The organism is Cloacibacterium sp. (assembly GCF_047601505.1).
Classification (GTDB): domain Bacteria; phylum Bacteroidota; class Bacteroidia; order Flavobacteriales; family Weeksellaceae; genus Cloacibacterium.
The window spans coordinates 172,501-230,171 of record NZ_JASGJD010000001.1; the positions used below are offsets into that span (position 1 = coordinate 172,501).

Sequence of the window (57,671 nt, forward strand, 5' to 3'; positions counted from 1 at the left end):
ATTACAAATCCATAGCTTCGGTAATATGTTTATGCCCGATTATTATCCATGCCGGACCGCTCGACTAGTGAGCTGTTACGCACTCTTTAAATGAATGGCTGCTTCCAAGCCAACATCCTAGCTGTCAATGCAGTCCAACCGCGTTGCTTCAACTTAACATATATTTGGGGACCTTAGCTGTTGGTCTGGGTTCTTTCCCTTTCGGACATGGACCTTAGCACCCATGCCCTCACTGCTGATCAACATTTATTAGCATTCGGAGTTTGTCAGGAATTGGTAGGCGATGAAACCCCCGCATCCAATCAGTAGCTCTACCTCTAATAAACTATAAATCAACGCTGCACCTAAATGCATTTCGGAGAGTACGAGCTATCTCCCAGTTTGATTGGCCTTTCACCCCTACCCACAGGTCATCCGAAGACTTTTCAACGTCAACCGGTTCGGTCCTCCACTCTGTGTTACCAGAGCTTCAACCTGCCCATGGGTAGATCACAAGGTTTCGCGTCTAATCCTACTAACTATCCGCCCTATTCAGACTCGCTTTCGCTTCGGCTCCGGACCTGAAGTCCTTAACCTCGCTAGTAAAATTAACTCGTAGGCTCATTATGCAAAAGGCACGCCGTCACACAATTAATGTGCTCCGACCGCTTGTAGGCGTACGGTTTCAGGTTCTATTTCACCCTTCTATTCGAAGTGCTTTTCACCTTTCCTTCACAGTACTTGTTCACTATCGGTCTTTCAGGAGTATTTAGCCTTGGAGGATGGTCCCCCCATATTCAGACAGGATTTCACGTGTCCCGCCCTACTCATTTATCATCTATGTATACCTTTCGAATACCGGGCTATCACCGTCTATGGCTGTTCTTTCCAGAACATTCTTCTAAATATATAAAGACTTTTGGGCTAATCCGCTTTCGCTCGCCACTACTTACGGAATCTCTTCGATTTCTTTTCCTCAGGGTACTTAGATGTTTCAGTTCTCCTGGTTTGCTCCTCCTAAGAGGTAATACATCTTCAATGTATTGGGTTGCCCCATTCGGATATCTACGGATCAATTCGTGTGTGCCAATCCCCGTAGCTTTTCGCAGCTTACCACGTCCTTCGTCGCCTCTGAAAGCCTAGGCATCCGCCATACGCCCTTAACGATTTCTTTCCTAATTTGCCGGCACTCGAAAGTGCTCGGTTATCTCTTTGTGATGTCTTTATCGTTTATGTCAATGATCTTTATTTCTTTTTATCAGTTTAATGAACGAATATTGTTTTTGGCTCTATCCGTAACTTTTAAATTAAACCTCTAAAACGGTGGAGAATAAGGGAGTCGAACCCTTGACCTCCTGCGTGCAAGGCAGGCGCTCTAGCCAGCTGAGCTAATTCCCCTCTAGTAGTTGCTAGTTTATAGTTGTTAGTTATTGGTGTTTAGCTTTCACTATTCCCTAATACCTAAATCATATTACCTAACTCCTTAATTAGTAGTCTCGGGCAGGCTCGAACTGCCGACCTCTACATTATCAGTGTAGCGCTCTAACCAGCTGAGCTACGAGACTTTTTTAATTATCAATTAATAATTGTTAATTATCTCTATCCCTTTACTAATTTCTAGTGGGTGTTGTATTTTTTATATAAACCAGTAAAAAAACCAAAGCGAACTTAAGTAAGTTCTTGTGTACTTTCGTACTTAATTTTGTTTTACGTCTAATGACGCTCTAAAATGAGATGTTCCAGCCGCACCTTCCGGTACGGCTACCTTGTTACGACTTAGCCCTAGTTACTAGTTTTACCCTAGGCAGCTCCTTTTACGGTCACCGACTTCAGGTACCCCCAGCTTCCATGGCTTGACGGGCGGTGTGTACAAGGCCCGGGAACGTATTCACCGCGCCATGGCTGATGCGCGATTACTAGCGATTCCAGCTTCATAGAGTCGAGTTGCAGACTCCAATCCGAACTGAGACCGGCTTTCGAGATTTGCATCACATCGCTGTGTAGCTGCCCTCTGTACCGGCCATTGTATTACGTGTGTGGCCCAAGACGTAAGGGCCGTGATGATTTGACGTCATCCCCACCTTCCTCTCTACTTGCGTAGGCAGTCTCACTAGAGTCCCCAACTGAATGATGGCAACTAGTGACAGGGGTTGCGCTCGTTGCAGGACTTAACCTAACACCTCACGGCACGAGCTGACGACAACCATGCAGCACCTTGAAAATTGTCCGAAGAAAGTTCTATTTCTAAAACTGTCAATTCCCATTTAAGTCTTGGTAAGGTTCCTCGCGTATCATCGAATTAAACCACATAATCCACCGCTTGTGCGGGCCCCCGTCAATTCCTTTGAGTTTCACTCTTGCGAGCGTACTCCCCAGGTGGCTAACTTATCACTTTCGCTTGGTCTCTGATACCGAAGTACCAAAAACGAGTTAGCATCGTTTACAGCGTGGACTACCAGGGTATCTAATCCTGTTCGCTACCCACGCTTTCGTCCCTCAGCGTCAGTTATATCTTGGTAACCTGCCTTCGCAATTGGTGTTCTAAGTAATATCTATGCATTTCACCGCTACACTACTTATTCCAGCTACCTCAAATATACTCAAGACTTACAGTATCAATGGCAGTTCTATCGTTAAGCGACAGGCTTTCACCACTGACTTATAAGTCCGCCTACGGACCCTTTAAACCCAATAAATCCGGATAACGCTTGCACCCTCCGTATTACCGCGGCTGCTGGCACGGAGTTAGCCGGTGCTTATTCGTATAGTACCTTCAGCTACCCTCACGAGGGTAGGTTTATCCCTATACAAAAGAAGTTTACAATCCATAGGACCTTAATCCTTCACGCGGGATGGCTGGTTCAGGCTTGCACCCATTGACCAATATTCCTCACTGCTGCCTCCCGTAGGAGTCTGGTCCGTGTCTCAGTACCAGTGTGGGGGATCACCCTCTCAGGCCCCCTAAAGATCATTGCCTTGGTGAGCCGTTACCTCACCAACTAGCTAATCTTGCGCGTGCCCATCTCTATCCACCGGAGTTTTCAATATCAATTGATGCCAATTAATATATTATAGAGTATTAATCTTCCTTTCGAAAGGCTATCCTCTAGATAAAGGCAGGTTGCACACGTGTTCCGCACCCGTACGCCGCTCTCTCTCTCCCGAAGAAGAAATACCGCTCGGCTTGCATGTGTTAGGCCTCCCGCTAGCGTTCATCCTGAGCCAGGATCAAACTCTCCATTGTATGTTTGTCTGACTCACTCAAAGTTGACTTCGCTTTGGTTCTTATTTTTTTACTTGGTTGTATATTGTATTTCAATGATCTCTTTTCTTTCGCTTCCACTCCTTAAGCATCTGTCTAGCTTCCTAAGTTTTGCGTGTGCAAAGGTAATTATTTATTTTTACCTGACCAAATCTTTTTTGAAGAAAAATTGTTTTTATTTCCAGAACCTTCAGTCTCACTATTTCTAAATTAGATTGACTTAAATTCGTCCCGTTAATTTCTATTACTACTTCTTCTCTCCCTTTTTGTTTGGGACTGCAAAGATAGTAACTTTTTCATTTCTGCCAAATCTTTTTTTAAAAATTTTAGCTGTCTGGTCTTGGCTTGTTTTCAATGTTTCTCTGCGCTACTCTTTCGTTTTGAGTGGTGCAAAAGTAGTCCCTTTTTTTCTCTAGTTCCAAATGAAATCTAGTGTTTTTTTTCAAATTATTTAATTTCTATTCTAACTCACTGATTAAAAGCATGAAAAATTTCATAATTTTTTATTATTATTTTTACGAATCATTCAAAACAAGCACTAAAAACAAATATAAAATTATCAAATCAATAAAATCAAGTTAAAATAAAAACCAAAACCCAACAAAAAGGACAAGAAAATACGCTGATTTAAATTAAAAAAAGCTTTGTCTCTGATGTAAAATCTTCGACAAAGCTTTAAAAACTTATAATTACGTAAAATAATTGCTCAATTTTCTTTATAAATTGTTATTAAAAAGTTAGCAAATGACTTTTCGAGACCAACAATATCTCCTGTTTTAAAATTAATTCCTGGGTTTGAAGGAGAATTTGCACTGACTTTTTTTCCAAAAATCTGAAAATATTGTTCTTGTTGCCCTTCTTTACCTTGAAGTTTGATTCTTGAACCTAAAAATTTTCCTACAGAAACATCGGTAATATCATTATTTGACAAATCAATTTTTATATAAGACCTTGTTAGTAGTTTTACCTTTTTATCATTAATTCTAACATCTACGTCTTTATTAGGATTTATAAGATAAACAGTGTTTTCGTTTTTCTGTATTTTAGAAGCATCCGCATCATATATATATAATGTATAATGATTAGGATTGAACTGAGTTTTACCATCTATACTTTCTGGCAATTTGAGATAATAACAATTCGCAGAAACAGATTTTGCTTTTTTGTAAATTTCTCCAAAAACTGCTACATCATTATTAGAAAAACCTGAAACTTCAATTTTACCAAGATAATGAGCCACTGTAGAATCTGGTTCTTTTTGCAAAGCATACAAAAATTTGTCTTTGTTGTTACCAATACTTTTTGCTTCCGTTAGATAAACCGTCTGCGAAAAACAGAAACTACTATATAATAATATATATATGTATAAAAATTTTCTCATGAGATTATGTACTTCTAAGTGTTTCCACACAATTTGCCAAACTTTCTTCCCAGTCTTTAGGTTGAATATTATATATATCTTGAATTTTTTCTAAATTCAAAGTACTATTCTTTGGTCTTTTGGCAGGTGTTGGATATTGCCAAGTTTCTAGTTTATTTAATTTGATATTTGAATGAGACAATTCTTTAATCTTATTTGCAAAATCGAACCACGAAATTTTTCCATAATTAGAAAAATTAAAAATTCCGGGAGTTATTCTCTCTGAACATACAATTTTCATAATGGCTTCAGCTAAATCATTTGCATTGGTTGGTTGACCGAATTGGTCCGCAACAATTCCTAATTCTTCTTTTGTTGAAAAAAGATTCAACATTGTTTTTACAAAATTTTTGCCAAACTCCGAATAAACCCAAGATGTTCTAAGAATAACGGTGCAGGGATTTATTTCTAAAGCCAATTCTTCGCCAGATAATTTAGAAGCACCATAAACACCAATTGGATTGGTGAAATCTTCCTCAGAATAAGGCAAATTGTTTTCACCATCAAAAACATAATCTGTAGAAACATGAATAAACTGAGCGTTATATTCTTTACAAGCTTCGGCTAAATTCTCCGTACCGTCTGCATTTATCAAAAACGCCTTTTCTACTTCACTTTCAGCCAAATCTACTGCTGTATAAGCTGCAGCATTAATACAAACTGAAGGTTCATTTTGCCAAAAAAAATGAAGAACAGCTTCTTTATCTGTAATATCTAATGAATTAGAATCAGTAAAAATAAATTCAAACTGAGGAAAATCTAAAGACAATTTTTGGAGACATTGTCCTAATTGTCCGTTTCCGCCTGTTACTAATATTTTCTTAGTTTCCATTTATTATTTTATTTTGCTTTCTGAAATGAAAAACTCTATCTTTAAATTCCTTCTCTTCTACTTCAATTAAATACTTATCAAAAAATGCTTTTTCATCTGGAGGAAGAACTTCAGATTGTCTTGTTCTCATATTGAAATAAATTACCGTAATCCAAAGAACTGCATTAATGGTTTTTTCGTCTTCGCTTTTCATTAGAATTTCAACTTTAGAAACTCTATCGCTCATTTCTATTGTTTTGCTGCTAATAATTACTTTGGTATTTGCTTTTACTTCTTTAAGATAAGCAATTTCATTTTGGATAGCAATCCAAACACAACCTGTTCTTTTAAGATATTCTTCGTAAGTAAATCCATAAAACTCTTCCACGTGATCTTCTCTCGCATTGAGCATATATTCTAAATACTTTACATTATTAAGATGCCCAATTGGGTCGCAATCGCTAAATCTTATTTTTACTGTTGTAGAAACTTCTTTATTCATACGTCAAATTATAAAACTATTATTGAAAACCATTTTAATAGATTTTCTATACAAAAATAAATAAAAAAACCACCTTGTGAAAGGTGGCTTGGTATATCTTAATAAAATATTAAAGACCTAATTCTTTTTTAATCGCTGCAGTAGCATCTGGGCCTGCTTTGTAGATAAGTCCGTTAGTAGCAGAATCAAAAACAAAATCCCAACCGTTAGCTTTAGCAGCTCTAGTGATTGCATCGTTTAATCTTTTTTCGATTGGTCCGTAAGCTGCTTCAGATTTTTCGTTAAAATCTTTTTGAGCTGCTTGTGACATTGCTTGAATTTGTTGTTGAGTTTTAGTTAATTCAGCTTCTTTAGCTTCTCTTTGAGGCTGAGTCATTTTTTCAGCAGCCGTTTTATATTTTTCAACATCTGCTTGCCATACTGTTGCTAGTTTTTCAATCTCAGCTTGTTTAGCTGTAGAAAAAGCTTTTAATTGCTCTTCTGCTTTTATTTTTTCTGGCATCATGTTTAATATAGCAGAAACATCAGCAGTAGCCACTTTTTGAGCTTTTGCAACTCCGAACGACATGAACATCACTACCGCTGCAAATAAAATGCTTAATTTTTTCATCTTTCCTAAAAATTTTAATTGTTTATTATTTTACTTATTTTTTATTCTTTGTTTTACTGTCTTTGCTTTTATCCTCTTTTGAAGCGGGAGTTTTAAGCAAATAATCTAAAACTTTGTCTGTATAATCGTATCTTTTGTCTAAAAAAATTACGCTTATGTTATTACTTTTATCAAGAACTATGCCCAAAGTATTTTTCTCTACAATTGTTTTAATGGCATTAAGAATTTGGTCTTGAAAAGGTTTTGCCAAATTGGCTCTAAATTTATTAATTTCTCCTTCTCCGCTGAACTTTTCAGCAATAAACTTTTGAATATTTTTTTCTAAAGTTTTCACTTCTGTTTCTTTCTGCTTAAGTTGTTCTCCTACGAGAAGAACTTTTTCATTTTCGAAAGAAGTTTTTTTGGTGTCATATTCTGCTTGCATTTTCTGCAATTGGTCTTCCCAACCTTTAATCTGAGCATCTAATCTAGATTGCGCTTCTGTATATTGAGGCAACTTGCTTAGAATATAATTGGTATCTATTACTCCAATTTTTTGTGCATTAGAATATGAGAATGCAAATATAACAATTATAAAAGAAATTAAAACTTTAAATATTTTCATAGTTTTTCAAATTACAAAGACTGATTCATTAAGAAGTGAGTATTCCATCCTGAAGGCTCGCTACCACCAATATATTTATCAAATCCATAAGCAAAATCGAAACCGATTAATCCAAATGCTCCCATATAAACTCTAACCCCAACACCTACAGATCTTTTTAACTGAAACGGATTAAAAGATGAAAAATTGCTCCATACATTTCCTGCTTCTGCAAAAGTTAATGCGAAAATCTTAGCCGTTTGGTTCATAGAGATTGGATATCTTAATTCTGCAGTGTATCTACTGTAGATAGTACCACCACCATAAGGTGTAATATCTGTAGAAGTTCCACCTTCTGTTGAAGCATTTTCATAACCTCTAAGTGGGATAAGTTCTCTACCATCAAATCTACCTCCAAACAAACCTGTACCACCAACGTAGAATCTTTCGAAAGGTGGTGCTCCTAATTCTTTTTTATAACCTTGCAAGAATCCCATTTCAGCACTGCTTCTTAAAACTAATTTACCTAGAACTTCGCTATAAGAATCTGCTTTTAATTTAACTTTGAAATATTCCATCCACTTGTATTTCTCTTGAGCTGTCATAGAAGAGTAATCTTTTTTCTGGAATAAAGAATATGGTGGTGTAAATTTTACAGACGCTTCAACGTTAGACCCTGTAGTTGGGAAAATTGGGTCGTAACCTGCAGAATTTCTACTTAAGCCTACGTTAAAACTAAAGTTATTTACATTGCCATTATATACTGTTGTTCCTCCAAATTGGAAAGGATAATTACTGAAATTATATCTTTGATAAGCAATACCTGTATATAAAGAAAAATAGTTATCTGGCCAATTCAACAATTTATTAAGACCAAGGCTTGCCGAGAAAATATTTAATTTCTGAGATGAGCCATACATATCTGTATAATTAACCGAAGAGTGATTTAAACCAACACTTAGAGCCGTAGGTCTTGTACCAAACAACCAAGGTTCTGTAAAAGATAAGCTGTAGTTTTTGAAATACTGACCAGCTTGAGCTTGAACTGATAATGTTTGTCCATCACCTTGAGGAACTGGTTTGAAATCTTTAAGTTTCAAGAAATTTCTTAGAGAGAAATTATTGAAAGTTAAACCTAAAGTTCCAATAAAAGAGCTACCACCATAACCAGCTTGCAACTGTACTTGTGAAGAACCTTTTTCTACTAATTTCCAATGGAGATCTACCGTATTGTCTTGAGGATTAGGCACTACATCTTGACCAACTTGTTGAGGATCAAAAAACTGCATCCCCGCTAAGTCAAAATAAGTTCTTTTAATATCTAATTTAGAGAATAAATTCCCTGGTTTAGTTCTAAGAGAACGAAGAATTACGTGGTCGTGAGTTGTAGTATTACCAGACCAAGTTATTCTATTCCAAGCTGCTTTTTCTCCTTCTTTAATTCTAATTTCAATATCTATAGAATCTCCTCTCACTGCTTTTTCTACAGGAACAACATTAGAGAACAGATATCCATTATTAAGATATAAAGATTTGATATCAGAATCATCTTCTTTACCTCCATCTTCTCCAACTTTTTTGTTAAATCCTACAGCATCATAGATTTCTCCTTTTCTATAACCTAATAATTTTTGTAAAACTTCTGTTGAATAAGAGGTATTCCCAATGAAGCTAATATCTCCGATATAATATTTTTTACCTTCATTCAATTTTACATTAATATTAAAACCTTTATCGTTTCTCCAAACAGAATCAGAAAGGATTCTTGCATCTCTAAAGCCTAAAGAGTTGTAATATTTAATTAAATTCACTTTATCTTCATCATATTTTTCTCTGATGAATTTTGAAGGTTTAAAAATACCTTTAAGGCTTAAGGTTTTTTGTTTGGTATCTTTGAAACCTTTTTTCTTAAGTTTTGCATCAGAAATTTGTTCGTTTCCTTCAAATTCTATTTTAGCAATTTTAATTTTTTTGCCTTTATCTACTTGTATTGTCCAGTCGATAAGATTAGGGTCATTAGCATTCACTTTATCTTGAATGGTAATTTTAGCATCTGCAAAACCTTTTTTCTTATATTCTTCGGGTATTTTAGTACTAAGAGTAGAGATAAGATTGTTGGTGATTTTTGTACCAGGCTTTAGACTATTGTCTTTAATAAGTTTCTCGTTTTTAGACTTACCAATTCCTTTTCCTTTGAACTTAACCTCACCAAGTTCCATTAAATCTTGAAGACGGAATTTCAGCACAACATTTTGTCCATCAATGTCTTCTACATAAACTTCTACCTCAGAGAAAGAATCTGATTCCCAAAGTTTTTTGATGGCATTGCTTACTTTTTGCCCAGGAATTTCTACCATTTCTCCTTTGCTAAGACCTGTAAATCTAAGAATCTGAGCCGGACTGAATTTCTTTACTCCATCTACAACAATATCCTTCAATACGTAGCTAGATTGCGGTTGGTTTTGAGTAGTAGTTTCTGAGGTAGTGGCAACTTGTGCCGAAACACTTACAGAAGTAAAAAATATTAAAATTGGGATGAAAATATATCTCATTGGTATAATTATTCTTTCTATGATTTTTAATTAATGATTTGTTCGCTGGTTTTCCCGAACCTTCTTTCTTTATTTTGATAATTTAATATACATTGGAATAAATCTTCCTCCGAAAAATCTGGCCAATATATGTCTAAAAATTGTAATTCTGCATAAGCTATCTGCCAAAGTAAAAAATTACTAATTCTAATTTCTCCACTTGTTCTTACTAATAAATCTACTGGAGGTATATTTTTAGTATAAAGATGGCTTTCTATTACTTTTTCATCTATTGCATCTATTGTTAGATTTCCGTCTTTCACTTCTTGTGCAATATGTTTTACTGCATTTAGAATTTCTCTTTGCGATCCATAACTAAGTGCTAAAACTAAATTAGTTTTAGAATTTCCTTTTGTTACTTCTACTACATTTAGCAGTTGTTCTTTTACCAAATCAGGAAGTTTGTCTATCTCACCAATTACGTGCATTCTTATTTCTTTAGACATTAATTCATCTGATTCTTTAATTAAGCTTTCAGACAAAAGAGTCATCAAGGCACTAACTTCGTCTTCTGGTCTATTCCAATTTTCTGTAGAAAAAGTATAAAGTGTAAGATAATCTACTTCTGCTTTAGCACAGGCTGCAATAGCATTTCTAACTGCTGATATTGCATTTTTGTGACCAAAAGTTCTCTCTTCTCCTCTAGATTTAGCCCACCTTCCGTTACCATCCATAATAATGGCAATATGTTTTGGCACGTTAGCTTTATCAATTTTATCTAGTAAATTTTCCTTCATTTTTTATTTGTCTTGGCAATAACAAGCAGGTCTTCCGAAAGAATAAGAAATTCCTAAAGATATTGTATTAACCCAATCTTTAGAATTTATATTTCCCACTTCTCTTGCTTTTAGATAATCTTCAACTCTTTGGTCAGATACCGTAAGATAAGGTTCTGTCTGTAATAGAGATTTTGTACTATTGGCAGATGCTAAAATATCTCTATTGTATGTTTTTTTAACATCACTATTATCCATCTTACTATAATCTATGGCATCTGTAAAAGTTGCTCGAAACATCAATTCGCCAAAGATTGCCCAATTGTAATTAAATTTATACTTCAAACCGACACCAAAAGGAATTGCCACCGAAAATTTAGTTGCACTTTTTCCATACGTGAAATTTGTTTTGAAATCTTCTTGACCATTTTCAATTAGTGCATCAGGAACAACATCCGTTTCTGGATTTATTGCCACGCCTCCTATTCTGTAAAAATCATTAACCGCAGTAATTTGAGTATTAGAGAAGAACAATCCTGAAAGTCCTCCAAAAATATAAGGACTCAACATGCTTCTTTGCTCATCATTTACTGGCAAAAAATTGTAATCAAAAATAGCAGAAAGCTCGTAAACTGAGTTGGTACCAGAATATCCTCTATTCTGTCTGTAATATTCTTGAGCATATTTATCATTAAACTGAACATGATTATATGCAAATCTAAATCTAAGAGATTGATAAGGATTAAAATTCATCCTATACATAAGTGCAGCATAAAAGGGCAATCCATCATTAGAAATATTGTTCATATTATTTGGAAAGGGATTAAGGTACTTGGATTTCCCTATATCTCCTACCAAATTACTTGTTCCTAACTGAATACCGATTTCGTGTCTTTGAGCGAATGCAAAAAGATTACCCATCAAAATGGCAAAAAATACTATTATGTTTCTCTTCATTGTTGCTGTTTGCTAATGATAACATTTCAGCTTATTACTAATGTGCAAATATAAAACATTTTTACATTAAGACTAATCTTAATGTTTAGTTAAATATTTCTGTAAAAAGCATAAAAAATTAATAAATTACTTATAGTAAAAACCCAATTTAATTCTAATTATTGTTTGCTCTACAAAAACGCTCCTTATTTGGTAAGGAGCAGTCTTTATTATGTATTAAAAATCTTTCTTATTTTGTTCCTAATTTTTATCAAAGTTGGCTCGTTATAATTTGCATCTTCTTCGAAGTAACCATAGCCGTATCCATAACCGTATCCATAGCCATAGCCATAGCCGTATCCATAACCTTTTTGAACCGAAAAGTCATTATAAATCATTCCTATATGCTGAATTTCTTTATTCTGATACTTCTCTGTAATCATTTTAAGCATATACTTTTCGGTATATTCGTGTCTCACTACATATACGTTTGCATCTGTATATTTCATTAACTCAAAAGAATCTGCTACCAAACCAATTGGCGGAGAGTCTATAATAATAAAATCATAGATTTTTTTCAATTCTTCGATAAATTTTCTATTTCTATCACTCATTAAAAGTTCCGAAGGATTTGGCGGAATTGGTCCCGATGTAGCTACATCCAAATGCGGAATAGAGGTTTTATTAATAATATCCTCAATTTCTACTTCGCCAGTAAGATAATTAGAAATTCCGTACTTATTGTTCACTTTAAAATCACCAAAAATCTTTGGCTTTCTTAAATCCATCCCCAACAAAATTGTTTTCTTACCACTTAATCCTAAAACCGAAGCAATATTTATAGAAACATACGTTTTACCTTCGCCTCCGATAGAAGAAGTAACCAAAATTACTTTGCTTTCTCCATCTTCATTATACAAAAATCTAAGATTAGCTCTAACGCCTCTAAATGCCTCTGAAACAGAAGATTTTGGTTGTTCTAAAACGGTTAAATTATTCTCGTGATTATTTTTTCCTACGACTCCTAAAAGTGGCAATCTTGTAGCATTCACCACTTCTTTTACTACCCTAATTTTATTATCTAATAACTCTACAATCAATAAAATGATAAAAGGGAAGAGAAGAAAGCCTCCCACCAAAGCATTTCTTATGAATGAAGTATTAGGAGCAATGGGACCTTGTCCGAGATTTTTAGCTTTATCAATTACAGAAATATCAGAAACATTGGTTTTCAACCTCATCTCGGCTTCCGAAAGTTTTGTTAAAAGCAAATTATACGTAGCTTCATTAATAGTATAACCTCTTTCTGCATCTAAATATTTTTGTTGTTTGTATGGTAAAGAACCTAATTCGGATTCTAAATTAGATATTTTACCATTAATTGTACCTAACTGAACATTGTAAACATCATAATATTTTCTCAATTGTCCGAACGAAGTACTTTTAGCTTCATTTATCAATCGATTTATTTCTTGTATAGGTTCTGATTTTGGAGTATATATTTTAGAAAGTTCAGCCTTTTGCTTATAAAGAGATTTAATTTCAGAAACTGAAGCATTAAACCCTCCATCCTCTACACCTGCAGTATTAATACTGATCACATTGTCAATATTATTACTCACAGAATTACGAATTGTATTTAAAGCATTAATTTTTGTGAGAATTTCAGCTTTTTTTTCTTCTAAAGATTTCACTTCGGAAAAAGTTCCTTCCACATCTCCCTTTCCATCTAACATTCTTTCCTGCATTTTTACTGAATTCAAAGCTGCAGAGCTAGAATCTAATTTTATTTTAGCTTTTTCTAAATTTTCTTTTATAAATCCTACTGTATTTCTATCTACAATAGAATTATCAATTCTCCGTTTCTCTATTAAAGCCTTAATGCTTTCATTCAAAAAACTGACAGTATTATTTAGATTATACCCTTTTTTAGTTATAATCATAAAAGAATTAATTTCGCTATCAAAATCTACTGAAAGGCTAGAATTTATATCATTTACAGTTTGATCTATCGTACTTAAATTTACTACCACATTATCTACTTCCACCTCCCGAGGGAAAACATTCTTAACAAGTTTGAATTTCAAAAAAGGAGTATCATACCATTCATTTATAGAAATAGTTTTATTTGGAAATCTATTAATAGAAGGCGTCTTTTTATAACTCTCTGTTTTATAATCATATAATGAATTTACACCAAACCCCTCTGGCAATGTAACTTCGTATCTATCACCAGACTTCGGAATTAAAGTAATTGGAATATTTACAGACTGAAGATGGTTTTTATCTACGATAAAATAGACGGGAGAATCATTCTTGTCTAAATATGTGCTTTTTAATCTACCTTTGGTTGAATAATTAACAAACAGATCCAACTCTTGTGCAAGAAATTCATTATGAGTTCTAGACATTAACAATTTTTTCAAAAATAATCCTTCTGTGTTTCCATTTTGCCCCCAAATAAAATTGATAGATTGATTTGGAGTAAAATAACTTGCTGAATTATTAGATATACTTATCACTGTACTAGAGGCATAAACTCTTTGTGCATAGTATTTATTATAAACATAAGAGATAAAAAAACCAAAAATACCAAGCATTAAAAACCAATACCAATTCTTGAGCAATCTTCTAATAAAATGCTCAACATTAAAAAAATCAAAAGAATTATTTTTTTCTTTATCTTCCTGTTTCTCTTTTCTATTGTTTGTTTTGTCCTCTGGTATCATTTCTTAAAATCTTGAAAAAAGTAAGTAAATAGATAATGCTGTCGTTAACAAACTTACCCCTGTCGTTAAAGTTTGAATTGGTTCTTTGCCAAAGCCATAAAAACTCCTTGATCTTGTATTAAACATATAAATATCTCCATTCTGAACCCAAAAATAGGGGGAATTCAGAATATCTTCTCTAGTAAGATCTATCTGCGCTTTTTTTATACCTTCAGGAAACATTCTATAAACCACTATGTTTCTTCTATCAACATGTCGATCCAATCCTCCGCTTTCAGCAATTGCCTCCATAATGCTAAGAGTAGCTCTAGGGCTTACTTTAACAAAGTTTTTACCATCAACATCCGTAACAAAAGAATATCTAATTCCCTCTAAAAAAACTCTAGCTTCAGCCTTTTCAGGCATGAAATTTTCGTTAACTTTTTGTTGAATATCTGCAGCTATTTCAGTGGTTGTCCTACCTTCTGCTTTTACCTTTCCCATTCCTAAAATATAAACATACCCTGCTTCATCAATATTAAGTCCTGAGAAATAAAAACTTCCCCCACCATCAGCAGATACCCCTTGCTGTGCATTAAGACTAGAATAAAACTGTGCTGCATCTCCTTTTGGTGTTGTAATAATATTAAGTTTCAACATATCGTTTTTTGTTATACGATACTTCGGTATATTCTCATAAGAAACCAAACCTTCTGAATTAAGCTGTAAATTTTCGTTAGGCTGTAGATACCTCACGTCTTTTGTGGTGATGCAAGACGTTAATAAAACTAATAAAGGAATTAAAAACAGTAGTTTTTGTTTTTTCATTGATTTTCTATATTTAACAAAGTTAACATTTAATTTCTTATTTTGAATTTAGAGTAAATATTGGGCAAATATGCTCCTAAAAAACCTAAAGACAAGATTATTACCAAAAGTAAATTCACATCAATATGTCTTAAAAAATAAGCAACAGCTACAATAAATAAATAATAAAATATAATATAAAAAGTTGCTCTTTTATGCGAAAGACCAAGTTTTAGTAATTTATGATGAATGTGATTTTTATCCGCATCAAAAGGAGATCGTTTCTCTGCTAAACGAATAATAATAACATTAAGCGTATCTATTATAGGCAAAATTAGAATCGCAACTGCTATTACTGGTGCTGAATTCAAATGATAATAAACAACTCCTGGGCCTCTTTTTGCAATAAAAATATCTATAAAACAGATTGCCGTAAAGGTGAGTAAAAACCCTAAAAGCATAGAACCTGTATCTCCCATAAAAATCTTTTTGGTTCGCTCAGACAAATTATAATACAAGAAACCTAAAACGGCTCCAATAATTGAAGTAGATAATATCACTAAAGGATAATTATATTCTCCCAATCTGTAATAACTTATCCCAAAAAATGCAAAACAAATGATACCGTAAGTTCCAGCAAGTCCATCAATTCCATCAATAAGATTAAAAGCATTTACCAAAATAATAAATGTAATGATACTGAATATTACACTCAGAAAATAATTAAGTTCATAAACGCCAAAAACGCCAAACAAATTTCTAATTCTAACATCAGAACCAATTACCAACATCGCCGTAACAATAAGTTGAGCAAGTAGTTTTTTATAAGCTCTCATCACCACAATATCGTCCATTACTCCTACATAAAGTAAAATAACTAACGACGCAAACAAAAATTTATATAAATCAAATAATTGATAAGCGTATATTGATATGCAAACCGCTATGGCAAAAAACATTGCAACTCCGCCCAGATTAGGAATTTTTCTTTCATGAGAGCTTCTTTGTCCTGGTTCGTCCATTAAATTTTTTCTTCGAGAAATTTTAATAATCGTTGGTATGGTATAATATACAATAAGGTAAGAAGAAAGCAGCGAAAAAACTACTTTCAAATAGAAAATAGGAAAATTAAACTCTTGTAATAAAAGGTCTATCTTATCCATACACTTTTAATTTAGCCAAAGATGATTTCTATATTTACTTGTGGTGAAATTACCAGCTTTACCATTATTGCTAGAAAAATTAAAATACATTAAAAACAAATACACCATAAAAGTAGTGTGTAAGACTCTTTGAACCCTTGTCTTAGCCGCATAAACAATACTTGGAACCACAAAAACGCTCATGAAAAACATATAAGCTCCTGGCAATCTAATTGCAAATATTCTATTCCCTCGAAAAATATAAAATAAAAACAAGCCAAAAACCGCCAGATTCCTCATATATTCATAATATTCTACTTCTCTGCAACCATCTTCATCAAATTTATACAAAATATAAATAAAAAATATTTTTATAATATCTGCCAACCCAAAAGCCACAGACTGACCAAACTGGCTGTCATTAACATATCCAGAAAAACCATCAGAAACATCTTGCGAACCAACTGTATCTATCAAACTTCCAAATATTCTATAAACTTCAAAAGGCGAAAGCAAAATTGCAATCACAATTACTGCTATAATCCGAGCCTTATTCATCGGTATTTTTACAACCCAATAAGCTGGCAAAAAAGCAACTGCCGTTTTATGAAAACCTAATGCAATATACATCATCAGTAGAAACATTGGCAGATTTCTAGCTTTAATATATCGGTAAGAAAAAACACAAATTGCAACTCCCATTCCCTGCCTTATCTGCCCAGAATCTTCAAAAAAATACAAAGGCATAAAATACATAAAAGCCCCTAAAACAGGATAAGCTAAATTTTGATAAATAGTGGTAAATTTCAATGAAATTGACATCAAAACCATTACAAAAGTCACCATATAAAAAGGAGAGCCAAGGTCAAATAGAATTTTATTGAGAAATACATAAATCCACTCTATTTGTTCTGATGTTGGTATAAAAAGTGCTTTATCTAAAACATCATTATATGTAGTATAAAGAGAAAAACCAGAATATAAATTTCTATAAATAGGATAATCTGCTCCTACAAAATATCTAAAACCAGAAAAAATAATCATTAAAACGCCTGCAATAATCAAGAAAAACGGTGTCTTTTTCTTCAGAACATAAAGTTCTAAATAGCTAGAAACCGCCATAAATACAAATAAAAATGTAAATACAGGATGTAGAAATACCATTCGTGTTGTTATAATAATTTCCTTATCAATCTAGTTTGTCCAAAGAAACAAAGTAGGTAATAAATTTTTTTTCTCAAGGGCAAAGATAATAGATAATTCTTACCAAACCGCTTATAACTAAGGATTTCTGCCTTAGAAATATTTCTTTGCATCGAAAAATGATTAAACTCTGAGTTCATTTTATTAAAAAACTCCTCATTTTTAACATACGCCAAGTACGCCAAAAACGTATAAACTCCTTCCAAAATCTGAAAACCTTTCAATTCTTTTTTGCAACTAGAATAAATAGATTTTTCAAACGCTTTTTCTACATTTTCTACCGCTCTAAGTATATCCAAACCACGCTCTGTATGAGACTTTGAGATAGAATTACTCCTCTCCAAATAATGATAATGATAAACATTTGTCTTTGCCAAAGTTTTACACCTCAACAATAATTGTGGTATCAATTCTATATCTTCGAAATGCATTCCTTTTTGGAATCTTTTTCCTTCAAAAAGTTCTTTATTGAAAATTTTATTACACGCAAAATAAGAAATATCCGAAAACACAGAAAAATGCTTTTCTAACTCAATTTTCTCTGGCAAATTCGGGATTTGAGTTAATTTTTGAGTTATATTTCCATTTTCATCCACTTTTTGAAGATTACAAATTACCAACTCAGCTTGATTTTTAATCGCTAAATCATACATTTCTTCCATCATCTTTTCCGAAACATAATCATCAGAATCTACAAAAGCGAAAAATTCTCCGTTTGCTCTATCAATTCCGAAATTTCTGGCATCGCTCAAACCTCCATTTTCTTTAATAAAAGCTTTTATTTTTTCTGGAAATTTATTTTGAAAAACATCAATTATTTTTTGAGAGTCGTCTGTACTTCCGTCATTAATTACTAAAATTTCAATTTCCTGCAACGTCTGATTCACCAGAGAATTTAGACATTTCTCTAGATAGTTTTCTACGTTATAAACCGGAACAATTACAGATATTTTCATTGATTTTTTTTTGTAAATTTGTTGAATTGCTAAATCGTTAAATCGCGAAATGATTAAAAAATTACAGTTTCACGATTTCACAACTTAACGATTTTACAGTTTTACGATTTCACAATTTCACACCCTCAAAAGCCTCTCACTCAACGTACCATTCTTCGCCAAATCATATTCATATTGCGAACAAGGCACACATTTTTGGATATTTTCATCATTGCCAAAATACCACAATCCTGTAAAAGTGTCTCTTTTAAAAGCAAACTCTCTATCATCTACCAAAACCCAAAAAGTATCGTATTTTCTATCTTTCGGATGCGTTTTCTGTATATCAATTCCCTCTAACAAATACCAGAGCATTTGAGCCAACAATTGATGATTCAGAATGTTTTCTGCATCTGCATTAAAGTTGAAAATTCCCGCCATTTTAAGATTTTCTCCTAAACCAATCTCTTTCATCACGGCACAAATTTCTCTTCTATTCAAACCATTAATTTGAGGATTTACCGAAAATGGTTCGGCAAAACTTTCTATTGCATCACAATTAAGCGTTACCAAATCTGCTCTACGGAAAAATGGTTCAATTCTATCGGTATTTCCCATCATTTCTGCCAATCTCACTACATCAAACTCCACGCTTTTCATTAGTTTTACGGCGTCTATTTCGTTCAAATGTTTCTGATATCCGAGATGATGATAATCTTTCAAACTCAATAATTTAGAATTGAAAATTTTCTGCAAAAAGTTTTGTTCTGAAATTTCGTCGCCCTCGTTAGAAAGGTCAATTTTATTATTGATTTGCGTGTATCTTATATTTTTTTGATGAAAATTAAGCGCATGAATCATCGCTATCGACAAATCATTTCCGCCACCTACAACAATAGGAACCGTATTTTTGTACAAACACGCCGAAAGAATTTCTTGTAAAATATAATGCGTATCTTCTAATGTTTTGCCAGAAATAACATCTCCCAAATCACAAATAGGAATTTCAAAATCAAATTTTGAAAGTTTGTAAAATTCTTCCCTTACAATATCGTAATTTTTGGCAATTGCATCTCCTTTTCCGCCTCTATAATCACTACAAAATATCAATAAAATACCATTTTCTGGAATTTCATTGGTTATAACACTTCCCAACTGCCAAGGTTGAGTTTCTATTTTTTTTGGTGAGATGATGATGTCTTCTATGTTCATTTTTTGAGTCTCGAAGTATAATTTTTGAGTTATGAGATTGTTTTTTCCTTTCCCACAAACTTACAAAATAACTTTTGGCTAAAGAGAATGTTTCTTAAAAAAGTCTCAGAGCGACGAACTTTTGGCAGAAAACCCAATTAAAAACAAAACGAAGTCGCGGAGCGACGACCTAAAAACCTTGTTGCTTTTTTGATTACCTTATTATATTCTACCAATTGAAAATCTCAGAGCGATTTTTCAATAAAAAAAGCGGACTAAAGTCCGCTCCCATTGATATTATATTCTTTTAAAATCATTGCGTGAAACCATTGCAACATTGCTTGAAAAATTTATTTCTTCTTCGCTGCTGGTTTCTTTGCCGCAGGTTTTTTCTTTTCTGCAAAAGCCGTTTTATCTTGTGCAATAATCCATTTTTTTACTTCATCTAAAGAAATTTCCTTTAATTCCTCAGCTTCAAATTTGCTTCCATCATCTTTTTTCGGAATTTTCAACATTGCTTTTCCAAATTTAATAAATGGTCCCCATCTTCCGTTTTCAATAGAAATTTTTTCTTTTTCCCATTGCTGAATATAACGATTGGCTTCTTTTTCTAATTTTGCAGAAATAAGTTCTTCAATATCTCCTTGAGAAAGATTATCAAAATCATATTTTTTCGGAACGTTTACATACAAATCTTTGTATTTTACAAATGGTCCAAATCTACCTTTTCCTTTGGTTACAGGTTCGCCTTTGTAAGTTGCAACTGGCGCATCAGCTTCAATTTTATCTTTAATAAATTGCTCTGCAACTTCTTGCGTTACCGAAAAAGGGTCTGTTCCTCTGCCAATAGAAATAAATGTTTCTCCCCACTTTACATAAGGCCCAAATCTTCCTACACCTACAGAAACTGGTTTTCCGTCAAATTCTTGTAAATCAAAAGGAATTTTAAACAAATCCGTTGCTTCTTCTAGCGTAATGGTGTTGATATTTTGAGTTGGAAGTAGCGAAGCATAAGTTGGTTTCTCTTCATCGTCATTTTCCCCAATTTGTATCATTGCACCATATCTTCCGATTTTGGCATAAATATTTTTACCAGTTTTTGTGTCAACGCCTAATAATCTTTCGCCGGTTGCTCTGTCTGCGTGTTCTTCTACATCTGTAATTCTTGGATGGAATTTAGAATAAAAATCCGTCATCATTCCTTTCCATTCTTGAGCTCCGTGAGCAATTTCGTCAAATCCTTCTTCTACTCTTGCCGTAAACCCGTAATCTAAAATTTCTTTAAAATTACTGGTTAAGAAATCATTTACCACTTCGCCAATATCTGTTGGAACGAATTTATTTTTATCTCCGCCAAATTTTTCGGTTAGAACTTCTTTTTTAACACCAGATTTCCCTAGAGAAAGTTTTACAATTTCTCTTTCCTGAGGAATAATTTCTCTTTTATCAACATATTCTCTATTCTGAATCGTCTGAATAGTTGGCGCATACGTAGAAGGACGTCCAATTCCTAATTCTTCTAACTTTCTTACCAAAGCTGCTTCGGTGTATCTTGCTGCTGGTTTTGTAAATTTTTCGGTAGCTGTAATTTTTTTATAACTTAAAACTTCGCCTACATTTACTTTTGGTAATAGTTTTTCGTTGTTTTCTTCATCATCTTCATCCGTTTTAGAAATTCCATATACTTTTAAGAATCCATCAAAAACAATTACTTCTCCCTGAGCTTCAAAATGACTTGGCAAAGCTGAATTTCCGATTTCAATAACCGTTTTTTCTATTTTGGCATTCGCCATTTGAGATGCTAAAGTTCTTTTGTAGATTAACTGATAGAGTTTATTCAACTGTACATCGCCAATTGCTTTTACCGAAAAATCTGTAGGACGAATGGCTTCGTGAGCCTCTTGTGCAGATGCAGATTTGGTGGTGTAATTTCTTGGAGAAGAATATTCTGCCCCAAATTCTTTTTCGATGAAATCTTTTGAAGAATTAATAGCTTCTTGAGACAAATTAACAGAATCTGTTCTCATATAGGTAATGTAACCTTCTTCGTAAAGACGCTGAGCAATTCTCATGGTAGAAGTTACATTATAACCTAATCTGTTAGACGCTTCTTGCTGAAGTGTAGAAGTAGTGAAAGGTGCAGATGCAGAGCGAGTTCCTGGTTTTTTTTCTACATTCAAAACTTTGAATTCTACATTTTGAGATTTCTCCAAAAATGCTTCTGCTTCTTTTTCTTCGTTAAAATCTTTTTTGAGTTTTGCTGCAATTTCTTGCTTTTCGGAATTTAAAAAACTTGCTTCTACTTTATATGATGAACTCGGTTTAAAATTTCTAATTTCCTGTTCTCTTTCTACCACCAATCTCACTGCAACAGATTGAACTCTACCCGCCGAAAGTCCTGTTTTTACTTTTTTCCAAAGAACTGGTGACATTTCGAAACCTACAATTCTATCCAAAACTCTTCTTGCCTGTTGTGCATTTACAAGATTTTGGTCTATTTTTCTAGGATTTTCAATCGCTTTTAGAATTGCATTTTTGGTAATTTCGTGAAAAACAATACGTTTTGTGTGATCTTCTTTTAGTTTTAATTCTTGAGCCAAATGCCAAGCAATAGCTTCTCCTTCTCGGTCTTCATCAGATGCCAACCAAACTGTATCTGCCTTTTTTACAGCGGCTTTCAATTCGGTTACCAATTTCTTTTTATCCGCAGAAACTTCGTAATCTGGAGTAAAGTTGGTAAGATCTATCCCCATTCCTTTTTTCGGTAAATCTCTGATGTGACCAAAGCTAGATTTTACCTCAAAATCATTTCCTAAATACTTCTGAATAGTCTTCGCTTTTGCTGGTGACTCTACGATTACTAAATTTTTCGACATACACAAAATTTTTGCAAAAGTAGAAACTTTTTTTTAAACGAGATTTTTTAATATTATTTTTCCTTGTTTTATGACATATTTTACCTAATTTTTCGGATATATTCATTTTATCTATCACAACAAAAAATATATTTTTTCATCAAAAATTTGGAAAACCAATAAACTTGATATAGTTTTGCCAAAGATTTATGACAACAAACGAAATCATATCAAACTATTCTTATAGCAACATTATAACAATGATGTGCTGTTGTTCTACTATTATGCAAAATAAGAGGGCAATAAATTGCGTCATTATGTTTGATTAAGTAGAAATTCTATTTACAATATATATTAATGAGCCCTCAGTTTTCTGGGGGCTTTTTTTGTTCAAAAAAATTAAACTTTAAAATATGAAAAGAAAACAACAATTGTTAGGATTATTGGTAATTACAGGATTAGGAATTCCTACATTATCAAATGCACAAAAGAAAGATTCTGTGCAAGAAAAAAACATCGAAGAGACAGTTTTACTAGGTTCTAGAGGTGGCGCAAGGTCAAAAACGGACAGTCCCGTTCCTGTAGATGTATTCAACTTAAAGAAAGAAAGCATCATACTTCCTCAATCAAATATTAATCAAATTCTTAATATAATTGCACCGTCTTTTACTTCTACAGTGCAAACAGCAGCAGATGGAACAGACCATTTAGACCCCGCTCAATTAAGAGGTCTTGGACCAGACCAAGTTTTGGTTTTAGTAAACGGAAAAAGAAGACACACTTCTGCTCTAATTAATGTAAACGGAACGCCAGGAAGAGGAACTGTAGGAACAGACCTTAATGCTATCCCGTCTTTTGCTATAGACAGGTTAGAAGTTTTGAGAGACGGAGCTTCTGCACAATATGGTTCTGATGCAATAGCTGGAGTTATAAATTTAGGATTAAAAAGAGACACAGGAAAACTTAGCGGACAGTTTACTTACGGAGGAAATCTTACTCCAACAGCTAATGACCATACTGGAAATTTTGACGGACAAAACATTCAGGTAGATTTAAATTACGGAAATAAAATTGGCAAAAAAGGAGGCTTCTACAACATTACTTGGTCTTCTCAGTTTAGAGACGCTACTTCTAGAGCGGGAACAGAAAACGGAAATCTATTTAATGCTTACAATGCTATTGAACAACGTGCCTTAGAAAATGGAGTAAATCTTTCATCTCTTTTCAGCAATATTAATAACACGCCAAATTCTCAGCAGATTATTGACTATATCCATCAATATGCACAAAATGTAAATTATTTTTCTAGTGCTTACCAAAGTCAAATTCAGAATGCAAACACAATTTCGGCACTTCAAGGAATACTAACTACAAATTTCACAGACCAAGAACTAGCGTACAGAGGTCTTACTAGAAAAGATTTCAACATGCAAATTGGTCAATCTAAACTAAACAACCATCAGCTTTTTGCAAACATTGAAGTTCCTGTTAGCGACCATTGGAAAGTTTATACTTTTGGAGGATATAGCTACAGAAACGGGGTTTCGGGAGGTTTTTACAGAAGACCAAACCAATCTAGAACATTCACAGGATTGTATCCAAATGGTTACCTTCCTCAAATTGGAACTCAAATTCAAGACATTTCTTTTTCTACAGGAATTAAAGGCGATTGGAAAGGTTGGAATATCGACTTGAGCAACACTTTCGGACAAAACTCTTTCGATTACACCATCAAAAACACAGGAAACACTTCTCTTAGATTTGCTTCTCCTAACGAATTTGACGCTGGAGGTTTAAGATTTACTCAAAACACCATCAATTTAGATTTCAATAAAGATTACGACATTCTTTCTGGATTAAATATTGCATTTGGAGGAGAACACAGATACGAAAATTTCAAAATTTCTGCAGGAGAAGAAGCTTCATATACTGCTTATGACATTTTCGGAAATCCACAAACAGCTACTACAGCAGCTAACCAAAAACCTACAGACTTTTTTGGAAACACACTTCCTGGAGGCTCACAAGTTTTCGGAGGTTTCAGACCAGACAATGCCGTAAGCAAAAACAGACAATCTGTAGCTGGATATGTAGATTTTGCGCTTAATATTACAGATTGGTTCTTGGCAGATGCAGCAGCTCGTTATGAAAATTATTCAGATTTTGGTTCTACATTCAATTATAAATTAGCCTCAAGAATTAAAGTTGCAGACAATTTCAATTTGAGATTTGCTGGCTCTACAGGTTTCAGAGCGCCTTCTATTCATCAAATTTATTATAATGTAACTTCTACTTTATTCACCAGCGGACAACTTTTGGAAGTAGGAACATTCAGCAACGATTCAAAAATTGCAAATCTTCTTGGCATCCCAAAACTTAAACAAGAAACTTCAAAATCAGCAAGTGTAGGTTTTACTTATAAAATTCCTTCGGCAAACCTTACCATTACAGCAGATGGTTATTTCACTAGAATTGATGACAGAATTCTTTTAACTGGACAATTTTCAAGAGCTGCTGTTTCTGCCGTTGCACAAGCTGCTTACGATGAAGCTCAGGTAAATGCAACTCAATTTTTTGTAAATGCAATTGATACAGAAACCAAAGGTTTAGACTTTGTAATTACTCAAAACAGTAGAATTTCTAATGTGAAAATTGATAACAATTTTGCGATAAACCTCAACAAAACTAAAAAAGTTGGAGCAACGCACACTTCTGGCTTATTACAATCTCCAGATTTAGAAAAAGTATATTTCGCCGAAAACGTTAGAGTTTATTTAGAAGAAGCAACACCAAGAGTGAAAGCTACATTATCTCACAATATCTCTTGGAAAGACTTTTCTTTCTACCTAAGAAATACTTATTACGGAAAAGTAACATCTCCAGATTTAATAGACGTAAACGGTGACGGAACAATTGGCGCACAAGAACATCAATCTATTGCCGATAAAGTAATTACAGACGTTTCTGCAGCTTATCAATTTACAAAAAATGTAGGTTTATCTCTTGGCGTAAACAATGTTTTCGACATTTATCCAACCAAAAACCTTACCGCTTCTACCAATAACGACCAGTTTATCTACTCTCGTTCCACTTCACAATTTGGACTAAACGGAAGATACGTTTTTGCAAGAATTAATTTTAATTTCTAATAATTTTTATACCAATAAACCGGCAGTAGCACAAATTTTACTGTCGGTTTATAAAAAAATAAAACAAATTTATGCCTACAGAAAATAAAATAAGATTAACCGCCTTTTTGGTTTTTATTCTTACCATCATTTATATCAAAACCAATTTCATTTTCATTCCTTTTTTCTTACTTATAGATTTTGCAATAAGAGGATTTGGATTTGGAAAATGGAGCATTTTAGGATTAATTGCCGAAAAATTAGTAAGCATTCTTAAATTAGAACAAAAACCAATCTATTTCCCACCGAAACAATTTGCCGCACAAGTAGGTTTTATATTTTCGCTATTGCTTTTAGTTTTCAATATTGTAGAAATTAACAGCATTATTATTAGCATTATTTTACTAATCTGCGCAGGTTTGGAAGCATTTGCAAACTTTTGTGTTGGTTGTTATGTTTATAATTTTTACTATCAAATTAAAAACAGACCATAACGGTTTTATTAACAATTAATCAATTTATGATAAGTTCAAATGATTTAAATTTGTAGAGAAAAAAAATGTCTTGAAAAATTTTATCCAAAACTCCATTCAAAGTCAGAAAGTATTCTACCGATATTTTCGCAGGAAAGGTTTTAGAAGATTTTTCAAAGAAAATATTCTGGAAAGTGACGGAAGCAATAAAACCAAAGCGCTTTCCATTTCTCTAGGAATTTTCATTGGTTTGTCTCCATTTTGGGGATTCCACACTGTTTTAGCGATTTCTTTAGCGGCTATTTTTAAGCTCAACAAATTTTTATCATTCATTTTTTCCCAAATCAGCGTTGCGCCTTTGGCTCCTTTCATTATAGGAATTTCAATGTTTTTGGGTTCTTTTTTCGTTTCCGGAAATAGTAATTTTTCGCAGCAAGAATTTAATTTTGAGATGATAAAAAACAATTTATTTCAATACATTATTGGAAGTTTTGTCTTGGCAAGCTCACTTTCGGCAATCGTTGGTTTTGCTTTTTATTTCTTGATGGAATTTTTCAATAAAGAAAAGTAAATTCAACACAAAACTTAACTCTCTTAAAACCAATAATTTTAAACAAAACTTAACAAAAAATTCACGAAAATTCATTATATTCGCAGACTTAATTTTTAATAGTAGAAACCGAGATATAATGAAGAAGTTCAATGAATACAAACAGCTTAACTTAAATGCTGTTGCAGACAACATTTCTGAATTTTGGAAAACCAACGAAACTTTCAAAAAATCCGTGGAAACGCGCCAAGGAAAACCTGAGTATGTTTTTTACGAAGGACCACCTTCTGCTAACGGAATGCCGGGCATTCACCACGTGATGGCGAGAGCTTTGAAAGATATTTTCTGTAGATTCCAAACTCAAAACGGAAAACAAGTTTTCCGTAAAGCAGGTTGGGACACGCATGGTTTGCCTGTGGAATTGGGTGTAGAAAAAGAACTCGGAATTACAAAAGAAGACATTGGTAAAAAAATTACCGTTGAAGAATACAACCAAGCTTGTAGAAATGCTGTAATGCGTTATACAGACGTTTGGAACGACCTTACCGAAAAAATTGGTTATTGGGTAGATTTGGATAATCCTTACATTACCTACGAACCAAAATATATGGAAACCGTTTGGTGGCTTTTAAAACAATTATACACCAAAGATTTACTGTACAAAGGTTACACCATTCAGCCATATTCTCCTAAAGCAGGAACCGGACTTTCTTCTCACGAACTGAACCAACCAGGAACTTACAGAGATGTTTCTGACACCACTGTTGTTGCTCAATTTAAAGTTAAAAAATTCTCAGAAAATCTAGGATCTCAAATCTCGGCTCTTGGTTCTGAATTTCATATTTTGGCTTGGACCACCACACCTTGGACTTTGCCTTCTAACACCGCACTTGCCGTAGGTAGAGACATAGAATATCTTTTGGTAAAAACGTTCAATCAATATACTTTTGAACCAATTAATATTATTTTGGCTCGTCCGTTATTGACAAAACAATTCGGGAAAAAATTTGTAGAAGGAACTGATGAAGATTTTGCAAATTACACTTCTGAAAGCAAAACCATCCCTTACCAAGTTTTAGCAGAATTTACTGGCGAAGATTTAGCAGGAACTACTTACGAACAATTAATTCCTTGGTTTTTGCCTGCGGAAAACGCCGAAAAAGCGTTCCGTGTAATCATCGGAGATTTTGTAACCACAGAAGACGGAACTGGCATTGTACACATTGCGCCAACTTTCGGGGCAGATGATAACAGAGTCGCTCAGGAAAACGGAATTCCACCAATGTTAGTAAAAGATGAGAATGACAATCTCGTTCCTTTGGTAGATTTACAAGGAAAATTTTTAAAAGGCGAAAACGTTCCTGAACTTTTCAGTGGAAAATACATTAAAAACGAATATTACGACGATGGCACTGCTCCCGAAAAATCTTGGGATGTAGAATTGGCTATTTTACTAAAAATAGAAAACAAAGCCTTCAAAGTAGAAAAATATGTTCACAGCTATCCACATTGTTGGAGAACAGACAAACCAGTATTGTATTATCCTTTGGATTCTTGGTTCGTGAAAATGACTTCCGTAAGAAATCGTTTGGTAGAATTGAACAAAGAAATCAACTGGAAACCGAAATCTACAGGCGAAGGAAGATTTGCCAATTGGTTAGAAAATGTAAACGATTGGAATCTTTCTCGTTCCAGATATTGGGGAATTCCGTTGCCAATTTGGAGAACCGAAGACTTGAAAGAGCAAAAAGTAATGGGTTCTGTAGAAGAATTAATGATTGAAATTCAAAAATCTATAGAAGCTGGTTTTATGACAGAAAATCCTTTCAAAGATTTTGAAATTGGTAATATGTCTGCTGAAAACTATGCAAAAATAGATTTACACAAAAATATTGTTGACGCCATCACTTTGGTTTCAGAAACTAGAAAACCAATGAAACGTGAATCTGATTTGATAGACGTTTGGTTCGATTCTGGCTCTATGCCTTATGCACAACTGCATTATCCTTTCGAAAACAAAGAAATGATAGACAGTGGAAAAGCGTTTCCTGCAGATTTCATTGCAGAAGGAGTTGACCAAACTAGAGGTTGGTTCTACACACTTCACGCAATTGGGACAACAGTTTTTGATTCTATCGCTTATAAAAATGTAATGAGCAATGGTTTGGTTCTCGATAAAAACGGACAAAAAATGTCTAAACGTCTCGGAAATGCAATAGACCCTTTTGAAACTTTGAAAAAATATGGTCCCGATGCAACTCGTTGGTACATGATTTCGAACGCAAATCCTTGGGAAAATTTAAAATTCGACCTAGAAGGAATAGATGAAGTTCGTAGAAAATTCTTCGGAACATTGTACAACACATATTCTTTCTTCAGTTTGTACGCAAATCTTGACGGATTTAATTATTCTGAAAAAGAAGTTGAAAATAGACCAGAAATAGACCGTTGGATTTTATCTGAGTTGAATCTTTTGGTAAAAGACGTTACCGAATTTTACGAAGATTACGAACCTACAAAAGTAGCGAGAGCCATCAATACTTTTGTGAATGATAATTTAAGTAATTGGTATGTAAGATTGTGCAGAAGACGTTTCTGGAAAGGAGATTACAGCGAAGACAAAATCTCTGCTTACCAAACTTTATACACTTGTTTGGAAACCGTGGCGAAAATTTCCGCTCCAATAGCTCCGTTCTTTATGGATCAATTGTATCAAGATTTGAACGCAGTTACCGGAAAAGAAACCTCAACTTCTGTTCACTTAACAGATTTCCCTAAAGTGAACGAATCTTTAATAGACCAAAATCTGGTAGAAAAAACACATTTGGCGCAAACCATCACATCTATGGTTTTCTCTTTGAGAAAGAAAGAAAACGTGAAAGTTCGTCAGCCACTTCAAAAAGTGATGATTCCTGTTTTGGATAAGAAAACCGAAGAGCAAATTTTGGCAGTTTCAGAACTCATCAAACAAGAAGTAAATGTAAAAGAATTGCAATTAATTAATGCTGAAGAAGCTTCTCACTTAATTGTAAAACAAATAAAACCTAATTTTAAAGCACTAGGCCCGAAATTAGGAAAAGACATGAAAACTGTTGCCGGAGAAATTCAAAATTTTAACGGAGAACAGATTTCAACATTAGAAAAAGAAGGAAAAATTGAAGTTTCTGGCTACGAAATTACTTCAGATGATGTAGAAATCTTCACCAAAGACATCCCAGGATGGACAGTTGCCAGCGAAGGAAAAACCACGGTGGCATTAGATTTGACTATAACTGATGAGCTGAAATCCGAAGGAATTGCGAGAGAATTCATCAATAGAGTTCAGAATTTAAGAAAAGACAAAGATTTTGATTTAACAAACAGAATTTCAATAACTTTAGAAGAAAACAATCCTTACAGACAAGAACTTACTAACAATGAAGCATATATTTGTACAGAAGTATTGTCAGATAAAATAGAATTTGTAAATTCACTTCCAATTTCGGAAGAAATCGAAATAGATGAAGTGAAATTTAAAGTAAACGTAACCAAAATTTGAGAATTTGAAAAAGAATTAATTTAAAAAAATCTCTAAAATTTTAAATTAACGCAGATAGCATAATTGGTTTCAAATTTTCAAATTATTAAATTTTCAAATTGAATTATGGCAGACGAAAGAGTAAGATACAGTGATGCGGAATTACAAGAGTTTAAGGCATTAATACAAGCTAAAATAGAAAAAGCTGAAAAAGACTTAACAATGATTAACGAGAGTTTTATCAATAACCAAAATAATGGAACTGATGATACTTCTCCTACTTTTAAAGCTTTTGAAGAAGGTGCAGAAACTCTAAGCAAAGAACAAAATGCTATCTTGGCAGGAAGACAAGAAAAATTTATAAGAGACCTGAAACATGCATTAATGAGAATTGAAAACAAAACTTATGGCATATGCAGAGTAACTGGTAAATTAATTCCTAAAGAAAGATTAATGGCAGTACCGCATGCTACACTAAGCATAGAAGCGAAAAATATGCAGAGATAATTTTATCTTTTTATAAAAAAATTAAGGTTTATATGGTGTTAAAAATTCACTTTATAAACCTTTTATTTATATTTTTGCAACGCATTATGACTACCATCATTATTTGGATAATTATTATTGGAGTGATTCTATTTCTGTTTAGAAATACAATCAAAGAAAAGTTTTTTACGGATAAAACTAAAAATTACACCATTGATGACAAATACAATGCAGCAAAACGAGAAAGGGAAAAAGAAATAGACCATCTTCTAAGCAAAATGGGCAAAAACGGAATCCAAGATTTAAGCGAAAAAGACCGCAAAAGATTAGACGAACTTTCTCAGAAATAATTAATTTAAAATTTTTGTTTTGAAAAAAATAGCCTTCATTACTTTTTTAGTTTTATTGATAGACCAAGCTTCTAAAATTTACGTGAAAACTCATTTTAGCATTAACGAAAGCATTAATGTTTTCGGTTTGGATTGGTGGAAAATCACCTTTGTAGAAAACCCCGGAATGGCATACGGAATTCAGTTTGGCGGACTTCTAGGCAAATATTTGCTAGTTGTCTTAAGAGTTTTCTTAATTGGCGGAATGATATTCCTCTTCAAAAAATGGCTAAAAGAAGGAGCTTCTAATTTTCTTATTATCCCAATGTCCATCATTTTTGCAGGTGCAATAGGAAATTTAATAGACGGAATGTTCTACGGAATGATTTTCGATAGTGGTTCTTTTTACGACCCAACTTATAACACATGGATTGGTTACAGTGGCGTTTCAAATCTTGTACCTTTTGGACAAGGATACTCACATTTCATGAAAGGTTGCGTGGTAGATATGTTCCATTTTCCAATGTTTTCTTTTGATTTATTCGGAAGACATTTTGAGTTTTTTAGTTATATTTTTAATGTAGCAGACGCTGCAATTACCATTGGAGCAATCTTTATTCTACTATTCAGAAAAAAAGCATTTCCAAACGGTTTGGAGATTTAGCTTTTCATCATATCCGCTAAAAACTAACAACCAACTAATGAAACTTTTCAAAAAAATAATACTTTACAGTCTAATTTTCTTCGGAATATCAGTCCTTTTTATATTATGGACAAATTATAAAATAGAGTCGGATACAAAAAAATTTGTAACTTCTGATTTAGAAAAATTACCTAACGAAAAAGTAGGTTTGCTACTTGGAACCAGCAAACTTTTAAGCAACGGAAAAGAAAACGCCTATTTTCTCTATAGAATTGATGCTACTGAAAAGCTTTATAAAACTGGGAAAATAAGAAACGTCCTCATCAGTGGAGATAATTCTAAAAAAAACTACAACGAGCCGGGAGACATGATGAATGAACTCATCAAAAGAGGAATTCCCAAAGAAAAAATTTATCTAGATTTTGCAGGATTTAGAACTTTAGATTCTGTAGTAAGAGCTAAAAAAATTTTCGGACAAAATTCATTCATCATTATTTCGCAGAAATTTCACAACGAAAGAGCCGTTTTTTTGGCGCAACATTACGGAATAAAAGCTTACGGTTTCAATGCAAAAGATGTCAATAAATATTTTGGTTTTAAAACTAAAGTAAGAGAATATTTTGCGAGAGCAAAAGTTTTTGTAGATTTTCTTTTGGGAGTAGAACCGAAATTTGGAGGTGAGAAAGTGGAGGTTAAATGATAGAAAAATATTATTACAAGAATCAATTGTATATCATTGCTTTAATTATTATTGGAGTAATATTTTCCTTTTATTTCTACTTTCATCACAAAAACATTGAGCAAAATAATAATTTTACCACCACCACTATTTTAGATGTTAATTATGGTGGATTTAAAAGAAATTCTACAATCAAAGTTAACATAAATGATAAAGATTATTATGTTGAAATAGGAGACTGTAAATCAAAGAAAACATTTGACAAAGTAGATATTTTATACGATGAAACTTTTGATAAATATTTTGTTTCTGGACGATCAAAAAAAAATATTAAACAAGTGAAATTTTTATCAATTTTTCTTATTATATATCTTATCCCTTGGAAAAGAATTTTTCAAAACATAAAATTAAAAAAACAATAAACTTCAAGAAATTTCTTGAAGTTTTTTCTTTTCCGTATTTTTGCTAAACTTTACAATTAATTATCAATCATCATTTATCAATTATAAAAAGATGTCAAGAATCCTCACCGGAATACAAGCCACCGGAACGCCACATTTAGGAAATCTATTGGGAGCTATTATCCCAGCAATAGAATTGTCTAAAAAATCTGAAAACGAATCGTTTTTGTTTATCGCAAATATGCACTCTCTTACGCAAATTAAAAATGCAGAAGAACTAAAACAAAACACCTACGAAATTGCTGCAGCTTGGCTCGCTTGTGGATTAGACACCGAAAAAACTTTTTTCTATAGACAAAGCGATATCCCAGAAGTTTGCGAACTTTCTTGGTACTTATCTTGCTTTTTTCCTTTCACTAGATTACAATTGGCGCATTCTTTTAAAGATAAAGCAGATAGATTAGAAGACGTGAATGCAGGTCTTTTTATGTATCCTATTTTAATGGCTGCAGATATTTTGTTGTACGATGCAGAAATAGTTCCTGTTGGGAAAGACCAATTGCAACATCTAGAAATTTCGAGAGACGTTGGCGCTAGATTTAATAATCAAATGGGAGAAGTTTTTGTACTTCCTCAGGCAGAATTGCAAAAAGACACCAAATATGTTCCCGGAACTGATGGCAATAAAATGTCTAAATCTAGAGGAAATATCATCAATATTTTCCTTCCAGAGAAGCAACTCAAAAAACAAATAATGTCTATTGAGACCGATTCTACACCTTTGGAAGAACCAAAAAATCCAGATACTTGCAAAGTTTTTGCAATTTATTCTCTCTTAGCAAACGAAACTCAAATTTCTGAAATGCGAACTAAATATTTAGGTGGAAATTATGGTTACGGACATGCTAAAACAGAGTTATTGAATTTAATTCTTGAAAATTTTAAAACAGAAAGAGAAAAATTCAATTATTATTTGAATAATCTGGACGAATTAGACGCAAAATTAAAAGATGGCGCAGAAAAAACTAGAAAAATAGCCTCTGCAACCTTAAAAAGAGTGAGAGAAAGTTTAGGAATGTAGAATATTTGCCCCAAATACACGAATTTTTCATTTAAAGCCATTCGTGTATTTGTGTTTTTTTTGTTATAAATAATTTCTAATTTCTTCTAATTTCTGAACGGTAATTAAACCTTCTTCTGTTTTATTTTCTGAAAGTGCATCAAAGAAAATAACATCCATTCCGAAATTTTGTGCTCCTTTTACATCTGCAATCCAATCATCACCTATAAGAATAGATTCAGATTTTTCTGCATTTGCTTTCTGCAAAGAATATTCAAAAATAATAGGATTTGGTTTTCTTACATTCACATCATCTGCACTGGTTACTGTTTTCATATATCTTCTAATCCCAGAACCATCAATTTTACGATGAGTTACTTCGTGGAACCCATTTGAAATAATATGCAACTGATAGCCTTTAGATTCTAAATATTCTAGCAACTCTAAGCTTCCATCTACCAATTCGTTATAAGCAATAATTTCGTCTAGAAATTGATTTTCAAAAATTTGAGCCAGTTCAAAATTATCCAAAGAAAAATGTAAAAAAGTATCGTGAAAACGATGCGCTCTAAGATAATCTTTATCTATTTCTCCATCTCTAATCAAATCCCAAAGATGTTCATTTATTTCTTCATATTTAACATGAAAATCATCAAAAGTAAAATGATATTTTTCTTGAATTTGATATTTCTTAAAAAGTTGTTCTAATGTAATTTTTGCATTTTTACGGTGATCCCAAAGTGTATTATCTAGGTCAAAAAAAATGTGCCTTATGTTTTTCATAGGGCACAAATGTAAGTAAAATAAATTTTTAATTTAATTTTTAGAAACTAAGTATTTCTTATTGTTTGCGTTTATTACCGCAACAGACTTTGAAAAATTCAAAAGAAAATCAATAGTAGATTTTTTTGGTGTCAAAATCGGAACTTTAAAAGTGTAATTTTTTTTCATAGGCAATAATTGGCTGTTTAAAAAATAAACGAAATAGTACTGCCTTTTATTGTATTACCTAGTTAAAATTATCTGATTGTCTTCCATGATTTTTCTCATATTAATTAACGCATAACGCACTCTTCCTAAAGTTGTATTGATGCTGGTATTGGTTTGTTCTGCAATTTCTTTGAAACTTAACCCATCAAAAAACCTCAATTTAATTACCTCTTGTTGATTTTCTGGCAAATAAATCATCATATTCATTAAGTCTTCATAAATTTGTTTGGTAACCAATCTGTCTTCAATATTTTCTTCGGTTTCTCTTAGCAAATCGAAGATAGAAAATTCTTCATTCTCGTAAGTTGTTTCAGAAATTTTCACATACTTATTCTTGAGCCTAAAATGGTCAATGATAAGGTTATGAGCAATTCTTTTAGCCCAAAGTATAAATTTACCATCATCACTATATCTTCCTTCTTTTAAGGAAACTATAATTTTCATAAAAGTATCTTGAAAAAGGTCGTTTGCAAGCTCTTCATCCATTATTTTATAAAAAATGAATGAATATAGGTCTTTTTGATTTCGCCTAATTAACTCAGAAAGTGCGCTTTCGTCACCTTTTTGGTATTGGGCAATGAGTAAACTATCAGTAAGTGTTTTCATATCTTTACTTCATGTTAAAAGAGAATCCTCGCTATGTAAACAAGTTTCTCTAGGTTTTAGAGTTTATTAAATGAAGTAAAGTTGCTTTATAGGCTATTGTTTAGTATAATTCACAAAATTATAAAAATTTTTAACTTATAAAAGATTTATTACAAAAAATTCACATTTAGGATAAAAAATAAATCTTAATTATTCTAAAACCACTAACGGAATATTAACAGTAAAATTAAAGTTGAAACCCTTCAACTCTTTTTCATTGATAAATTGATTACCATAATTGAAAGCGTAGCCTCCCGTTACATCTACAATCCCAAAAAGAGAAAATCCCGCTTTTGGAGCAAAAAATTTAGTAGTAGTTTCAGCACCGACTAAAAAATAGTAAGAATGCTGAATATCTGCACCTTTCTCGAAGTTTAACAACACATCTGCTTGTATTTTGGGCAATGCAGCAAATTTACCATTTACCGAACCTAACAAAGCAGAACCAGAAATTCTGTACAAAGCATCATCATTTTTCAAGAAAATAAATCTTGCTCCTAATTCTCCAAAACTTTGATTTTGATATTCATAACCTGCAAAAACCGTAGGATGTACAGTGTTTTGTGCTTTATAGAAGTTTGAAAATAATAAGATTGAAAAAATAAAAATATATTTTTTGAAGTTCATTTTGCTATTTTTTTGTAAAAATAAAAAAACCGCTCCATAAGAACGGTTTCTATGTATAAAATTTATCAATTATTACAATCCGAATGCTTTTTTCACATCTTCTACACGGTCTAATTTTTCCCAAGTGAAGAATTCTAAATCTTTAACAGTAAGTTCGTTAGATTTACCAGCATTAAAAGTTTTATCCGCCACATAGTAATCTCTTCCCATGTGTCCATAAGCTGCAGTTTCTTGATAAATAGGATTTCTTAATTTAAGATTTTGCTCTATTGCATAAGGTCTCAAATCGAATAATTCGGTTACTTTTTTAGCAATTTCCCCGTCATTTAAACCTACTTTAGAAGTTCCATGTGTGCTGATAAATAAACCACAAGGTTCTGCAACACCAATTGCATAAGAAACTTGTACCAAAACCTCATCTGCAACACCTGCTGCTACTAGGTTTTTTGCGATATGTCTTGTAGCATAAGCTGCACTTCTATCTACTTTTGAAGGATCTTTTCCAGAGAAAGCACCTCCACCGTGAGCTCCTTTTCCGCCGTAAGTATCTACAATAATTTTTCTACCTGTAAGACCTGTGTCGCCGTGCGGACCACCAATTACAAATTTACCTGTTGGATTAATGTGATATTTTATTTGGTCGTTAAACAAAGCTTGAATTTCTGGTTTTTGTTTTGCAACCACTCTAGGAATTAAAATTTCTATAATATCTTTTCTGATTTTTGCTAACATTTCTTCATCTGCAGCAAAATCGTCATGCTGAGTAGAAACTACAATAGCATCTATTCTTTGTGGCTTGTGGTCGTCAGAATATTCAATAGTTACTTGAGATTTCGCATCTGGACGAAGGTAAGTAATCTCTGTACCTTCTCTTCTAATTGCAGAAAGTTCTCTAAGAATTGAATGCGCTAAATCTAAAGCAAGAGGCATATAGTTTTCGGTTTCGTTGGTTGCATAACCGAACATCATCCCTTGATCTCCTGCTCCTTGAGCATTTGCTTTTTCTTCGAAAGATTCGCCAGCTTTTCTATCAACTCCTTGGTTAATATCTGAAGATTGCTCGTGAATTGCAGAAATTACGCCACAAGAATCTCCATTAAACATATATTCTCCTTTGGTATAACCAATACCATTAATTACCTCTCTAGCAATACTTTGTACATCAAGATAAGCTTCTGATTTTACTTCACCAGCTAATACTACCTGACCTGTAGTTACCAAAGTTTCGCATGCCACCTTCGAGGTTTTATCATAAGCTAAAAAATTATCGATAAGTGCATCAGAAATTTGATCTGCTACTTTGTCTGGATGTCCTTCTGAAACGGATTCAGATGTGAATAAATAAGGCATATTCTTCTTTTTTTCTAAATGTTAATGTATATAATTCAGAAAAAAAACAAGGAGGGAAAACCTACAAGAACTAAAAAGAAATTATCTGTTTTAGCATTTTTTATTGAGGTTGCAATCAGTCCAAATTTTTCCTCTGAAATTTGAGCAACAAAATTACAGAGTATTTTTCTAATTTCAAAATAGTTATGAAAAAAGCTCTGCAAAATTTACAGAGCTTCTATTTTATTGTGGACTGATATTTACAAAATCTTCAGGATGAGTGGTATAATTTAATTTAGGACTCAAAGAATCTTTAATTGACGCCACCAACTCGTCTAAAATTTTTTGCTTATACGTTGGTTTATAGTAAATTAAACTAATTTCTCTACTAGGGAAAGGTCTTTTAAAATGATGAATTTTGTCTTTCTGTCCTTCCGAAAGTTGAGAAACAGCCAATTCTGGCAAAATAGTTAGTCCACCAATCTTATCAACCATGTGTACCAAAGTATTGATGTTAGATGCCATAAAATCTAGATTTTTTGGTTTTAGAGAATTCTCTCTAAGATGGCAAATATTTTCGAACTGAGTTCTAAGGCAGTTACCTTCTTCTAAAAGCCAAACTTTATTTACATCTATATCACTTGGCATTATAAATTGGTCTCCTTTTTCGTTGGCAATTTTATCAGCAGAATAAACCATCAATTCTTCATTGAAAAGAAAATCTGCAAAAAATTCCTCAGCATCAGTATAAGGTGTAGCGATAATACCTGCATCTAGTTCGCCAGATTTAAGACCTTTTATAATGTTTTCGGTAGTCATTTCTTTTACATTAAGTTCTATCTTAGGATTACCAGATAAAAAATCAAAAATCTCAGTAGGAAGAATAAAACTAGAAACAGTAGGGATAATTCCTAAGTTTATTTTCCCTGCCAAAACATTATTCAAAATGCTTGCTTTATTTTTGAGTTCCATTACAGAATCTACAACTACCTTTGCTTGTTCTATAATTTGCGCACCAATATCGGTAGTTCTGATAGGATGAGTGGTTCTGTCGAAAATTTTAACCTCCATCTCATCTTCAAACTTCTGTATCATAGCGCTTAGCGTGGGCTGGGTAATAAAACACGCCTGTGCAGCTTTACCAAAATGTTTGTATTTATCTACCGCTATTAGATATTCTAACTGTTGAATATTCATATATATATTTATAATTTCTATTACAAATATAGAGAAGAAGAACGAATTAAACTAATTTTGATAACGATAATTATTTCGAGATTATTTACAAAAAAAATAATTGATTTTATTCATAGATATTTTTTTGAATTTTGAGAAAATCAATTTAAATTTATCCTTTCAAATTACAAACAATTTCATTGATATGAGCAAAAAACTCACTAACTCATCAGGAATACCATATTTTGAGCATCAGGATTCTCAAACTGTGGGAGCAAGAGGTCCTGTTTTATTGCAAGATTTTATTCTACAAGAAAATTTGGCTCATTTTGTAAGAGAAAGAATTCCGGAAAGAGTGGTTCACGCAAAAGGTTCTGGAGCTTATGGTAAATTTACAGTTACTCACGATATTTCAGAATATACAAGAGCTAAATTATTCTCTAAAGTTGGCAATTCTTGCAAAATGTTTGCGAGATTTTCTACTGTTGGCGGAGAAAAAGGAAGCGCAGACACTGCAAGAGATCCAAGAGGTTTCGCCTTGAAGTTTTACACAGAAGATGGCAATTGGGATTTGGTAGGAAACAATACACCTGTATTTTTTATAAAGGATGCTAAAAAATTCCCAGATTTTATTCATACTCAAAAAAGACATCCAAAAACCAATCTGAAATCTCACACCATGATGTGGGATTTTTGGAGCCTCAATCCAGAATCTCTTCATCAGGTTTTAATTTTGATGAGCGACAGAGGTACACCTTACGGATACAGGCACATGCACGGTTTTGGCTCTCATACTTTTTCGATGATTAATGCTAAAAACGAAAGAATTTGGGTAAAATTTCATTTCAAAACAAAACAAGGAATCAAAAATTTTACAGATACTGAAGCTACAAAAATCTCTGGCGAAAACCCAGATTTTGCTCAAGAAGACCTTTGCACTGCAATAGAAAATGGAGATTTCCCAAAATGGACCATGTACATACAAGTAATGACGGAAGAGCAAGCAAGAGAATTCAAATGGAATCCTTTTGATGTGACTAAAGTTTGGTTTCAAAGCGAATTTCCTTTAATTGAAGTTGGCGAAATGGAACTGAATGAAGTTCCTAGAAATTATTTTGCTCATGTAGAACAATCCACTTTTTCTCCGAGTAATTTAATTGATGGAATTAGTTTTTCTCCTGACAAGATGCTTCAGGGCAGATTATTTTCTTATCCAGATGCTCACAGATACAGAGTTGGCATTAATGCTCATCAATTAGAAGTAAACAGATGTCCTTTCGAAGTAAATAACTACCAAAGAGATGGCTACATGGCAGATTCTAAAAATTATGAAGACAAACCTAATTATTTCCCTAATAGTTTCGACGAAATCAGACCAGATTCAGCTTATAAAAAATTAGAAGAAGATTTAGACAGTAATGTAGTAGCTCATTTTGATAGAAATGAAGACGATAACGACCACTACACACAACCCGGATTATTGTACAGCAAAGCAATGACAGCTGAAGACAGAACTAATCTGGTGAATAACATTATTGGGCACATGAGAAAAATAGATGGTCCGCAAAAAGATTTAATCATCAACAGACAACTTTGTCACTTTTTTAGAGCAAATGTAGAAATGGGAATGAGAATAGCCTCTGGATTAAGCGTTAAAATTGACGACAATGTAATGCAACACATAAAATAATTTTTAAAAATAAAACATTTTAACACCAAAACCAAGCAATTAATTGCTTGGTTTCGTGTTTTCTTAGTATAAATTTCGTTATTTTGCACTAGCAATTATGTTAAATTAATACTATGAATTTTCAAAATATTCTTATTGAGAAGCAAGGTAAAGTATCCATCATTACCATTAATAGAACCGAAAGCCTAAACGCTCTTAACGGAAGTACTATTAAAGAGCTTGGTTCTGCCTTAGATTTACTAGAAAATGATTCTGATTGTAGAGTTATCATCATCACCGGAAGCGGACAGAAATCATTTGTTGCAGGAGCAGATATTAAAGAATTTTCAGATTTTGGTCAACATGAAGCAGAAGAATTAGCAAGAAACGGTCAAAATATACTTTTCGATAAAATAGAAAATTTGAAAAAACCTGTAATTGCTGCTGTAAATGGTTTTGCACTTGGTGGAGGTTTAGAATTGGCGATGGCATGTCACATTAGATATGCTTCAGAAAATGCAAAACTAGGTTTGCCCGAAGTTACATTAGGTTTAATCCCAGGATACGGAGGCACACAACGCTTACCAAAATTAGTAGGAAAAGGATTGGCCAACGAGATAATTTTTTCCGCAAAAATGATTAGTGCAGAAAGAGCTAAAGAAATAAGATTAGTAAACGAAGTATTCTCAATTGAAGAATTATTGCCAAAAACAATAGAATTAGCAACCATCATTTCAAGAAATTCTCCGCAAGGAATTACAAAAGCTATAGCAGCCGTTAACGCATCAGATAACAATGGCTTCGAATTAGAAATAAAATCTTTTGGTGAATTGTTTGACATGAATGATAAAAAAGAAGGCGTAAGTGCTTTTTTAGAAAAAAGAAAACCAAATTTTTAGCACACTTTTTGTAATTATATCCAATTATGCATAATAAATTCGATATCGCATATCTTAGAATGGCGAAAGAATGGGCAAAACTATCTTACTGTCAGAGAAAACAAGTAGGCGCTCTAATTGTAAAAGACAGAATGATAATTTCTGACGGATACAACGGTACACCTTCTGGCGCAGAAAATTGCTGCGAAGATGAAGACGGAAAAACACATTGGTATGTTTTGCACGCAGAAGCAAACGCTATTTTAAAATTAGCAGCCAGCACACAGTCTGCAAAAGGAGCTACATTATATCTTACGTTGTCTCCTTGTAAAGAATGCAGCAAATTAATTTTGCAAGCAGGCATCAAAAGATTGGTTTTTATTGATAAATATTCTGACGAAGAAGGTTTACAATTCTTACAAAACGCCGATGTAGAGCTTCTACAAATAGAAAATAGTTTTTTATAGAAAAAGAAAGAATTTAATAAAAAGTACAAACAACATTAAAAATTTGAAACACAAAACAGAAAAAGAATAAAAAACACAACTCAAAACAAACACAAATGGAATGGAATGAAACGCTTGAGAATTTCTCGAACTACCTTAAGTTCGAAAGAAATTTCTCAGATAATACTCTTGATGCTTACATCAGAGATATTACAAAATTTAAAAATTATGCCGAGGATAATCTAGACAATTCGAAACCTATAGATATTACCTACGAAAATCTTCAAGAATATCTTTTGTTACTTTCAAAACAAAAAATAAGCGAAAGAACGCAATCTCGATGGATTTCTTCAATTAAATCTTATTTCAAATATCTTTTAGAAGAAGAAATTAGAGAAGATAATCCTGCAACGCTTTTAGAAGGCCCAAAATTAGGACTTTACTTACCAGACACTCTTAGCTTTGAAGATGTAGAAAGAATTACAAAAAATATAGACCTTAGCTCAGACTTAGGCATTAGAAATCAATGTATAATTGAAGTTTTATACGGATGTGGATTAAGAGTTTCTGAACTAATAGAGCTTAAAATTTCGGATATCAATTTCAAAGAAAGTTTTCTAAAAGTTGAAGGAAAAGGAAGCAAAGTAAGATATGTTCCGCTAGCGAAATACACTTCTAAATTAATTAAAAACTACATTGAAAAAGTAAGAATTAACGGTAAAATAAACAAAAAACACGAAGACGTTTTATTTTTAAACAGCAGAGGAGCTGCAATGTCTCGCGTAATTGTATTTATCATCATTAAAGAATTGGCAGAAAAAGCCGGAATAAGAAAAAATATTTCTCCGCACACTTTCCGTCATTCTTTTGCAACACATTTGCTTCAAAACGGTGCAGATTTACGTTTTATACAAGAAATGCTTGGGCATTCTAGCATTACAACTACAGAAATTTACACTCATTTGAACACCGAAGAGTTGCACGATGTTATTTTAAAATATCATCCTAGAAATATATGAATCATTTAAAATTTTGTCCAAAATGTGGCGAGAAAACGCTCATTTTTGATGGAGAAAAAAAATTCAGTTGTAGCAATTGCGATTTTGTAATGTATCAAAATTGCGCTGCTGCTGTAGCGGTAGTTATAAAATGTGGCGACGAAATTTTCCTTACCAAAAGAAACCAAAATCCAAAATTAGGAAAACTAGATTTGGCTGGCGGTTTTACAGACCCAAAAGAAAGTGCCGAAGAAACTTGTTACAGAGAAATTTGGGAAGAATTAGGAATAGAAATCGATATTAAAAATTTGAAATTTCTAAAAAGCTTTCCTAATGTATATCATTATAAAGAAATAGATTACAACACGCTGGATTTATTTTTTGAATATGAAGTAGAAGAAAAAATTGAAGTAAAAAAATTAGAACTCCACGAAATCTCAGAAACCATTTGGATTAAAAAATCTGAAATTAATTTAGAAGACATTGCTTTTGATTCTCAGAAAAAATTTTTCGAAACTTATTTATAAAAAACAAAAGCTCCAAAATTTGGAGCTTTTTACTTTATTTAGAAATTGCCAGATATTTGCAAATTCTTAAAATAATCATTAAATATTTTTCTTTGTGCCTCAGTAAGATTGGCTTCGGGATGCATTGGCAAATAACCCTTCAAAGGCATTTCTTTGCTTTCTACGGTTTCCAAAATATCATCAATAATATGATTTTTCTGGTCATTGTTATACGTACTCCAAACCGAGAAATTCACTCTTTCTCTTCCTTCGTTTACATGATGTTTTATAGACCACGAAATAGGTGCTATATAAGCATATTTAGGATATTTTACCTCGTTTGAATGACAATCGTAACAAGCATTTATCAAAATTTGAGATACTTCTTTCGGTGGTTTTGCAATATCTACAAAATTCTGGTTTCTATCAACTGGTTTATTGGTTCTATCAATAGGAATGAGTTGAATTAAAATAAAAATTCCAACTATCCAAAGTAATATTTTTTTCATCACTAAATTATTTGAGTTCCCAATCTTCTTCTATCGTCCAAAGTGGTCTTACGTCTATCTGTTTATCAAAAATATAAACAGGCTCGGCAACTACATTATTGGCAAAATCAGATTCGTCCCAAACACCATTTTCGTTTTCATCCACTTTTATTCGGGCAATATAAGTTCCTGGTTTTAAATTGGTAAACGAAATACTTTCGCCGTTGGTATATTTAGAATAAATAACATCGTATTTGTCATTCAATAATTCTATCCAGAATTTAGATTTCGGTTTATTAATTAATTTTTTAATCACAAAACTTCCATAATTTTCTGGTTTATCAGCCTCAAATTCAAATTTATAAGATTTTGCAAGTCCTTCAAAATAAGAATTAACAGTTCCTTTTAAGACAGTGAATGAATATTTTTTGCTTGGTTTAAAATCTGCCGAAACTAAAATTTCATAAGGATTTTTCTCTGAAATTTTCGCCGTGAAATTAACGGCAACGCTATCAGACTCTAATTTCCAATCTTTGGTATTGATAGAACTTAGTGGAAGATTTGCTGTAATTTTAAAATCCTGAGAAGGCACCAATAAGTTTCCTCCTTTGTTTTCTACTTTAAATTCGTCTTTTACTGATTTGTAATAAACTCTTACGGTATCTTTTTTCTGAGGCGTGTCAAAACTAAAATCTAATTGTGTACTGGCTTTTTCATCAAATTTATTTTGAGCAGCATTAAACCAAATATTTACGGTATCCGATTTAGATTTATGTTCAATTTTATAATCTGTTAACTGAGGAGAAATAGATTTTATTTCTAAATTTTCTGGTTTGCCTTCAAAAGCTAAGATTGCACCACCAAAAACAGGCTTAGATTCTACAAACTTAAATGATTTTTTAGAAGGATAAAGTTTCAACTTAACACCTTTCACATTGTCTGCAACTGTAATTTTTTCTTTCAAAAAACCTACTTTTTCTTTTCCTGCATCATACACCGAATTTTGATTCTCGTCTTCGAAAGCAATGATGATATAATCTCCTTTTTGAAGATAATTGAGTTCGAAATAATTTTCTTCATCTACTTTCGACATGTAACCAGGCTTTTGCTTAAAATCTGTTTTCCCATCAATTACAGGATACAAACCTACTACATACTTATTGTCTTTTGCTGTTTCATTTTTCTTTTTTAAAACCATAGCATCATCTACAGTTCCGCTAATGAAGGTATCATCAATTTTATCTCCTGTAGAAAAAGCAAAATTAAAATATGGCAGAGCATTTCCTTCGTTATTATCTACAATAGAATTTCCAAAATTGAAATTATACGTAGTATTCGCTTTTAGAGAATCTGCCCATTGTATCAAAACATATTTATTGGCAAGATTAGAAGGGATAATTTTTTTGTACTTAATATCTGGCGAAATAATAAGATTTTTGCTTACATCCTTCAGCTTTACATATTCGTCAAAATATAATCTAAGCTCTTTAATATCTCTGGGAACATTAATTCTTGTAGAATCAATATTAGAAAATAAAAATTTAGGCGCCAAAGAATCTTTTTTACCACCATCTGGTGAGCCCATTCTGGCACAAGAAACAAGACCTAAACTAATAATGAGAAGAAAAATTATTTTTTTCATTAATGAAATTTGAGCAAAATTAAGAATACCTTTTCTATTAATAAAATAAGTTATGAAAGTTTATGATTTTTTAAGTTCAAAACCCTTCTGTTCTGGTCTCGAAATCATATTCTCTGGTTCTGAACTCATATTTTGAGGTCTTTTACTCATCTCGTGAGGTGCTTTAAACAAAAATATACGTTCCTTAACTCATAATTTTGGGTCTTAGACTGTAATTTTGGGGTTCCGAACCTCAAATTATCGGTTGTATAACCCCAACGAAATACTTCGAGACCTATCCAGCGTATTTCTTAACCTATCCAGAATAGTAATTTGAAGGTTGAGATAAGTTAAATAGATATCCAGAGGAGTAAAAAACATATTAGAAGGATTAAAAAAATATCCTGCAAGGGTTATTGCAGGATATTTTTATGTTTTTCTCTATTCTGTAGGTGGCGTTTCTGTGGTTTTAGAGGTTTTACTAAAGAATTGTTTGGTTTCATTCATTTTGGTTTCAAAACCTGGTGAGGCTGTACCTGCCTTGTAATTGGTATAAGCATAGTCTGTAAGAGCAGCTTGGTAATTGTCATAATCGTGAAGCGTTTTTGCGTTTTTAAGCTTGGTAGATAAGCTGTCTAGTCTTGTAATTAATGCTTCCAAATTTTTTCTGCTGTTGAAGTCATTTTCAAATTCGTCCCAATCTATATCAGATGATGACAAGGAAGGCTGACTTTTGTGAAAATCATAGATTTTGTTTACAAAAAGTTTGTTTTGCTCATTAATGCTCCCGTACTTTTGGCGGTCTTCCGCGCTTAGGTTTACGTTAATAATTTGTAAAGCAGTTTCTAATTCAGTAAGTGCATTTTGCGCATCTGTTACCTGTGCAGCAGTAAGATGCGTGTTGTTTAGATTTGTAATAGACATAATATGTTTAATTTAAGGTTTGTCATGGTTAAATAGTCTTCTGATGAAATTAAAATTACAATAAAATACACTTATAAAAGCTAAAATTTTATCATCTAAAATCACTCTCTCAAAAATAATAAAAAAGTTGTAATGACCAATAAAAAATTCTTAAACCATGAAAAAAGCCTTAAAATCTCAATTATATACCTTAAAAAAATTATAAAATAAGACTTTTTCATAAATTACCCATTGCAATTTATAAAACAACGGTTGAAAAATTATAGTATTTATTGGTTTTAGAGTATTTTTGAAATATGAAAATCATACAGAGGATTTTTCACAAATTAAAAATTATTAACCTAAAAAAAATTAATGCCCATGAAAAAAAGTGTATTTTATTTACTCCTATTATTGAATGTCTTTATATTATCTTGTAGGTCTGAGGAATCCGTTCCAGAAAAGACAGAATTTGTGGCTCCCATTACTGCGTTCAAAAATTTTGATGAAAAAATTGCTTCCGATCTTAGTTACAAAGCAAGACATCTTCAAAATATTGAATCAGCGAAAAAAAACACTAAAACCAATTATAGTAAAGCCACACAATCTACTTCTACAACAATCGATATTCCTATTTCTGATGTGAGCTATAAAACTCCTTTCAGACAAACGATAGAAAATTATTTTGCTAATCATCCAGATTATGCTCAGAGTTTTTATAATGAATTTGGACAGCCTTTCTTTGCAGTTTCTACCTACACCTACGGATATAGTGGTAATGCCCTTAAAGCCATTGCATTTCCTATTATGAAGGGAGATCTGGTAACAGGTATCATTCATGGAGTAGTTTCTGCAAATCGTGATTATGTATTTTTTAGGGTGGTACAAAACAATGACAATGCTACACAGAAAGTAATAGCAGATCTTCAGTACGAAATAGACAATCTCTACCCTAAAAATCCTGAAATAATGTCCCGAATCATTAGAGAACGGGAAGCCAGACAAAGAGAGATAGAAGAAGTTACATTATATTATCTATACGACAGGAGTGGCGGAGGAAGCTGGAATATTTCTCTGCCCAACTATTATTGGTATAGAGATGCTAATATTACATTTGAAGGAAACGGAGGAACTGGCGCAGGAGGAAAAATGTCTGGAGGTGCAAGTAAGCACAATAATAAATTCCCAGATTATATGGATCCTAATGACGACCCTTGTGAGAAAATAAAAACAAATCTTTCAGATGCAAAATTTTCAGAAAAAACTTCTTCTTTAAATAATTCTACAACTCTTAATTACGATCATGAAATGGGATTTGCTTCGTCCTATGCACCTGCAGGAACTAATTTAGGAACACAGTACCAGCCAATGGATAATAGAATAGGAACACATTCTGTAACGTTACCAGATGGAAATAGGTTTTTTGGGTTTATACATACGCACAACAATCAAGACGGAGTTATTAAAATATTTTCTCCTGCAGATATAATGACTTTTTTAACGAGCTGTGTAGGAAATGCAAGTACAAATGGAAATATTGGAGATGCCTATGCAATGGTAATAACATCAGAAGGGAGCTATATGCTACAATATACAGGAGCTACTGCTAATTTTGCAAATCTTGCTAGTTCTTTAAGTAATTGGAATGTAAAGTATAGAGAAATGTTTCAAGATTATGTTGACAACGACAATCTAACTCAATCAATTGTCGAAAATGAATTTTTAAAATTCTTAAAAAATACTGTAAATATTAACGGATTAGAATTATACAAAGTTGATAGCACTACATCAAAAAAACTATCTTTGAATACAAATAACACAACAAACGCAACACAATGTCCATAAATTTAAAAATTATGAAAAATATATTTTATTTATTACTAATGCTTGTCAGTTCTATCTTTTGTAAAGCACAAACGTATCCATTAAGAACCTATACACAATTACCAACTGGTGCTTATTTAAAAGACACAAACAATGAGCTACCTTCTTATGAAGGAACTTGGAAAGGGACTTGGGATGGAAAGATTATATATTTATCTTTCAAAAAAATAGTAAATTATTATAAAAGTACATATGGCTACTATGCGGATATACTTATTGCAAAATTTAAAGTCACTGATTTGAATGGAAATGTTCTTTTTAATAATACTAGCCTAACAGATCAGAATGCAAAAATTATTGGTGGAAAGTTCAAAAAACTAAATCAAAAATATTCTTTAGGCTATGTAGATAATGATATTTGTGGATTAAATGGTTTTATAGAAATTAATTTTACTGATAGTACTAAAACCAAACTAGCTTGGAAGTTTAATGAAGGAAGTAATCTGATTACAAAAGATTGTCCTTACTATAATTCTGCTGTTTTTCCACAACCATTGCCTGTAAATATAATTTTAACCAAACAATAATGAAATTCATATTTTTATCCGTAGTACTTTTATTTAGTATAAATTTTTGTTTTTGTCAAACAAAATATGATAGCATAGAGTTTGAACACGGTAATTCAATAATTATTGGTAGTTATGTTAAAATAAAATTACAACCAATAAAAAAGAATAAAAAGGAAAAAACAAGGGTCACTTTTGAAAGTAAGGATAATTTTTATACAAAAAAAATTTCAAAAGAGAAATATCAAGAAATTTGTAATTCTTTATCAAAAATAAAATATGATACAATTGTAAAAACTAATTGTATTGATGGATCAAGTACTTTTATTAAAACTTATAAAGGGAATTTTAAAAAAGTTTATTATATAGATTGTATTTCTTCAAAAGACCAATTTGATGAAAAAAGAAAAGATTTTTGGTATGTAACAAAATTAATTGTTGAAATAGCAGGAATAAGAATTAATAATCTTACTGATTATAATTAATAAATCGATAAAAGTATTATAAAACAATTTTTATCCTCATCAAGAAAGAATATAAAATTGCATTAATACTAAAAATTGTCTTTATTATAATTCTGCTGTTTTCCCACAACCATTGCCTGTAAATATAATTTTAACCAAACAATAATAACCAAAAACTAAAAAGGCTGCCTCAAAATTGAGACAGCCTAATAAAATCGTTTGCCTTTGCAAGATGTTTTTCTCTTAAAGAAAAAAAACAAGGTAAATGGACCAAAGAAGCAAATGATTATTTTAAAGATATGGAGGTAGATAGTGTAAAAGCAAACTAAAACATCCAAAAGAAGCCAACTTTTCGGGGTTGGCTTTTTACTCTTTACAAGATTACACAGCAATGGCATACATTATGGATAAATATGGGAATTTCATTAAGCAAAAGCAATGGCACCAAATTAGAAGCTGTAAATGCACAGCAAAACCAAGACGGAACTTATTCTACCTCAACCTGTAACTAAATTATAAAATTATGAAAACAAAAATATTTTTATTAAGCATATTACTATTTGTATTTTCTTGCAAATCTCAAATTAATACCTATAGCGAAGAAACCTTAAAAAAACAAAGCGAGAAAATAACCAATTTTCAGCAGCAAAGAAGAACAGCTAAAATATCAAAAATAACCATAGGAGATGTCATAAGCAAATTAGAGGTACCCATTATTTCTTTTAGTTTTGATAATGAATCTTGGGAAAGTGACAAGGCGAATTTAATAATGTTAAACTTTTATACACAAAGAGAGTTTGTTTATAAAATGGACAATAAAATTAATTTACATAAGATATATATATATATATATATAAAATCCAGTAAAAAGTGATGTGGTATTGCAATTAATTAGAAGAAACCAAGGTAAATGGACCAAAGAAGTAAATGATTATTTTAAAGATATGGAGGTAGATAGTGTAAAAGCAAACTAAAACATCCAAAAGAAGCCAACTTTTCGAGGTTGGCTTTTTACTCTTTACAAGATTACACAGCAATGGCATACATTATGGATAAATATGGAATGGGAATTTCATTAAGCAAAAGCAATGGTACCAAATTAGAATCTGTAAATGCGAAGCAAAACCCAGATGGAACTTATTCTACACAAACTTGTAATTAAAATTTTAAAATTATGAAAACAAAGATATTATTATTAAGCTTATTATTGCTTGTAATTTCATGTAAATCACAAACCACCTATAGTGAAGAAACCTTAAAAAAGCAAAGCGAAAAAATAACCAATTTTCAGCAGCAAAAAAGAATGGCTAAAACTTCTACAATTACCATTGAAGATATAATTAATAAATTAGATGTGCCTATTATTTCTTTTGGTTTTGAAACTGAAACTTGGGAAAGCACTAATGTTAATGTTATTCAATTATATTTTTATACTTCTAAAGAATTTAAATATAAAATGGATAATAAAATTAAATTTCATGATATATATATATATAAAATCCTTTGCCTTTGCAAGATGTCTTTCTTTTGAAGAAAAGAAGCCAAGGTAAATGGACAAAAGAAGTAAATGATTATTTTAAAGATATGGAAGTAGAAAGCGTAAAAGCAAACTAAAAACATCCAAAAGAAGCCAACTTTTCGAGGTTGGCTTTTTACTCTTTACAAGATTACACAGCGATGGCGCGAACATCTTGCTCGTGTCCACAATAATAAAATAGTAGAAAGCTATGAGCAGAAAATATAAATTCCACAAAAAGAAGAAGCTTATTTTAATAGATAGTGTGGACGCGAACAAGATGCTCGCACCAGCGTGGGGTAGAAGAAGTTACATTATATTATCTATACGACAGGAGTGGCGGAGGAAGCTGGAATATTTCTCTGCCCAACTATTATTGGTATAGAGATGCTAATATTACATTTGAAGGAAACGGAGGAACTGGCGCAGGTGGAACAATGTCTGGTGGTGCAAGTAAGCACAATAATAAATTCCCAGATTATATGGATCCTAATGACCCATGTGCAAAAGCGAAAACCGCTTCTGCTACAGCTACCACCAACTCAAGAAACACTACATTTACCAATGCTAAAACTTCTATTTCTGGTATGAATAATAACAAAGAAAACGGAGTGGTCTTTGGGAATGTTAATGGAGCTACACAATCTACTGGATTGCAAACAGGAGGGGAACATAGTATAACTTTGACCCACTCTTTTTCTAATCCCACAGGAGATTTGCATAACCATACAGATAACACACCTCCTTCTCCCGGGGATGTTTACTCCTTAATAAATGCGAGAAACAGTTTTACTAATTATAACACAAGATATGTTACCACACCAGATGGCACTCTTTATGCTTTGGTGGTTACAGATACCGATGCTATGAATAATTTTTTACAAAATTATCCGCCTTCTATAACTCCAAATCCTAGTGGTGGAAATTATGTGAATTTCCCAACAGATATAAACAATGAGTACAACGATATTTATACTTTTTACAATGGAACAAGAGAAATGGCTCTTGCTTTTACTTTAGATAAATATAATTCAGGAATTGTACTAACTAAAATGAATTCAAATGGAGATTTGAAAAAAATAGGTACTACAGAAACTATAAACTCTAACGGAGAAAAAACATACTTAAATAATAATTGTCAATAAAATGAAAAATTTAATAATTACAATATTTCTATTTCTTTCAGCATTAATTAATAATCTAATTGCACAAGAAGTAATAACGTCTAAACATAATTTAGATAAAATATCAAACAAACAGGATAGTTTTTATAATAAACCATTGAAGTATTTTTTGAATAACTTAAAAATTGATATAAGTTCTTTAAGTTATCAAAAAGAATGCGAATCGAACCCTAATCAAATCATCTTAAGATTTGACGAACGTTTAGAATATAATAAAATGAGAAGTAATAAAATTATTCCAGCAAGAATTATAATACAATTTGTACCAGATAAAGACACTCAAAATATTTTTAAACATTTGAATAATTTAGGAATTGTAGAAGATAGAGACGATATAAAAGATTTCATTAAAAAAATAGAAAATATAAAAATATTTATGATTTATGGTTACAATGAACACCAAATTGACAAGTAATACTACATTTTTATAAGTAATCTAATGCCCAATCTAATTAAAACATTAACAATAATATCTTTTCTTATTTTTAATATTTCTTGTGCACAAACGATTATGAGAAAAGTTGCAGATGCTAGAAAAATAGAACTTAATAAAAAAGAATTTATTGGCAAGCCATTGAGCTACCTACTATCCAAAATGGATGTGGAAGTAAAATCTGTGCTCCCTGTACCTAACAAAAATAAGAACGAAATAAATCGATTATGCCTAAGATATGTAGATGATAATATTTATAATATAACAAACAGTAAAGAAATGAAGGATAGACCTACTCAAATTTGTATAACTTTTAATCAAAATTGGGACTTGGCTGGACATACATGTAAAAATACTGAATTGAATTGTAATAATTGGACAAAAGAAGACGAAAAAAATCTGGGAGATTTAATAGTGTATGATATATATGTAATAGGTAAAGATTAGATTAAACTTTGCTAATTATATAATTATGTTTTAATGGTCACCTTGCCCTTAAAAAATAATATTATGAAAAGAAATAAGCGTTTTTTAATAGTTGTTTTACTATTAATTTTTATTAGAATAAATTCACAAGTGAAAATAGAATCTACAGATAATCTGAAATGTAGAATAGAAAATAGTGGACAAAGTTATGTAGGTAAAACATTACAATCATTCTTAACTAATATTGGAATGGATATAAAAATGGTTACTTACGAAAGAATAAATGAAGGAAAAGATTATGACATTACATTGCTTTTTATCACAAAAAAAGAATATAATAAATTAAGGAGCCAAAAAATATTACCAGCTAGAGTTGTCATATATTTTGAAGATAATCAACAAACAAGAAGAGCTTACGATTCATTAGAGCAGTATGGTTATGTTGAAAATGAGAAGATTCCTTATTTTTTAGACCAACTAAAAAATCTTTTGATAAAAGACATAAGAGGCTCAGAAGATGCTATAATGAAATAAGTATTTGAAAAGAATTATCTCTATATTTTATAATTTAAATTATTGATTTTTAATGTTTTGTAATTATTGCTTATTATGAGAAATCTAATTAAAACATTAACAATAATATCTTTTCTTATTTTTAATATTTCTTGTGCACAAACGATTATGAGAAAAGTTGCAGATGCTAAAAAATTAGAAATCAATAAAAAAGAATTTATTGGTAAACCACTAAGTTATTTATTGAAAACGATTAATCCAAGAATAGTATCAGTAATACCTACTCCAAATAAAAATTTTGCACAAATTAATACTATAAGCTTCTTATTTGTCAGTTTTAATGATTATAGGAGAAACTTTAATAATAATAACCAAAATACAAAAATTACGATTAGGTTTAATCAGAATTGGGATTTAATTGGAGAAAAATGTAAATCCGATATTTTAAAATGTACAGAGTGGACAAAAGAAGACGAAAAAAATCTGGGAGATTTAGTTGTTTATGATATATATGTAACAGGAAAAGATTAGATTAAACTTTGCTAAATATATAATTATATTTTAATGATCACCTTGCCCTTAAAAAATAATATTATGAAAAATACTATTAAAATACTATTAATTGGAGTATCATTAATTGCAAACTTGTCTTGTGCTCAGACGATAATGATGAAAACAACTTCTGATGCTAGAAAAATGGAACTTAACAAAAAAGAATTTATTGGTAAACCTTTGAGTTATTTTTTTAAACATATCAATGTAGAAATTAAATCAATAAAACCAGCACCAAATAAGAATTTAAAAGAAGTTAATAGAATTGATTTTTTGTTTGTACCATATATACAATATAGAAATGACAATAGAGATATTACAGAAAAACCTACTCGAATTACCGTTATCTTTAATCAAAATTGGGATTTAATAGGAGAAAGATGTACATATAAAAAAATAGGTTGTACAGAATGGACAAAAGAAGATGAAAAAAATCTGGGAGATTTGATTGTTTATGATATTGAAGTAATAGGTAAAGACTAGATTAACTTTGCTAATTTTGTTTTAATGGTCACCTGCTGGCGCGAGCATCTTGCTCGTGTCTGCAATAATAAAATAAAATAGTAGAAAGCTATGAGCAGAAAATATAAATTCCACGAAAAAGAAGGAGCTTATTTTAATAGATAGTGTGGACACGAGCAAGATGCTCGCGCCAGCGTGGGGGCACTACAAGTTTATAAAGTCACAAATGATTCTTCTAAAAAATTAGAGTATGATGGAAAAAATAACCCTGTTAAAAAAACTGATTGCCCTCAATAATTTTAAATTATGATATTATGAAAAATATATTTTATATAATGATTGTTCTCTTTGCTGTTTCTTGCAAGGCTCAAACTTATCCATTAAGAACATATACAGAAATCCCTGAAAATGCATATTTAAAGGATACAAATAATGAATTGCAAACATATGAAGGAACTTGGAAAGGAACTTGGAATAACAAGACTATTTACATAACACTGAAAAAAATAACTAATAAATATGATAATGTATTTAAATATTACAGAGATTATTTAATAGCAAAATTTAAAGTAATTGATAATAGTGGAAATATTTTATTTGACAACAATAATCTTGCTGATGATAAAGCAAAAATTAATGGTGGTAAATTTAGAAAGATAGATAATAAGTATAGTTTAAATTATATTGACCCTGATTTATGCTTTAAAAGTGGTTTCATTACAATACAATTTATAGATTCTAATAAAACCAAATTAGAATGGAACTTTATGGAAAGTAGTAATCTAATTGAACCTGATTGTTTTTATCATAGTTTTTCTGCAAGCCAAAGACCTGAACCATTGCCTGTAAATATAATTTTAACCAAACAATAATAACCAAAAACTAAAAAGGCTGCCTCAAAATTGAGACAGCCTAATAAAATCCTTTGCCTTTGCAAGATGTTTTTCTCTTAAAGAAAAAAACAAGGTAAATGGACCAAAGAAGCAAATGATTATTTTAAAGATATGAAGGTAGATAGTGTAAAAGCAACCTAAAAACAAAAGCTCTGCAAAATTTTGCAGAGCTTTTATATATTACTCCGTTACGTCTCCCGAAACTTCTTTTGGTTCGGAAATTTCTTTTGGTTTATCTCTTTCGTTGCTTAAAACCTTTGCCAATTTCTCCTTTTCGGCAGGCAAATCTTCAAAAAGTCCTGAAAGTGCCAACGCAGAATACACTCTGCCCGAAAATCTATTTCCTATAGCAATAATGGTAACTTTAGATTTTAATAAATGTGAAAACGAAGAATTGCTGCCGTGCCACCAACCGTTATGATAAACCAACTTTTCGCCATTATCAAAATTTTTCATTCGGAAGCCCATTCCGTAATTGTTTACACCGGCTCGTTCATTACTATAAGGTTGAAAAATAGAATCTTTAAGACTTTTTCTTAAAAATTTCTCAGAAAACATTGCTTTAGAAAAATTGTACAAATCTCTCGGCGTAGTGTAGCAATTTTTATCTCCATAAATCCAATCGAGCTTATCATTTGGGAAAACCTTATTGCCTCTGTTGTAAAAAGATTGTGCTGCTTTTAGAGAATCTTTTGGTTGAAAGATATAACTATGCTCCATTTTCAAAGGTTGAAAAATCATTTTTCTCATTGCCTCCGGAAACTTATTGTTTGTTACTTTTTCTACAATTAAAGCCAAAAGTGCAAAATTGGTATTGCAATACATAAAACCAGTATTGGTATTTCTCGCCAAATCTGGTTTGTTTTTTATCAATAAATCTAAAACATCTTGATTGGTAAAATATCTTCCACGAGATGGTTTCAACTTCATTTCATCAATTACATATTCGTATTTTGGGAGACCACTTCTGTGCGTAATCAAATGGTAAACTTCTACTTCAGGATAAGGAAATTTTGGAAAAAAATCGGTGACTTTTTGGTGTAATTTTAATTTGCCTACTTCTACCAATTTCAGAATTGCCATTGCTGTTAAAGTCTTGCTAACAGACGCCACGTGCAAAGGTGTATTTTTATCAATAGAAACTTGTTCGTTTTCTTTTGCGAAGCCTCTGTATTTTTCAAAAAGAATTTTATCTCCTTTTGCCACCAAAAAACCTCCACTCAAATCTCCTTGTTCCCAAACTTTGTCATAATACAAATGAAGCGTATTTTCTATTGCAGAATAATTATTAAGTTGCGAATCCTCTTTACTAAAAACTTCGTCTAAATCTACATTCCCGTAATTAGGCAAATCATTTTTAACGGTTTCTATTCCGTCTTTTTTACAAGAAACTAAGGACAATAAAAGGATGGTAAACGCTACGAATTTCTGCTTCATTTTTAGTATTAGATTAAGTGCGGCAATTTAATACTTTTTAAAGCAAACCTAAGTGAGAAGCTTAAATATTAAGATTTTTTTAACAAAAATAAATGAATCTCATTTTGAAATTCTAATGAAACTTCGCCACAATTTTATCTACAATAAATTGCGCCAATTTTTCTTTACTTTGATGAGTCCATCCTGCAATATGAGGCGTCACAATCGCTTTTTCTGACTTTAACAAGAAATCTAAATCTTCATTAGAAGCATCTAAATTCTCGAAAGAAGATTTTTCGTATTCTAAAACATCTAAAGCAGCACCTAAAACTTTGCCATTTTTAATGGCATCTACAAGAGCAGACGTTTTGAGGTTTTTACCTCTTGCTGTATTTACAAAATAGAAATTTTTCTCCATTTTAGAAATAAAATTTTCATCTACCAAATAATGAGTGCTTTCGTCTAAAGGAATATGCAAACTTAGAATATCTGCATTTTTTTGCAATTCTTCTAAAGAAACCTGAGTTGCAAATTCGTCTTCTAAACCCAGCAAAACATCATGAAAAATCACTTTTACGCCAAAGCCAGAAAGTCTTTTGGCAGTAGCTTTCCCCATGTTACCATAACCAATAATTCCGAAAGTTTTCCCAAGAAGTTCGTCGCCTCTATTATCTTCTCTTTTCCAAATTCCGTTTTTCACTTCGTTTGAGGCAATAAAAAGTCGGTTCATCAAAATAAGAAGCATCGCAACCACGTGTTCTGCTACAGAATCTCTGTTTCCTTCTGGCGAATTAATAAGTTCAATTCCTAAATTTTTTGCAACTTCTTTATCAATATTTTCCATGCCAGCGCCTACTCTGGCAATAAATTTCAAGTTTTTAGCATTTTCTAGGAAATTTTTATCTAAAGGAATTCTACTTCTAATGATAATTCCATCATAACGATTAATTTTCTTCAGAACCTCATCATAAGAAGACGTAAAATCTTCTTCCAAAATAAATCCTTTTTCTAAAAGTTGTTCTGTAATTAATGGATGATTGTGGTCTAAAAGTAAAATTTTCATTTTCCTGAAATTTAGGGTGAATAAAGTTGCAAAATCGTAAAATATGACATTGTTTATTTGTTAAATTTCACGATTTCACATATTAAATAAATAGTTTTTTCAATTCTACAGAGTCTGCAGGTTTCATTCTTCCAGATAAGATTAAAGAAAGTTCTTTTCTTCTTAAAGCAGCTTCGTAGCGAGATTTTTCTTCTTCAGTTTCTGGTATTGCTTCTGGCACAGCAACTGGTTTATTATTCTTATCTACTGCTACCATCGTATAAATTCCTTCGTTGGTATGAATTTTTTCTTTGGTGATAGGATTATCCAACCAAACGTCGCAATAAATTTCCATAGAAGTAGAAAAAGCTCTAGAAATCTGTGCTTCTACCACTACTACTCCACCACCAGGAATTGGATGTTTAAAAGAAACATGGTTAACAGAAGCCGTAACCACAGCATGTTCGCTGTGTCTGGAAGCCGCAATAGCAGCTGCTCTGTCCATTCTTGCCAGAAGTTCGCCACCAAACATATTATTGAGAGAATTTGTTTCGTTTGGGAGCACAATATTAGTCATCACGGTATGT

The 57,671-nt window shown here is 32.0% G+C and carries 54 protein-coding genes, 2 tRNA genes and 2 rRNA genes (2 of these 58 only partly in view); 28 read left to right on the top strand and 30 right to left on the bottom strand.

What is annotated here, in order from left to right; all coding sequences use genetic code 11:
* From QM746_RS00735 to topA, 19 genes are all read right to left on the bottom strand, one after another.
* Nucleotides 1–1,153 (bottom strand): 23S ribosomal RNA (locus QM746_RS00735) (it extends 1,628 nt beyond the left edge of the window).
* A 150-nt stretch (nt 1,154–1,303) separates the two neighbouring features.
* Nucleotides 1,304–1,377 (bottom strand) — tRNA-Ala (locus tag QM746_RS00740).
* 93 nt (nt 1,378–1,470) lie between these two features.
* Nucleotides 1,471–1,544, bottom strand: a tRNA-Ile gene (locus QM746_RS00745).
* 162 nt (nt 1,545–1,706) lie between these two features.
* Nucleotides 1,707–3,223: ribosomal RNA gene (locus QM746_RS00750) — 16S ribosomal RNA — on the bottom strand.
* Together the 16S and 23S rRNA genes with 2 tRNA genes alongside form the textbook arrangement of a ribosomal RNA operon.
* Before the next feature lie 724 nt (nt 3,224–3,947).
* Nucleotides 3,948–4,622, bottom strand: coding sequence for a hypothetical protein (locus QM746_RS00755; RefSeq protein ID WP_414982461.1), 675 nt, complete (start codon nt 4,620–4,622; stop codon nt 3,948–3,950).
* 4 nt (nt 4,623–4,626) lie between these two features.
* The gene (gene rfbD / locus QM746_RS00760) at nt 4,627–5,493 is read right to left on the bottom strand and encodes a dTDP-4-dehydrorhamnose reductase (RefSeq protein WP_414982462.1); all 867 of its coding nucleotides are present in this window, start codon (nt 5,491–5,493) and stop codon (nt 4,627–4,629) included.
* Nucleotides 5,483–5,974: an acyl-CoA thioesterase gene (locus QM746_RS00765; protein WP_414982463.1), complete on the bottom strand. Its 492-nt coding sequence runs from the start codon at nt 5,972–5,974 to the stop codon at nt 5,483–5,485. Before QM746_RS00765 ends, rfbD begins: the two co-directional genes overlap by 11 nt.
* Nucleotides 5,975–6,083: 109 nt before the next feature.
* On the bottom strand, nt 6,084–6,584 hold the full coding sequence (locus QM746_RS00770) for an OmpH family outer membrane protein (protein WP_414982464.1): 501 nt from the start codon (nt 6,582–6,584) through the stop codon (nt 6,084–6,086).
* Nucleotides 6,585–6,618: 34 nt separating this feature from the next.
* Nucleotides 6,619–7,188 (bottom strand): OmpH family outer membrane protein, encoded by a 570-nt coding sequence (locus QM746_RS00775; RefSeq protein ID WP_414982465.1) that lies wholly within the window; start codon nt 7,186–7,188, stop codon nt 6,619–6,621.
* A gap of 11 nt (nt 7,189–7,199) precedes the next feature.
* Nucleotides 7,200–9,719, bottom strand: coding sequence for an outer membrane protein assembly factor BamA (bamA, locus tag QM746_RS00780; protein WP_414982466.1), 2,520 nt, complete (start codon nt 9,717–9,719; stop codon nt 7,200–7,202).
* A gap of 26 nt (nt 9,720–9,745) precedes the next feature.
* A complete protein-coding gene (locus QM746_RS00785; protein ID WP_414982467.1) occupies nt 9,746–10,495 on the bottom strand; it encodes an isoprenyl transferase in 750 nt (249 codons plus the stop codon).
* 3 nt (nt 10,496–10,498) lie between these two features.
* The gene (locus QM746_RS00790; protein ID WP_414982468.1) at nt 10,499–11,431 is read right to left on the bottom strand and encodes a DUF6089 family protein; all 933 of its coding nucleotides are present in this window, start codon (nt 11,429–11,431) and stop codon (nt 10,499–10,501) included.
* Between the two features lie 209 nt (nt 11,432–11,640).
* Nucleotides 11,641–14,139, bottom strand: coding sequence for a polysaccharide biosynthesis tyrosine autokinase (locus tag QM746_RS00795; protein ID WP_414982469.1), 2,499 nt, complete (start codon nt 14,137–14,139; stop codon nt 11,641–11,643).
* A gap of 3 nt (nt 14,140–14,142) precedes the next feature.
* Nucleotides 14,143–14,946 carry a polysaccharide biosynthesis/export family protein gene (locus QM746_RS00800; RefSeq protein ID WP_414982470.1) on the bottom strand — a complete coding sequence of 268 codons (804 nt, stop codon included), beginning with the start codon at nt 14,944–14,946 and terminating at the stop codon, nt 14,143–14,145.
* A gap of 29 nt (nt 14,947–14,975) precedes the next feature.
* The gene (locus QM746_RS00805) at nt 14,976–16,088 is read right to left on the bottom strand and encodes a glycosyltransferase family 4 protein (protein ID WP_414982471.1); all 1,113 of its coding nucleotides are present in this window, start codon (nt 16,086–16,088) and stop codon (nt 14,976–14,978) included.
* 6 nt (nt 16,089–16,094) lie between these two features.
* Nucleotides 16,095–17,231, bottom strand: coding sequence for an EpsG family protein (locus tag QM746_RS00810; RefSeq protein ID WP_414982472.1), 1,137 nt, complete (start codon nt 17,229–17,231; stop codon nt 16,095–16,097).
* 8 nt (nt 17,232–17,239) lie between these two features.
* Nucleotides 17,240–18,226, bottom strand: coding sequence for a glycosyltransferase family 2 protein (locus tag QM746_RS00815; protein WP_414982473.1), 987 nt, complete (start codon nt 18,224–18,226; stop codon nt 17,240–17,242).
* Between the two features lie 117 nt (nt 18,227–18,343).
* Nucleotides 18,344–19,417 (bottom strand): formimidoylglutamase, encoded by a 1,074-nt coding sequence (locus tag QM746_RS00820; RefSeq protein WP_414982474.1) that lies wholly within the window; start codon nt 19,415–19,417, stop codon nt 18,344–18,346.
* Nucleotides 19,418–19,746: 329 nt separating this feature from the next.
* Nucleotides 19,747–22,272, bottom strand: coding sequence for a type I DNA topoisomerase (gene topA, locus QM746_RS00825; RefSeq protein ID WP_414982475.1), 2,526 nt, complete (start codon nt 22,270–22,272; stop codon nt 19,747–19,749).
* A 392-nt stretch (nt 22,273–22,664) separates the two neighbouring features.
* Here topA and QM746_RS00830 point away from each other — a divergent pair, with 392 nt between their 5' ends.
* The 10 genes from QM746_RS00830 to trpS all read left to right on the top strand — a co-directional run bounded on the left by QM746_RS00830 (nt 22,665) and on the right by trpS (nt 33,538).
* Nucleotides 22,665–25,400, top strand: coding sequence for a TonB-dependent receptor plug domain-containing protein (locus tag QM746_RS00830; RefSeq protein WP_414982476.1), 2,736 nt, complete (start codon nt 22,665–22,667; stop codon nt 25,398–25,400).
* Between the two features lie 71 nt (nt 25,401–25,471).
* Complete coding sequence (locus QM746_RS00835; RefSeq protein ID WP_414982477.1) at nt 25,472–25,873, top strand: DUF4395 domain-containing protein; 402 nt, start codon at nt 25,472–25,474, stop codon at nt 25,871–25,873.
* Between the two features lie 70 nt (nt 25,874–25,943).
* Entirely contained in the window at nt 25,944–26,423 is a 480-nt protein-coding gene (locus tag QM746_RS00840; protein WP_414982478.1) for a DUF2062 domain-containing protein, read from the top strand.
* Between the two features lie 118 nt (nt 26,424–26,541).
* On the top strand, nt 26,542–29,940 hold the full coding sequence (gene ileS, locus QM746_RS00845) for an isoleucine--tRNA ligase (RefSeq protein WP_414982479.1): 3,399 nt from the start codon (nt 26,542–26,544) through the stop codon (nt 29,938–29,940).
* 105 nt (nt 29,941–30,045) lie between these two features.
* Nucleotides 30,046–30,426, top strand: coding sequence for a TraR/DksA family transcriptional regulator (locus QM746_RS00850; protein WP_414982480.1), 381 nt, complete (start codon nt 30,046–30,048; stop codon nt 30,424–30,426).
* 86 nt (nt 30,427–30,512) lie between these two features.
* Entirely contained in the window at nt 30,513–30,755 is a 243-nt protein-coding gene (locus QM746_RS00855) for a DUF6576 domain-containing protein (protein WP_414982481.1), read from the top strand.
* A gap of 19 nt (nt 30,756–30,774) precedes the next feature.
* Nucleotides 30,775–31,398 (top strand): lipoprotein signal peptidase, encoded by a 624-nt coding sequence (locus QM746_RS00860; protein WP_414982482.1) that lies wholly within the window; start codon nt 30,775–30,777, stop codon nt 31,396–31,398.
* Between the two features lie 37 nt (nt 31,399–31,435).
* Nucleotides 31,436–32,077 (top strand): SanA/YdcF family protein, encoded by a 642-nt coding sequence (locus tag QM746_RS00865; RefSeq protein ID WP_414982483.1) that lies wholly within the window; start codon nt 31,436–31,438, stop codon nt 32,075–32,077.
* Entirely contained in the window at nt 32,074–32,478 is a 405-nt protein-coding gene (locus QM746_RS00870; protein WP_414982484.1) for a hypothetical protein, read from the top strand. Before QM746_RS00865 ends, QM746_RS00870 begins: the two co-directional genes overlap by 4 nt.
* A 91-nt stretch (nt 32,479–32,569) precedes the next feature.
* On the top strand, nt 32,570–33,538 hold the full coding sequence (gene trpS, locus QM746_RS00875; protein ID WP_414982485.1) for a tryptophan--tRNA ligase: 969 nt from the start codon (nt 32,570–32,572) through the stop codon (nt 33,536–33,538).
* Between the two features lie 63 nt (nt 33,539–33,601).
* Here the strand turns inward: trpS and QM746_RS00880 are convergent, their stop codons facing one another.
* The 5 genes from QM746_RS00880 to QM746_RS00900 all read right to left on the bottom strand — a co-directional run bounded on the left by QM746_RS00880 (nt 33,602) and on the right by QM746_RS00900 (nt 38,305).
* On the bottom strand, nt 33,602–34,300 hold the full coding sequence (locus QM746_RS00880) for a YjjG family noncanonical pyrimidine nucleotidase (protein WP_414982486.1): 699 nt from the start codon (nt 34,298–34,300) through the stop codon (nt 33,602–33,604).
* Nucleotides 34,301–34,522: 222 nt separating this feature from the next.
* Entirely contained in the window at nt 34,523–35,113 is a 591-nt protein-coding gene (locus tag QM746_RS00885) for an RNA polymerase sigma factor (protein ID WP_414982487.1), read from the bottom strand.
* A 189-nt stretch (nt 35,114–35,302) separates the two neighbouring features.
* The gene (locus QM746_RS00890; RefSeq protein WP_414982488.1) at nt 35,303–35,779 is read right to left on the bottom strand and encodes a hypothetical protein; all 477 of its coding nucleotides are present in this window, start codon (nt 35,777–35,779) and stop codon (nt 35,303–35,305) included.
* 72 nt (nt 35,780–35,851) lie between these two features.
* Complete coding sequence (gene metK / locus QM746_RS00895) at nt 35,852–37,129, bottom strand: methionine adenosyltransferase (RefSeq protein ID WP_374363177.1); 1,278 nt, start codon at nt 37,127–37,129, stop codon at nt 35,852–35,854.
* Nucleotides 37,130–37,351: 222 nt separating this feature from the next.
* Nucleotides 37,352–38,305 (bottom strand): LysR substrate-binding domain-containing protein, encoded by a 954-nt coding sequence (locus tag QM746_RS00900; RefSeq protein ID WP_414982489.1) that lies wholly within the window; start codon nt 38,303–38,305, stop codon nt 37,352–37,354.
* A 184-nt stretch (nt 38,306–38,489) separates the two neighbouring features.
* Here QM746_RS00900 and QM746_RS00905 point away from each other — a divergent pair, with 184 nt between their 5' ends.
* The 5 genes from QM746_RS00905 to QM746_RS00925 all read left to right on the top strand — a co-directional run bounded on the left by QM746_RS00905 (nt 38,490) and on the right by QM746_RS00925 (nt 42,802).
* Complete coding sequence (locus QM746_RS00905) at nt 38,490–39,974, top strand: catalase (RefSeq protein WP_414982490.1); 1,485 nt, start codon at nt 38,490–38,492, stop codon at nt 39,972–39,974.
* Nucleotides 39,975–40,087: 113 nt separating this feature from the next.
* A complete protein-coding gene (locus QM746_RS00910) occupies nt 40,088–40,852 on the top strand; it encodes an enoyl-CoA hydratase/isomerase family protein (protein WP_414982491.1) in 765 nt (254 codons plus the stop codon).
* A gap of 26 nt (nt 40,853–40,878) precedes the next feature.
* Complete coding sequence (locus tag QM746_RS00915; protein WP_374362506.1) at nt 40,879–41,298, top strand: deoxycytidylate deaminase; 420 nt, start codon at nt 40,879–40,881, stop codon at nt 41,296–41,298.
* A gap of 95 nt (nt 41,299–41,393) precedes the next feature.
* Nucleotides 41,394–42,296 (top strand): site-specific tyrosine recombinase XerD, encoded by a 903-nt coding sequence (xerD, locus tag QM746_RS00920; protein WP_374362508.1) that lies wholly within the window; start codon nt 41,394–41,396, stop codon nt 42,294–42,296.
* Nucleotides 42,293–42,802, top strand: coding sequence for an NUDIX hydrolase (locus tag QM746_RS00925; protein ID WP_414982492.1), 510 nt, complete (start codon nt 42,293–42,295; stop codon nt 42,800–42,802). The genes xerD and QM746_RS00925 overlap by 4 nt, the downstream gene beginning before the upstream one ends.
* Nucleotides 42,803–42,840: 38 nt before the next feature.
* On the opposite strand, the gene QM746_RS00930 is transcribed toward QM746_RS00925, so the two are convergent.
* From QM746_RS00930 to QM746_RS00940, 3 genes are all read right to left on the bottom strand, one after another.
* Nucleotides 42,841–43,290: a heme-binding domain-containing protein gene (locus QM746_RS00930; protein WP_414982493.1), complete on the bottom strand. Its 450-nt coding sequence runs from the start codon at nt 43,288–43,290 to the stop codon at nt 42,841–42,843.
* A gap of 7 nt (nt 43,291–43,297) precedes the next feature.
* Nucleotides 43,298–44,911, bottom strand: coding sequence for an Ig-like domain-containing protein (locus tag QM746_RS00935; RefSeq protein ID WP_414982494.1), 1,614 nt, complete (start codon nt 44,909–44,911; stop codon nt 43,298–43,300).
* Nucleotides 44,912–45,331: 420 nt separating this feature from the next.
* On the bottom strand, nt 45,332–45,814 hold the full coding sequence (locus QM746_RS00940) for a hypothetical protein (protein WP_414982495.1): 483 nt from the start codon (nt 45,812–45,814) through the stop codon (nt 45,332–45,334).
* Nucleotides 45,815–46,174: 360 nt separating this feature from the next.
* Here QM746_RS00940 and QM746_RS00945 point away from each other — a divergent pair, with 360 nt between their 5' ends.
* From QM746_RS00945 to QM746_RS01005, 13 genes are all read left to right on the top strand, one after another.
* Entirely contained in the window at nt 46,175–47,638 is a 1,464-nt protein-coding gene (locus QM746_RS00945; RefSeq protein WP_414982496.1) for a hypothetical protein, read from the top strand.
* An 11-nt stretch (nt 47,639–47,649) separates the two neighbouring features.
* Nucleotides 47,650–48,204 (top strand): DUF6705 family protein, encoded by a 555-nt coding sequence (locus QM746_RS00950; RefSeq protein WP_414982497.1) that lies wholly within the window; start codon nt 47,650–47,652, stop codon nt 48,202–48,204.
* A complete protein-coding gene (locus QM746_RS00955; protein ID WP_414982498.1) occupies nt 48,204–48,668 on the top strand; it encodes a hypothetical protein in 465 nt (154 codons plus the stop codon). The genes QM746_RS00950 and QM746_RS00955 overlap by 1 nt, the downstream gene beginning before the upstream one ends.
* A gap of 502 nt (nt 48,669–49,170) precedes the next feature.
* A complete protein-coding gene (locus tag QM746_RS00960; protein WP_414982499.1) occupies nt 49,171–49,521 on the top strand; it encodes a hypothetical protein in 351 nt (116 codons plus the stop codon).
* Between the two features lie 162 nt (nt 49,522–49,683).
* On the top strand, nt 49,684–49,809 hold the full coding sequence (locus QM746_RS00965) for a hypothetical protein (RefSeq protein ID WP_414982500.1): 126 nt from the start codon (nt 49,684–49,686) through the stop codon (nt 49,807–49,809).
* Nucleotides 49,810–49,821: 12 nt separating this feature from the next.
* A complete protein-coding gene (locus tag QM746_RS00970; RefSeq protein WP_414982501.1) occupies nt 49,822–50,178 on the top strand; it encodes a hypothetical protein in 357 nt (118 codons plus the stop codon).
* 248 nt (nt 50,179–50,426) lie between these two features.
* Entirely contained in the window at nt 50,427–51,308 is an 882-nt protein-coding gene (locus QM746_RS00975) for a hypothetical protein (RefSeq protein ID WP_414982502.1), read from the top strand.
* Between the two features lies 1 nt (nt 51,309).
* A complete protein-coding gene (locus tag QM746_RS00980) occupies nt 51,310–51,762 on the top strand; it encodes a hypothetical protein (protein WP_414982503.1) in 453 nt (150 codons plus the stop codon).
* 24 nt (nt 51,763–51,786) lie between these two features.
* Nucleotides 51,787–52,227 carry a hypothetical protein gene (locus QM746_RS00985; RefSeq protein WP_414982504.1) on the top strand — a complete coding sequence of 147 codons (441 nt, stop codon included), beginning with the start codon at nt 51,787–51,789 and terminating at the stop codon, nt 52,225–52,227.
* Nucleotides 52,228–52,290: 63 nt separating this feature from the next.
* The gene (locus QM746_RS00990) at nt 52,291–52,740 is read left to right on the top strand and encodes a hypothetical protein (protein ID WP_414982505.1); all 450 of its coding nucleotides are present in this window, start codon (nt 52,291–52,293) and stop codon (nt 52,738–52,740) included.
* A 75-nt stretch (nt 52,741–52,815) separates the two neighbouring features.
* Nucleotides 52,816–53,250: a hypothetical protein gene (locus QM746_RS00995; protein ID WP_414982506.1), complete on the top strand. Its 435-nt coding sequence runs from the start codon at nt 52,816–52,818 to the stop codon at nt 53,248–53,250.
* Nucleotides 53,251–53,313: 63 nt separating this feature from the next.
* Nucleotides 53,314–53,754 (top strand): hypothetical protein, encoded by a 441-nt coding sequence (locus QM746_RS01000; protein ID WP_414982507.1) that lies wholly within the window; start codon nt 53,314–53,316, stop codon nt 53,752–53,754.
* Between the two features lie 293 nt (nt 53,755–54,047).
* Nucleotides 54,048–54,605, top strand: a complete 558-nt coding sequence (locus tag QM746_RS01005) for a DUF6705 family protein (RefSeq protein WP_414982508.1) — start codon at nt 54,048–54,050, stop codon at nt 54,603–54,605.
* 201 nt (nt 54,606–54,806) lie between these two features.
* Here the strand turns inward: QM746_RS01005 and QM746_RS01010 are convergent, their stop codons facing one another.
* The 3 genes from QM746_RS01010 to QM746_RS01020 form a co-directional block, all read right to left on the bottom strand.
* Nucleotides 54,807–56,063: a serine hydrolase domain-containing protein gene (locus QM746_RS01010; RefSeq protein WP_414982509.1), complete on the bottom strand. Its 1,257-nt coding sequence runs from the start codon at nt 56,061–56,063 to the stop codon at nt 54,807–54,809.
* A 112-nt stretch (nt 56,064–56,175) separates the two neighbouring features.
* On the bottom strand, nt 56,176–57,105 hold the full coding sequence (locus QM746_RS01015; RefSeq protein ID WP_414982510.1) for a 2-hydroxyacid dehydrogenase: 930 nt from the start codon (nt 57,103–57,105) through the stop codon (nt 56,176–56,178).
* 82 nt (nt 57,106–57,187) lie between these two features.
* Nucleotides 57,188–57,671, bottom strand: the 3' portion of a protein-coding gene (locus QM746_RS01020; RefSeq protein WP_414982511.1) for an acyl-CoA thioesterase. It continues 29 nt past the right edge of the window; 484 of the gene's 513 nt are visible here — the last part of the coding sequence; its start codon lies off the right edge, out of view — the gene reads right to left on this strand; it ends in the stop codon at nt 57,188–57,190.

Excerpts from the sequence above, each read along its gene's own strand:
- metK (WP_374363177.1), bottom strand. The coding sequence starts at position 37,129 with ATGCCTTATTTATTCACATCTGAATCCGTTTCAGAAGGACATCCAGAC.
- QM746_RS00815 (WP_414982473.1), bottom strand. The coding sequence starts at position 18,226 with ATGAAAATATCTGTAATTGTTCCGGTTTATAACGTAGAAAACTATCTA.
- QM746_RS00810 (WP_414982472.1), bottom strand. The coding sequence starts at position 17,231 with ATGGTATTTCTACATCCTGTATTTACATTTTTATTTGTATTTATGGCG.
- QM746_RS00795 (WP_414982469.1), bottom strand. The coding sequence starts at position 14,139 with ATGATACCAGAGGACAAAACAAACAATAGAAAAGAGAAACAGGAAGAT.
- QM746_RS00915 (WP_374362506.1), top strand. The coding sequence starts at position 40,879 with ATGCATAATAAATTCGATATCGCATATCTTAGAATGGCGAAAGAATGG.
- QM746_RS00925 (WP_414982492.1), top strand. The coding sequence starts at position 42,293 with ATGAATCATTTAAAATTTTGTCCAAAATGTGGCGAGAAAACGCTCATT.
- QM746_RS00805 (WP_414982471.1), bottom strand. The coding sequence starts at position 16,088 with ATGGATAAGATAGACCTTTTATTACAAGAGTTTAATTTTCCTATTTTC.
- QM746_RS00995 (WP_414982506.1), top strand. The coding sequence starts at position 52,816 with ATGAGAAATCTAATTAAAACATTAACAATAATATCTTTTCTTATTTTT.
- ileS (WP_414982479.1), top strand. The coding sequence starts at position 26,542 with ATGAAGAAGTTCAATGAATACAAACAGCTTAACTTAAATGCTGTTGCA.
- QM746_RS00790 (WP_414982468.1), bottom strand. The coding sequence starts at position 11,431 with ATGAAGAGAAACATAATAGTATTTTTTGCCATTTTGATGGGTAATCTT.
- QM746_RS00765 (WP_414982463.1), bottom strand. The coding sequence starts at position 5,974 with ATGAATAAAGAAGTTTCTACAACAGTAAAAATAAGATTTAGCGATTGC.
- QM746_RS01005 (WP_414982508.1), top strand. The coding sequence starts at position 54,048 with ATGAAAAATATATTTTATATAATGATTGTTCTCTTTGCTGTTTCTTGC.
- QM746_RS00870 (WP_414982484.1), top strand. The coding sequence starts at position 32,074 with ATGATAGAAAAATATTATTACAAGAATCAATTGTATATCATTGCTTTA.
- QM746_RS00785 (WP_414982467.1), bottom strand. The coding sequence starts at position 10,495 with ATGAAGGAAAATTTACTAGATAAAATTGATAAAGCTAACGTGCCAAAA.
- QM746_RS01010 (WP_414982509.1), bottom strand. The coding sequence starts at position 56,063 with ATGAAGCAGAAATTCGTAGCGTTTACCATCCTTTTATTGTCCTTAGTT.
- QM746_RS00905 (WP_414982490.1), top strand. The coding sequence starts at position 38,490 with ATGAGCAAAAAACTCACTAACTCATCAGGAATACCATATTTTGAGCAT.
- QM746_RS00775 (WP_414982465.1), bottom strand. The coding sequence starts at position 7,188 with ATGAAAATATTTAAAGTTTTAATTTCTTTTATAATTGTTATATTTGCA.
- QM746_RS00945 (WP_414982496.1), top strand. The coding sequence starts at position 46,175 with ATGAAAAAAAGTGTATTTTATTTACTCCTATTATTGAATGTCTTTATA.
- QM746_RS00985 (WP_414982504.1), top strand. The coding sequence starts at position 51,787 with ATGCCCAATCTAATTAAAACATTAACAATAATATCTTTTCTTATTTTT.
- QM746_RS00835 (WP_414982477.1), top strand. The coding sequence starts at position 25,472 with ATGCCTACAGAAAATAAAATAAGATTAACCGCCTTTTTGGTTTTTATT.
- trpS (WP_414982485.1), top strand. The coding sequence starts at position 32,570 with ATGTCAAGAATCCTCACCGGAATACAAGCCACCGGAACGCCACATTTA.
- bamA (WP_414982466.1), bottom strand. The coding sequence starts at position 9,719 with ATGAGATATATTTTCATCCCAATTTTAATATTTTTTACTTCTGTAAGT.
- QM746_RS00955 (WP_414982498.1), top strand. The coding sequence starts at position 48,204 with ATGAAATTCATATTTTTATCCGTAGTACTTTTATTTAGTATAAATTTT.
- QM746_RS00965 (WP_414982500.1), top strand. The coding sequence starts at position 49,684 with ATGGCATACATTATGGATAAATATGGAATGGGAATTTCATTAAGCAAA.
- rfbD (WP_414982462.1), bottom strand. The coding sequence starts at position 5,493 with ATGGAAACTAAGAAAATATTAGTAACAGGCGGAAACGGACAATTAGGA.
- QM746_RS00900 (WP_414982489.1), bottom strand. The coding sequence starts at position 38,305 with ATGAATATTCAACAGTTAGAATATCTAATAGCGGTAGATAAATACAAA.
- QM746_RS00800 (WP_414982470.1), bottom strand. The coding sequence starts at position 14,946 with ATGAAAAAACAAAAACTACTGTTTTTAATTCCTTTATTAGTTTTATTA.
- QM746_RS00990 (WP_414982505.1), top strand. The coding sequence starts at position 52,291 with ATGAAAAGAAATAAGCGTTTTTTAATAGTTGTTTTACTATTAATTTTT.
- QM746_RS00935 (WP_414982494.1), bottom strand. The coding sequence starts at position 44,911 with ATGAAAAAAATAATTTTTCTTCTCATTATTAGTTTAGGTCTTGTTTCT.
- QM746_RS00820 (WP_414982474.1), bottom strand. The coding sequence starts at position 19,417 with ATGAACATAGAAGACATCATCATCTCACCAAAAAAAATAGAAACTCAA.
- xerD (WP_374362508.1), top strand. The coding sequence starts at position 41,394 with ATGGAATGGAATGAAACGCTTGAGAATTTCTCGAACTACCTTAAGTTC.
- QM746_RS00960 (WP_414982499.1), top strand. The coding sequence starts at position 49,171 with ATGAAAACAAAAATATTTTTATTAAGCATATTACTATTTGTATTTTCT.
- QM746_RS00980 (WP_414982503.1), top strand. The coding sequence starts at position 51,310 with ATGAAAAATTTAATAATTACAATATTTCTATTTCTTTCAGCATTAATT.
- QM746_RS00830 (WP_414982476.1), top strand. The coding sequence starts at position 22,665 with ATGAAAAGAAAACAACAATTGTTAGGATTATTGGTAATTACAGGATTA.
- QM746_RS00890 (WP_414982488.1), bottom strand. The coding sequence starts at position 35,779 with ATGAACTTCAAAAAATATATTTTTATTTTTTCAATCTTATTATTTTCA.
- QM746_RS00855 (WP_414982481.1), top strand. The coding sequence starts at position 30,513 with ATGACTACCATCATTATTTGGATAATTATTATTGGAGTGATTCTATTT.
- QM746_RS00755 (WP_414982461.1), bottom strand. The coding sequence starts at position 4,622 with ATGAGAAAATTTTTATACATATATATATTATTATATAGTAGTTTCTGT.
- QM746_RS00930 (WP_414982493.1), bottom strand. The coding sequence starts at position 43,290 with ATGAAAAAAATATTACTTTGGATAGTTGGAATTTTTATTTTAATTCAA.
- QM746_RS00885 (WP_414982487.1), bottom strand. The coding sequence starts at position 35,113 with ATGAAAACACTTACTGATAGTTTACTCATTGCCCAATACCAAAAAGGT.
- QM746_RS00940 (WP_414982495.1), bottom strand. The coding sequence starts at position 45,814 with ATGTCTATTACAAATCTAAACAACACGCATCTTACTGCTGCACAGGTA.
- QM746_RS01000 (WP_414982507.1), top strand. The coding sequence starts at position 53,314 with ATGAAAAATACTATTAAAATACTATTAATTGGAGTATCATTAATTGCA.
- QM746_RS00770 (WP_414982464.1), bottom strand. The coding sequence starts at position 6,584 with ATGAAAAAATTAAGCATTTTATTTGCAGCGGTAGTGATGTTCATGTCG.
- QM746_RS01015 (WP_414982510.1), bottom strand. The coding sequence starts at position 57,105 with ATGAAAATTTTACTTTTAGACCACAATCATCCATTAATTACAGAACAA.
- QM746_RS00850 (WP_414982480.1), top strand. The coding sequence starts at position 30,046 with ATGGCAGACGAAAGAGTAAGATACAGTGATGCGGAATTACAAGAGTTT.
- QM746_RS00970 (WP_414982501.1), top strand. The coding sequence starts at position 49,822 with ATGAAAACAAAGATATTATTATTAAGCTTATTATTGCTTGTAATTTCA.
- topA (WP_414982475.1), bottom strand. The coding sequence starts at position 22,272 with ATGTCGAAAAATTTAGTAATCGTAGAGTCACCAGCAAAAGCGAAGACT.
- QM746_RS00865 (WP_414982483.1), top strand. The coding sequence starts at position 31,436 with ATGAAACTTTTCAAAAAAATAATACTTTACAGTCTAATTTTCTTCGGA.
- QM746_RS00880 (WP_414982486.1), bottom strand. The coding sequence starts at position 34,300 with ATGAAAAACATAAGGCACATTTTTTTTGACCTAGATAATACACTTTGG.
- QM746_RS00950 (WP_414982497.1), top strand. The coding sequence starts at position 47,650 with ATGAAAAATATATTTTATTTATTACTAATGCTTGTCAGTTCTATCTTT.
- QM746_RS00910 (WP_414982491.1), top strand. The coding sequence starts at position 40,088 with ATGAATTTTCAAAATATTCTTATTGAGAAGCAAGGTAAAGTATCCATC.